The following is a 57671-nucleotide window of genomic DNA, read 5'->3' on the forward strand; positions in this document are numbered from 1 at the left end:
GCATAGCCTCAAACGAGATCACCGAGTGGCCGTCGATACACCACTCCAGCGGACGTGACCCCTCCGGCTCGGCCTCTGCCCCCAGTGGCCATTCAGGTGAAAAATGTGACGTTGCCCGCTCCTGGTGCCGAGGGCCAGTGGAGTGAACTTCGGCCCCACACGGCGACGCCGGAGGTCGGCAAGCAGTGGACCGATACGGGGGTCGAGGGAGTGCCCGGGGCTTCGTCGTGTGCGATGAAACCCGGCCTGACCAGCGAAAAGCCCTCCCCAGAGGGAGGGCGGAGACTGGCGCCCCCGGCAGGACTCGAACCTGCGGCCAAGCGCTTAGAAGGCGCCTGCTCTATCCACTGAGCTACGGGGGCCAGGTGTGGTGGCCTCTGTCGCGGTGCCCTGGTGGGGGCTGATCCGTGACATCGCCGGGGACAAGGATAGGGCTCCCGGATCCATGTCCCGGTTGCTTCGCCTCCGTGGCTCAATGTGGAGGTTCAGTGAAGCGGTCCTGATAATCGCAGGCGGGTACGAATCGTGCATCGCTTTTGACGTCCGGCGCACCTGGTGTTGTGCACTCGTTATGCCTCGACTGCGCCCGCGTCCCAGTCATCCCATCCGTCCGTTGTGTCCAATCGGCGCGCAGACATGCTCATATGCTTCAGAATTCCCCTAAAATTGGGCATTCTTCACATGTGGTGACCTTGGACGTAAGGCCTCAGCTGCTCGACGCACTATCCGCCCTGCGCGACCGTGTCGCCGCCGCACGCTTCCCGCTGCCCCTGGCGGGGGCTCCACGCGCGCGTGCCAACCGCGACGAACTGCTCGCTCAGCTAGACGACTACTTGGTGCCGCGGTTGCGAAGGCCCCAAGCACCGTTGCTGGCGGTCGTCGGCGGGTCGACAGGCGCCGGGAAGTCCACTCTCGTCAACTCGCTCGTCGGACGGCGGGTCAGCGAGGCGGGCGTGCTGCGGCCGACCACCAGGACACCGGTGCTGGTCTGCCATCCGGAGGACCACCACTGGTTCAGTGGCATGCGCGTACTGCCGGACCTCACACGCGTGTGGGTGCCCAGGGGGGATCCCGGAGCCGGCGACGACCTGCTGATGCAGGAGAGCACCCCCACCCGGGTGCTGCGCGTGGAGACCGTCGACACCCTGCCCCCCGGACTCGCTCTCCTCGACGCGCCCGACATCGACTCCCTGATCTCCGACAACCGTGTCCTGGCCGCCGAGCTGATCTGCGCCGCCGACATCTGGGTCATGGTCACCACGGCCGCCCGCTACGCCGACGCGATCCCGTGGCACCTGCTCCGCACGGCCAAGGAGTACGACGCCACGCTGGTGACCGTCCTGGACCGGGTGCCGCACCAGGTCGCCGCGGAGGTCTCCCGCCAGTACGGGGCGCTGCTCACCAAGGCAGGACTCGGCGAGGTACCGCGGTTCACCGTGCCGGAGCTGCCCGAGTCGGCCTGGGGCGGGGGCCTGCTGCCCGCCTCCGCCGTCGCACAGCTGCGCACCTGGCTGGTGCACCAGACCCAGGAACCCGGGGCCCGGGAGTACGCCATGGCCCGCACGGCCCAGGGCCTCCTCGACTCGCTGAAATCCCGGATGCCCGAGCTGGCCAGCGCCACCGCCTCCCAGTACGCCGCCGCGCTGCGGCTCACCTCGGCCGTCGAGACCGCCTACGACAGTGAGCACACGCGCGTACGAGGACGGCTCCAGGCGGGGGCGGTGCTCGCCGGGGACGCCCTGAAGAGGTGGCGCGCCTTCCCCCTGGACTGCACCGCAGGGGAACTGCTCGACGCGCTCGTGGAGAGCCTGGCCGCCCTGCTGCTGTGTGCCGTCACCGCCGCCGACGAGCGCGTGGACGACGCCTGGCGGCACGAGCAGGCCGCCACGGCACCGGAGCTCGCCGACCGCGACCGCGTGTCGGAGAGCGCCGAGCACCGCATCGGCCTTGCCGTACGGCGCTGGCGGCGGGAGCTGGAGGAGTACGCCGACGACGAGGTGCGCAGGCTGGACCGGAGCCTCGCGCCGGACGCCGAGGCCGTCGCCGCCCTGGCCGCGACCGGACTGCTGGGAGGACGCCGGGCGCGGTCCGCGGGAGAGAGGCTCGCCGAGCGGATCGGCGCGCACGGAGCGCTGCGGCTGCGCGACCGCGCCGGGCGGCTGCTGACCGAACACCTGGACCGGGTGATCCACGTCGAACGAGAGCGCCGTCTGGCCCCGCTCGACGCCCTCGACGTGCACGCCGAGCCCCAGGCCGAACTCATCGCCGCGCTGTCCGTACTGCTGAAGGAGAGGTGACCGGTGACCGCCGTCACTGACCAGGACCGAACGGAACACACCGATCAGAAGCAGGGCACCGTCCTCACGGACCAGGAGACGGACGGAAGGGCGGACGGAAGGGCCGGCGGGGAGCACGCGCGCGGAGACAACTGGATCCGGGACAGGGCGCCGGACGCCAGGTCCGAGGACGGCCACGGCGCCGAAGGCGTCCCGGAGGCCGAGGACGCCGAGACGCCCGGGGACGCCGGGGGACGCCGGGTCCCCGGGGCGGCGGCCCGCGACCACCAGGTGACGGGGCAGGTCAGCATGGTCAAGGAGGCCGACGTCGCCCACGCGCGCGTGGAGCACGACGACAACGACGCGCTCGGGGCGGACGACGACGCACAGAGCCGTACGGAGGCCGAGGACGCCTGGGACGACGGGCTGATCGCGCGCCGCGTCAGCGAGACGGCCGCCGCCGAACTCGTACCCGTGGAGCCCCGGCCCTCCCGGCACTCGGCCGTGCCCCCGCTGGCGTACGACGGACCGCTGCGCTCCCGGCTCGACGCGCTGCGCGAACTGGTCGGCCTGTCCCGCACCCGGCTCGACAGCGCCACCCTCGCGGAGGCGGGCCGGGTCCTCGACGAGGCCGCGGCGCGGCGCCGGCTCTCCGGGCAGCACACCGTCGTCGCCATCGCGGGCGCCACCGGCAGCGGCAAGTCCCAGCTGTTCAACGCTCTCGCCGGCGTCGCCATCTCGGAGACCGGCGTACGGCGGCCGACCACCGCGGCTCCCATCGCGTGCAGTTGGAGCGACGGCGCGGCCGGTCTCATCGACCGGCTCGGCATCCCGGGACGGCTGCGCAGGCGCCCGGTACAGGCCCAGGACGCCGACCCGCAGCTGCGCGGCCTGGTCCTGGTGGACCTGCCCGACCACGACTCGGCGGCCGTGCAGCACCGCGAGCACGTGGACCGGATCCTGCGGCTCGTCGACGCCGTCATCTGGGTCGTCGATCCGGAGAAGTACGGGGACGCCGTCCTCCACGAGCGCTACCTGCGGCCCATGTCCGGCCACGCGGAGGTCATGTTCGTCGTCCTCAACCAGGTCGACCGGCTGCCCGGCGAGGCCGCCGACCAGGTCCTCGACGATCTGCGACGGCTGCTCGACGAGGACGGGATCGCCCTCGGCGAGTACGGCGAGCCGGGCGCGACCGTGCTCGCGCTGTCCGCGCTCACCGGGCACGGCGTCGGTGAGCTGCGCGAGGCGCTGGGTCAGTTCGTGGCCGAGCGCGGAGCCGCGGTGCGGCGGATCTCGGCCGACGTGGACGCCGCGGCCCAGCGCCTGCGGCCCGTCTACGCCACCCGGTCGAGCACCGGGCTCAGCGAGGAGGCGCGCGAGGAGTTCTCGGCCCGGCTCGCCGACGCGGTGGGCGCCACCGCCGCGGGCGACGCGGCCGAGCGGGCCTGGCTGCGCAACGCCAACAAGGCCTGCGGCACGCCCTGGCTGCGGCTGTGGCGGTGGTGCCGGAGCCGGCGCGAGGCACCCACCGGACGCCTCATGCTGAGTACACAGCAGGACGAGGAGGCCACCGCGCGTCAGCGTGTCGAACACGCGGTGCGCACGGTGGCCGACCAGGCCTCGGCCGGTATGCCGGGGCCGTGGGCGCAGGCCGTGCGCGAGGCCGCCGTACGCGGTGCGCAGGGGCTGCCCGAGGCGCTGGACCAGTTGGCGGCGCGGGCCGGGCTGCCCCCGGGGCGGCCCCCGCGCCCGGGCTGGTGGCCCGTCGCGGTCCTCGCGCAGGCGGCGATGACGATCCTTCAGGTGGCCGGCGGTCTGTGGCTGGTCGGGCAGATCGCGGGGGTGATGGCGCCGAACCTGGGGGTTCCGGTGCTGCTCATGCTGGCCGGCATCGTGGGCGGGCCGCTCGTGGAGTGGAGCTGCCGGATCGCGGCGCGCGGGCCCGCACGGCGGTACGGCCAGGAGGCCGAGCGCCGACTACGGGAGGCGGCGTCGGGGTGCGGCCGGGCCCGGGTGCTGGATTCGGTGGCGGCGGAACTCCTGCGATATCGGGAGGTGCGGGAGCAGTACGCGCTGGTGAAGGGAGCTGGGGTCGGATGAGGGGCGGTCTTCGCCGGTAGGTGGGGCGAGGGGCGGGCTTCACCCGTGAGGCGGCTTCACCCGTGAGGCGGGCGAGGGGCGGGCTTCACCCGCAAGGGTGGGGGAGTTTTCCACAGGCAGGCGGCGGTCCACAGCGCTCGGCGGGCTCGGCCCGTACGGAGGCAGTCTGGTCCCGCGGCGATCGCGACGAACGCGGTCGTCACGACAGACGCAGCCGTACGGGACGAGCCCGTACGCATGTCCGCCCGGGCCGGGCGTCCGGGCGAGGGAGGGGTTTCGACGATGAACGAGACGATCGTCTGCACCGTGGGCAACGTGGCGACGCAGCCGGTGCACCGGGAGCTGCCCTCGGGCGCCTCGGCGCGGTTCCGGCTGGCGGTGACCTCGCGCTACTGGGACCGGGAGAAAGCTGCCTGGACGGACGGCCACACCAACTTCTTCACGGTGTGGGCCAACCGCCAGCTCGCCGCCAACGCGGTGGCGTCACTGACCGTGGGCGACCCGGTCATCGTGCAGGGCCGGCTGAAGGTGCGCACCGAGACCCGCGACGGCACCAGCCGGACCTCGGCGGACATCGACGCCCTGGCGATCGGCCACGACCTGACGCGGGGCACGTCGGCCTTCCGTCGCACCGTCAGGGCGGAGCCGCAGACGGCGAGTCCGCCTCCACAACCGGAGCCCACGTGGGAGACGGCTCCCTCGGACACCGGGTCTTCGCAGGAGCCGGAACCTGCCGTTGCTGCCTGCTGAGGTGATCTTGGTGATAACGATTGCGATTCGGATCAGTGATCTGACGATACGACAGCGAAGTCCTGGTGTGCGGGCTCCATAGGATGCCGGACACAGCTCTCTGGGCTTGTCACTGGGCTTGAAGATTCTGCCGGTGGGACCGCACCCCCACGTCAACGGGTCCTGCTCGAAGGGGATTTCTGTGTTTGCTTACTCTGCGCCGTCCGCGCGCAGGCGGGGGGCGGCTCGGCTCGCCGCCGCCACCCTGGTCTCCGGTTTCGTCGCCGCCGGTCTGATGACCGCCGCCGGCCCGGCCGCCGCCGACGGCATGCCGCAGAGTCCGGGCGGCGCGACCGCCACCATCGGCAGTCTGAAGACCTACGGCACCGCCGTCATCCATGACGGCGGCGATGACCACCAGGTCTCCGCGGGCCTGTTCGAGATGTCCGTCGACGGCGGCGGGACCCTGCAGACGTACTGCATAGACGTGCACAACCCCACGCAGCGGGACGCCAAGTACCGCGAGACGCCGTGGAGCGGCACCTCGCTGGCCACTAACAAGAACGCCGGGAAGATCCGCTGGATCCTGCAGAACTCCTACCCGCAGGTCAACGATCTCGCGGCGCTCGCCGAGAAGGCCGGCGTCAGGAACCTCACCGAGCAGGACGCGGCGGCCGGCACCCAGGTGGCCATCTGGCGCTACTCCGACGGCGCGGACGTCGACGCCGTCGACCCGCGGGCCGAGAAGCTCGCGGACTACCTGGAGAAGAGCGCCGGTGACCTGCCCGAGCCTCGCGCCTCGCTCACCATCGACCCGCCCGCGGTCTCCGGTCACCCGGGCGAGCGGCTCGGCCCGGTGACGGTGCACACCAACGCGAGCAGCGTGACCCTGACACCTCCGGCGGGCGCCGCCACCAGCGGTGTGCGGATCGTCGGCAAGAAGGGCGAGGAGATCACGTCCGCCCAGGACGGCAGCCAGGTGTTCTTCGACGTGCCCGAGGACGCCGGGGACGGCTCGGCGACGCTGACCGCGCAGGCCTCCACCACGGTGCCGGTCGGCCGCGCCTTCACCTCCGACAGCCGCAGCCAGACCCAGATCCTGGCCGGCTCCAGCGAGTCCACGGTCTCCGCCACCAGCGGCGCGACCTGGGCCGCCGGGGGCGCGATACCCGCCCTGTCCGCGGTGAAGAACTGCGCCGAGGGCGCTCTGGAGATCAGCGCGGCCAACAAGGGCGACGAGCCGTTCACCTTCGAGCTGATGGACACCCGGTACACCATCGCCGCGGGCGGGTCCGAGACGATCATGATCCCGCTCCAGGAGGACCAGGCGTACGACTTCACGATCAGGGACCCCGGCGGCAACGCGCAGCGCTTCGCCGGCGTCCTCGACTGCCGCACCCACGGCAGCCCGAGCGGCACCGTGACCCAGACCGTCGGCGAACCCACCCCCGTCATGGCGGGAGGCGACATCTCGCCCAACCCCAACCTCGCCGAGACCGGCGGTACCAGCACCACTCCGCTGATCGCCGCCATCGGCCTCAGCCTGCTGGTTCTGGGCGCCACGGCCCTGAGCATCGTCCACAAGAGGAAGAGCGCCGGGAACTGACCTAGCGTGGTGGTGGGACATCGAGCGGATGCCCGGCACCGGCCGTTGAACGGGATGTGACATGACCGTGCGCGCGAGCAGGACAGACTCCGACACAGCGCCTGCCGGCGCGCCGGTTCCGATCACCAAGCCCCACGGCGCCCGCGCCGCGGCCGAACAGGTCGTCGAGGGTGACACGGTGACCGTCTCCCTGGGCGGTCTCCGCTTCGAACTGCCGCCGCGTGACCAGCTCGCCTACCTCGCGGGCCTCGGTCTCCTCACGGCGTTCGACCTCATCGAATGGCCGGTCGCGCTCGCCATCGCCGTCGGACACGAACTGGCCCGCACCCACCGCGGCAAAACCCTCCGCGAGTTCGGCGACGCCCTGGAACAGGCATGAGCCACTCGTCCCCACCGGGCCCGCGGGCTCTTCGCGTGCCCGGCAGGGACGCCCGGAGCTGCGGGCGGACGCTGCCCGTGTAACGGTGCCGCACCGCGCACAGCCGGGCCAGGTCCTTCTCGAAGCCCCGGGTGTCGGCGGCGCCGACAGGCTCGGCGGTCGGCAGCTATTCGTGGGCCCCCAAGCAGCGTGTGAGACGTCTGTCAGACCTGAGGCACGGACCTCGACGGCAACCCGCGGTGACGGACGGGCCTCAGTCGCCGGCAGCGAAGCCGCAGGTCAGAGCCCCCCGGCCGCACGCGTTTCCTCCCAGGGGTGGCGGTACGGCAAGATGGGGTGTATCTGCCCACTGCCTGATTTCAAGCTGCCGGACGGTTTCTCTTGGCTGAGTTCATTTACACCATGCGCAAGGCGCGCAAGGCGCACGGCGACAAGGTGATTCTCGACGACGTCACCCTGAACTTCCTTCCGGGTGCCAAGATCGGCGTCGTCGGTCCGAACGGTGCCGGCAAGTCGACCGTGCTGAAGATCATGGCGGGGCTGGAGCAGCCGTCCAACGGTGACGCGTACCTGTCGCCCGGCTACAGCGTCGGCATCCTGCTGCAGGAGCCCCCGCTGACCGAGGACAAGACGGTCCTGGAGAACGTCCAGGAGGGCGTCGCCGAGATCAAGGGCAAGCTCGACCGGTTCAACGAGATCGCCGAGCTCATGGCCACTGACTACTCCGACGCGCTGCTCGACGAGATGGGCAAGCTCCAGGAGGAGCTCGACCACGCCAACGCCTGGGACCTCGACGCCCAGCTGGAGCAGGCCATGGACGCCCTGGGCTGCCCGCCCGGCGACTGGGCCGTCACCAAGCTCTCCGGTGGTGAGCGCCGCCGCGTCGCGCTGTGCAAGCTGCTCCTCGAGCAGCCCGATCTGCTGCTGCTCGACGAGCCCACCAACCACCTCGACGCAGAGTCGGTGAACTGGCTCGAGCAGCACCTGGCCAAGTACGAGGGCACCGTCGTGGCCGTCACCCACGACCGGTACTTCCTGGACAACGTCGCCGGCTGGATCTGCGAAGTGGACCGCGGCCGCCTCCACGGCTACGAGGGCAACTACTCCAAGTACCTGGAGACCAAGGCCACCCGCCTCAAGGTCGAGGGCCAGAAGGACGCCAAGCGGCAGAAGCGGCTCAAGGACGAGCTGGAGTGGGTGCGGTCCAACGCCAAGGGGCGGCAGGCCAAGTCCAAGGCGCGTCTGGCCCGCTACGAGGAGATGGCCGCCGAGGCCGAGAAGATGCGGAAGCTGGACTTCGAGGAGATCCAGATCCCGCCGGGCCCGCGCCTGGGCAGCATCGTCGTCGAGGTCAACAACCTCAACAAGGCCTTCGGCGAGAAGGTCCTCATCGACGACCTCTCCTTCACGCTGCCCCGCAACGGCATCGTCGGCGTCATCGGTCCGAACGGCGCGGGCAAGACCACGCTGTTCAAGATGATCCAGGGCTTCGAGGAGCCGGACTCCGGCAGCATCAAGGTCGGCGAGACCGTCAAGATCTCGTACGTCGACCAGAGCCGGGCGAACATCGACCCGAAGAAGACGCTGTGGGCCGTCGTCTCCGACGAGCTGGACTACATCAACGTCGGCCAGGTCGAGATGCCGTCCCGGGCGTACGTGTCCGCGTTCGGCTTCAAGGGCCCGGACCAGCAGAAGCCCGCCGGTGTGCTCTCCGGCGGTGAGCGCAACCGCCTCAACCTGGCGCTCACCCTGAAGCAGGGCGGCAACCTGCTGCTCCTCGACGAGCCGACCAACGACCTCGACGTCGAGACCCTGTCCAGCCTGGAGAACGCGCTCCTCGAGTTCCCCGGCTGCGCCGTCGTCGTCTCCCACGACCGGTGGTTCCTGGACCGCGTGGCGACGCACATCCTCGCCTACGAGGGCGAGTCCAAGTGGTTCTGGTTCGAGGGCAACTTCGAGTCGTACGAGAAGAACAAGATCGAGCGGCTCGGTCCGGACGCCGCACGGCCGCACCGCGCCACCTACAAGAAGCTGACCCGGGGCTGATCGAAGCAGATGCGCCACATCTACCGCTGCCCGCTGCGCTGGGCGGACATGGACGCGTACGGCCACGTCAACAACGTGGTGTTCCTCCGCTACCTGGAGGAGGCACGCATCGATTTCCTGTTCCGCCCGGACAAGGAGTTCAAGCAGGGGTCCGTGGTGGCGCGTCACGAGATCGACTACAAGCGCCAGCTCGTCCACCGGCACGCGCCGGTGGACATCGAGCTGTGGGTCACCGAGATCAAGGCGGCGTCCTTCACCCTCACCTACGAGGTCAAGGACGGCGAGCAGATCTATGTCCGCGCCTCGACGGTGATCGTGCCGTTCGACTTCGAGGCGCAGCGTCCGCGCCGGATCACCGCGGAGGAGCGCGAGTTCCTCGAGGAGTACACCGACGCGGGCGACAAGGAGGAGGCCGTCGCCGCATGACGGCCCTCCACCTCGCCGACGGGACGGAGGCGGCGGACCTCGCCGCCTTCCTCTCCCGGCTGCTGCACTACGACCGTTCCGCCGCGGTGCGGCTTCAGGCGGCGGGAACCGCGCTCGCCGTCTTCGGACGGCCGGCGTCCTTCGAGGTGCTGGCGGTGCGCGCGGTGCGGCTCGCCGAGCCGTACCGGAACGACCCCGACACCACCCTCGACGTGACCGTCTCCGCGGGTGAACTGCTTGAGTCCGTCGACGAGTCGGCGGCCACGGCCGCCGTCCCGGCGGCGGTGACCGGGCCGCCGTGGGCGGGCGTCCTGCCCCCGCGCGGCGGCTGGCGGACCGAGCCGGGTCTGCCCCCGGTCGGCGCCCTGGGTGCGACGGTGGCCGCCGCGGTCACCGAATTCCGCACCCGTACGGGGGAGCTGGCGCAGGAGCGCCGCACGCGCGCCGAACTCGACCGGATCGGGCGGGAGATCTGGTCCCGGCTGGTCGGCGGGACCCAACTGCCCGTGCGAGCCGTGCACGCGGCGCAGTCGCTGCGGTTCCTCAGGCCCCCCACCGCTGCCGGTGAGGGGGAGACCGCGAAGCCCCCGGCGGCCTCCGGCGAGGAGGACCTCGCGCTGCTGTCGTCGGGGACGTGGCTGCGGCTGCGGACCCCTTATGGGTCGATCGCGGTACGGCGCGCGGAGGCCGGACTCGGCAGCCTGGGTGTCAGCGTCCGCTGACCGCGAGCGGCACTCAGTTTCCCTCGCTGTCGTCCGGCCGCACCGCGATGTGGTCGGGTTCCAGCTCCAGCGCCACCCGGTCACGCATCCCCAGGGCCCGCGTGTACTCGGCGGGCAGCTGCAGACGGCCGGCCCGGTCGAGCATGGCGTACTCGCGGCTCACCAGCGTCTCGTCGCCGGTCGCCGCGTCCACCTCGCTGCGGCGCAGCACCTCGGTGGAGGTGCGGCCGTCGCGGATGGCGACCGTGCGACGGACCTCGCCGGCGACCGTCTGGTCGTGGGTGACGATGACGACGGTCGTGCCCAGACGCTCGTTGGCGGTGCGGAAGGCGGCGAAGATCTGCTCGCCGGTGTGGGAGTCCAGTTCGCCGGTGGGCTCGTCGGCGAGCAGCACCGCCGGGTTGTTGGCGAGGGCCACCGCGATCGCCACCCGCTGCTGCTGCCCGCCCGACATCTGGTGCGGGCGGCGGTCCCGGCAGTCGCCCACCCCCAGCAACTCCAGTAGTTCCACGGCGCGTTCGGCCTTGGCGCGGCGGCTTCGCCCGCGGTCGCCGGACAACTGCATGGGTAGTTCGACGTTCTGTGTCGCCGTCAGGTACGGCAGCAGGTTGCGGGCGGTCTGCTGCCAGACGAAGCCGACGACCTCGCGGCGGTAGCGCAGACGGTCCTTCGCGGTCATGGCGAGCAGGTCGTGGTCCCCGACCCGGGCCGCGCCCGCTGTGGGCGTGTCCAGCCCGGCGAGGATGTTCATCAGGGTGGACTTGCCGCTGCCGGAGGCGCCGACGAGGGCCATCAGCTCGCCCTCGCGGACCAGCAGGTCCAGGCCTTGGAGGGCCTGGACCTCCACGCCGTCGGCGGTGAAGATGCGGACCAGGCGGTCGCAGCTGATCACCGCGTCGTGGCCGTAGGCCGGGCGTGTGCGGCTCGCGGTGGCGCGCTCGGCCAGGTCGGCCAGCGTGGGGTTCGTCGTCATCGGGGCTCTCCTGCGCGGCGGCTACTGCGGCTGTGGCGGTCGTCCGGTCGGTTCATCTCGCGTCTCCCGCTCTCAGCTCCCGCACCGATCCCCTGCGTCCCGTCCACCACGCCTGGCCCACGGCGATGCCCACCGTCAGCAGCAGCACGGCCACGGCCGGCAGGGCCAGCGAGAGCGGGTCGGTCCGCAGCTCGTTCCCGTCGGCGGACAGCGCCGACGACGGCAGCGCGACGGCCGTCAGGTCGATGCCGGGGGAGAGCAGCAGGACGGTCGCCCAGCCCGTCAGCGCTCCGCCCGCCGCGGCGAGCAGCGCCTGGGGCAGCGACTCCAGGACGAGCAGGCGGCGGCCCTGCGCGCGGGTGAGGCCCATGGTGCGCAGGCGGGCGAGGAGCGCGGCCCGCTCGGGGGCGGCCCGCAGCAGTGCGAGGAGCAGCGCCAGGACGGCGTAGCCGGCACCGGCGGCCACTGCCACCGTGTAGATGCGCTCGGCGCCGGACTGGAGGGGCGAGTCGACGTACTCACCGCGTTCCCCGGCCCGCGTCGTCACGGACGTCTTCGTGCCTGCCGCCCGGCGCAGGGCGCCCGCCTCGAGGTGGTCGCCGGTCAGCAGCAGCGCGCTCGTACGGGCCTTCTCGCGGCTCAGCCCGGCCCGGTCCACGACCAGGAAGTCGGTGCCGATGACGGCCGGAGTCCGGTCCCGGACGACGGCGATCCGGATGCTCACCTCGGTCCCGTCGCCGAGCTGCAGCGACAACGGCTGGGTGCCGTACTTCTCGGCGACCGATGGGGAGGACAGTGCCGGCAGCGGAGCCCCGGAGTCGGCGGGCCGCCGCAACTGCTCCTCGGGGAAGGCGCCGAGCCCGGTGCGTTCGGCCAGGGACGCGTAGGCCGCCGGGTCGACGCCCGCCACGGATGTCCGCGCGTTCGTCCCGGTCTTGGCCTGGTAGTCCATGCTCACTTCGGTGAGTGTCCGCACGCCCGGTGTCCGGCGGATCCGGTCGGACAGCCCGTCCGGCAGCGGTTCGGTGCCCTCGACGCGGGCGTCGGCGCCGACGGCGAGCAGCGCCGCCTGGTCGCGGGCCCCGGCCACCCCGGCCAGTACGGAGCCGCCGAAGGCGGCGGTGGTGAGCGCGGTCAGCAGTGCCAGCAGGGGCAGCACCGACGGGACGGACGTGCGGCCCGCGCGGGCCAGGGACAGATGGCCCACCACCCCGCGCAGCCGGCCGGCCGGACGCATCAGCCAGCGCAGCGGCCACGGGTACAGGCGGACCAGCACCAGGGCCGCGATCACAGCCACCAGCACCGGTGCCAGGGACACCAGTTGGCCTCCCGAACCGTCCGAGGCGCCGGCGTCCTCGGCGGAACCCGCGACCCCGTACCGCCGCAGTGCCTCCACCGCTGCCGCCGCGATCACCAGCAGCGTCAGCTCGGCGACCGTACGGCGCTGGGAGGGACGTACGGACACCGTGTCCTCGCGCGGTCCGTGGACGCGGACCGCGCGGTGCGCGATCACGGCGCGTACGGGCAGCGCGGCACAGGCGACGACGGTGACCACGGCGGCCGCGAGTACGGCGTAACCCGGACGGCCCCCGGGGACGGCGAGCAGGGCCGCACCCAGTCCGAGCGCCCCGGCGGGCACGGCGACCACCGCCGTCTCGGCGAGCAGCCGGCCCGCCAGACCGGGCAGGGAGGCGCCGCGGGCGCGCAGCAGGGTGAGTTCGAGGCGGCGGCGGTCGGCGGCCAGGCCGCCGGCCATCAGCAGGACCACGGCGGCGACCGTCGCGCTGCCGAACGCGGCGACCGCGACCAGCGGCGTGATGCCGGAGCTCAGCCGGCTGTAGGACAGGAGGACGTCGTCGAGGCCGGTGTCCACCTGTGCGGCGGGATCGGTGGCCGCACGCATGCGCACCAGGCCCGGCCCGGACTTCAGGCTCGCGACCGCGGACTTCAGGCCCTCCAGGTCGTGGGCGTGCAGGGAGCGGGGGTCGGGGGCCACCTGCCAGTAGCGCAGGGGGTTCCCCGCGGTGCCCGTCAGGGCGGGGGCGGCCTCGGACGGCAGGAGCAGGGCGCCGAGCCAGTACTTCGGTGGTTCCGGACTGTCCGAGAGCACCTCCATCAGGGCCGGCGTGCGCAGCAGCGGCACGGTCGACCAGTAGGCGCCGTCGGGCTCGCGCGGGGTGAGGATGCCGGTGACGCGGACCACGAGCGGCGGGCCGGACATGGCGGGTACGTGGATGACCGAACCCACCTTGATGTGCAGGCTCCTGGCCGTCGCGGCGCTCACGGCGGCCTCCACGTCCAGGGTCGAGGCCGTCACCCGCCCGGTCGCCCGCGGCAGCCGGCCCTCGCGCACCGAGGAGTGCTCGGCCAGCCCGCCGGGCGCGACCAGGCGCACCTTCGCGGGCAGCCCGCTGGGCTGGGGGATCCAGGGGTCGTGGACGGCGAGGGCGGTGACGTTCGTGACCCCGTACGACGACTGGCCGGGGTCGGCGACCAGCGGGCGCGGGACGGTGTCGAGGACCTTGGCCTGCTGCCGGCCCAGGGTGGGCGGCAGCAGTGCCTGCTCACGCTGCCGGTCCGAGGCCTCGGCGTCGGGCAACGGGGCGTACATCGTGAAGCTGGTGCGCGGCGGGGTCGCCCGGTCGACGGCCTGCGCCAGACCGGCGTTCTCGTACCGGTCGAGCGCGCGGGGGAACGCGGCCGCCAGGCACGCGGTCAGTGCGACCAGCAGGGCGAGGGCGGCCGCGGCACCCGGCGAGGTGCGCAGGCGTACCCGGACCCAGGCGGGAGTGACGGCGTTCAGCTCACTCACCTCCGCGGTCTCGAAGGGACAGCGCCGGGTCGGGCCGGCGCAGGATCAGCACCGCCGTGACGACGAGCGGCGCGGCGGCGACGGCCGCGAGCAGCAGGGCCACCCGGGCGGCCGGCAGTTCGACCAGGACGGCCGGCAGCGGTTTCGTGGCCTGCCCGGTCAGCACGATCAGCGGGATCACGGCGCGGGCCAGCACGGCCCCCAGGGCCGCGCCGACCGCCACCGCCAGGGCCACCAGCACGCCCTGCTCGGCGGCGAGCGTCCGGGCCAGTTGGCGGCGCGGGGTGCCGAGCGCGCGCAGGACGGCGAACTCGGCGTCGCGCTCCCTCCTGGTCCCGACCGCGCCGACCACGAAGCCGACGGCGGCCAGTGCCGCCGCGACCACGGCGGCCGCGGTGAAGGCGGCCGCCGGCCCGGCACCGAACGGGTCGTCGCGCAACTGGTCGGCGATCTCGTCCCGCACGATCACCTGCTCCGGGTCGACGTCGGGCAGGGCCCGCAGGACCGCGGCCACGTCCGCCGACCGGTGGGGGTCGGTGCGCAGCCACCATTCGGTGGGCGCGGCCCGGCCGCCGGAGCCCGACTGGAGCAGCCGGTTGTACGAACGCAGGTCCAACAGCAGACCTCCGCCGTCGTGCACGGCGTCCGGGGAACCGCCTTGTTCGCCGGCGCCCGTGGTCGGCAGCGCCCGTACCGCACGCACGATCCGGACCGGAACGCTCTGGCCGGCGACGGTCACGTCCACCCGCTGCCCCTCGTGGGCGCTCGTGGACTCCAGGAAGCGGTCGGTCGCCACGGCCGCGATCTCCGGCTGCGCGGGCTGCGCCACCTGGAGCTGCACCGTCACCGTGCCCGAGGCCCGGACCTGGTCGTGCGGCACGTATCCGGTGCCGTAGGTGACGGTCAGCGGGCGGGCGGACGTCACGGCTGCCTTGGCCGGGGCGGCGTCGGCGGGAGGCGAGGCGTTGGTGCTGACGGCCGAGGTCGCCATCCAGGCCGTCGGCGCGCTCAGGCGCCGTACCGTCCCGTCGGTGCCGGTGGCGGTCGCCCCGGAGACGGTGAGGTGGTGCCGCTCGGCGACGTCGAAGGGCTGGCTCAGGGACAGGTCGAGGCCGACGAGGGTGAGAGGCCCGATGCCCGCGGGGAGGTCCAGGTCCAGGGGGTGGGAGCGGCCGTCGGCGGGCAGGGTGCCCATCGGCACGCGGTACAGCGCCCCGCGGTCGTCCTCGACGGTGACCGCCAGGTCCACCGTCATCCTCGTAGCGGAGCCGCGGATGCCGGCCGTCAGCCGCAGGCGGGCCGTCCCGGCGGGCACCTTCAGGCCTGCCGTCGGGTTCTTCGGGGCGAGCCCCGACGGCAGCGACCGCACCGGCTGCGACGCCAGGTCGGAGCGCATCAGCAGCGTGTCCGACGCGTTCGCGGTGTCCAGCGCGATCAGGGTCGCGGTGCGGTCGCCGGCCAGCGGCAGCGGGGCGCGGACGGCGGGGGCGGCGGAGCGCACGTGCGGGACGGCCGCGTACTGCTCGGTGCGGCCGAGTTCCCCCTCGCCGGCGGCCAGCACGCGCACCGGCGCACCCGCACGGAAGTCGGCCTGGTCGTCCTGCGAACGGTTCCAGGAGGCGTCCTGACCGATCGCCAGCATGCCCAGCGCGACGGCGAGCACGAGCAGCAGCACCGGCCCGGCGCCGCGCATCGGGCGGCGGCTGAACTGCCAGCCCGCCAGTGCGGCCGGCAGCCCGCGGCCCCCGGTCGCACGGCGCTCGGCCAGCCGGGCCACCGGCGGCAGCAGTCGCAGCGTCAGTACCGTTCCGGCCAGCAGGGCCAGCGCGGGCGCGACGACCAGCAGCGGGTCGATGCCGAGCGTGCCCGTGAGGTCGCCGCCGACCGCGCCGGAGGAGTGCCGGCTCAACTGCCAGTACGCCACACCGGCCACCGCCAGCAGACCCAGGTCCGCGCCGGCGCGCAGCGGCGCGGGCAGCGGACGGGACCGCGGTCCTGCCGCGAACGACGAGGTCAGCGCGGGCAGCGTCACCGCCATCGCACAGCCGAGGGCCACGGCAGCCGCCACCAGCCAGACCGCGGGACGCCCGGTCGTGGAGATGTCCGGGTGCAGTCCGATCCGGGCCAGGGCGCCCTGCCCGGCCAGCAGCCCGGTCAGCGGCCCCGCCAGCAGCGGCGCGCAGGCCACGGCGGGCACGGCGAGCAGCAGCGCCTCCGTCGCGGCCAGGCCCGCGAGCCGGGCACGGGAGCCGCCGCGGGCCCGCAGCAGGCGTGTCTCCGCGCCGCGCTCGGTGCTCAGCAGCCGGGCCACCAGCAGCAGCGCGTAGCCGGCCAGCAGCGCCAGTTGGACCGCGGCGATCAGGAGGGTCGAGCGGGCCACGAGCAGCGAGCGGTCGATCCGGTCGAGGACGTCGGGCAGCGAGCTCGTGACCTCCGGTGTGCCGCTCACCACGGTGGACTCCCGCAGTGACGCCGCGCTCTCGCGCACCGCGTCGCGCAGCGCCCCGATCCGTCCGGTCGTCAGCGTGGAGAAGTCCGCCGACGCCTGCCACGCGCTCTGCCCCGCGCTCAGCCTGTCGCCGTCGACGACGCCGGGATCGGTCAGCAGCGGCCCGTACATCGTGAAGCCGATCTTGCGGACGCCCCGGCCGTCCATCTCGTCCAGCCGCCAGTACGGCGCGTCGGCGTGAGTGGGGCGGTAGATCCCGGTGATCCGTGCGTGGACCTTCCCGCCGCCGAGGCGGTCGGTGAGGGCGAACCGGGCACCGGCCTTCAGACCGAGGCGCTGCGCGGCGGTCTGCGGCAGCGCGACCTCGACGTCACCCGTCGCCGTCGCGCTGGGCAGGCGTCCGGAGACGAGCCGCACCTGCGTGGGGTCCAGGGCCGCGAAGTAGGTCAGGTCCGGCTCGTCGGCGGAGGCGTCCCTCGCTTCGGCGGAGTCGGGAGCCTGCGGGAGAGTTGCCGGGGGCCGCAGGGACAGCGGCAGACCGTAGGGGCCGGAGCGCACCAGGGGGCGCACGGTGACCGGCAGTCCGTCGAAGGCCTCACGGGCCTGCTCGCGTACTTCGGCGTCGGCGGCCGTGCGCCCCTCGGACTGCGTTTCGCCGCGGACCACCAGGGTGGTGTCGGCGGCGTTGCGCGGGTCCCGCAGGGAGTGGCGCAGCGCCGCGTCGCCGATCGCGCCCGAGTAGGCGGTGAGCGTCGCCAGCACCGCCGTGGTCAGCAGGACCGTGAGCAGAGCGGCGGCCAGCGGCAGCCGGTGCGCCCGTGCCCGCAGCAGGACGAATCCCGTGAACCCCGCCACCCGGCTCCCCCTGCCGTTGTCCAGATCTTTGCGCTGATGTTGTCAGAGGGGACACGGCGCGGGTAAGCGGTGGTCGGCCGAGTTTGACCGGATCGTGATCGGATTCCGGCGCCGAACGACCGGAATCCGGTACTCAGGTTCCTGTGCGGTGGCTCAGTCGGGCGTGTTCACCATCGACGCCGCCGCGTACGTGAGGTAGTTCCACAGCGTCTGCTCGTGCTCCTGCGACAGGCCGAGCTCGTCGACGGCCACTCGCATGTGCCGCAGCCAGGCGTCGTGCGCCGCCCGGTCGACCCGGAAGGGCGCGTGCCGCATCCGCAGCCGCGGGTGGCCGCGCCGCTCCCCGTACGTCGTCGGACCGCCCCAGTACTGGATCAGGAACAGCCGCAGCCGCTCCTCGGCCGGTTCCAGGTCCTCCTCGGGATACATCGCCCGCAGCTCGGGGTCCTGGGCCACCCCCTCGTAGAAACGGTGGACCAGCCGGCGGAAGGTCTCCTCGCCGCCGACCTGCTCGTAGAAGGTCTGCTCCTGAAGCGTGCCACGCCGAATCTCATTCACCCGTCCATGCTCTCAGACGGCCGGACGAGGACCGGAGGCCCAGGTCCCTGCCCTGAGGCAGCACCTGGGACCGCCGGTCACGGCGTGATCGGCCCGAGGCAGGCGCGGCTAGCCGCGCCTGATCGTGATCGTCGTCCACGCGCCCACGTGGACGCGGTCGCCGTCCTGGAGGGGGACCGGCACGAAGGGCTGGATCGGGTCCTCCGAGCCGTTGACCGTGGTGCCGTTGGTCGAGTTCTGGTCGACCACCGCCCAGCTGCCGTCGGGCTGCTGGACCAGGACCGCGTGCTGGTGGGAGACGCCCGGGTCCTCCGGCGGGACCGCCAGGTCGATGTCGGGGGTGTCACCGGTGGAGTGCCGGCGGCGGCCGATGGTGACCTGGTTGCCGGAGAGCGTGCGCTGCTGCTCGGGCGAGTACGCGGGCAGGTTCAGGCCCGCGGCCTCGGGACCCGAGCGGTGCATCATCGCCATGAAGTAGTCGCGGTCCGGACCGATCGTCGCCGTCCAGGTCGCGGGCTGCTGCGGGTGCTGCGGGAAGGCCGGTCCCGGCGGGGCCTGGGTGGCACCCGGCTGCGGGTAGCCGTAGCCGCCCGTCTGGCCGGGACGGCCCGGGACGCCCGGACCGGACGGGCCGCCGGACGGCGGGGAGATCACCCAGTCGTCGTCGGCGCCGCGCTGCGGCCGGCCCGTCTCCTGCGGGAACACGGGCGGAGCCGGCGGGCCGGACTGCTGGTACATCTGCGGGCCACCACCGGGCGCTCCGGGGGCACCGGGCGGCGGCGGAACCGGCCGTGACGGGTCCGTGCCGAAGTTGGGCGGGCCGGGGCGGCCGGGGGGTTCGGTGCCGAAGTTGGGCGGGCCGGGGCGGCCGGGAGGCTCGGTGCCGAAGTTCGGCGGGCCCGGACGGCCCGGCGGCTCGGTGCCGTAGGGCGGGGCGTGCGGGATCGGCTCGGCGGGCCGGTTCATCTGGGACGGCCGGGAGCCCTGGTACTCGAAGGTGTCGCCGCCGAAGCCCGGGCCGGGCGGCTGCGGGAAACGAGGGGCGGCACCGGGCGGCGCGGCCGGCGTGTACGAGGTCGCCGTGTTCGTCAGGAAGTTCCACCGGCACTCCTCGCAGAACGGCGCCCCGCCCTCGCGGGGCGTACGGCACTGCGGGCAGAGCTGCGGCTCGGAGTCCGGTACGCCGGACAGGTGCGAGTGCCCACCGGGCGCACCCGGGTGGCCGTGGCCGCCGGGCCCCGGCGCGGGCGGGAAGCCGTAGCCCCCGGCCGGGGGCGGCGGGGGAGGCGGAGGCACGGCACCGGCCATGCGGTGACCGCACACCTCGCACCAGTCGTCGGAACCCGACTGGTGTCCGTTCGGGCAGGTCGGCATGTCGGCGCTTCCCCTTCTCCTTCTCCGGCCGCTGCGGCCGGATTCCTCCCACCCCGAGGGGCCGGGCTCGCTGTCCTGTGCGGTGTTCCCGCGTCACTTCTTCACACGAACGGTCTTGGTGGACCGGGTTTCGAGTGTCATCTCGTCGGCCTCTTCGACCTTCGCTTTCAGTCGCACAGTACCCGTCGCGACGTCGACCACGTCCACCACCTTCGCAAGGAGTTTCGCAGTATCCGCGTTCCCCGAAACACCGGCGAGCTGAACGGCCCGGCCCAGTTTGGCCGTTGCTCCATCGAAATCGCCCGCCTTGCGAAGGTCCAGTCCCTGCTGGATGACCTGGGCCAGTTCGGCCTGCCCGGTGTAGTGGGCCACCTGCGGGTTGATCGAGGTGGAGGCGGTCATGTCGTCGGTCCACACGGCCCGTACCAGGCCCTGGGCCCCGAGGTTGTGCGCCGTCCCGTCCGGCGCGGGCACCACCAGGGAGACACGGGCGGCGAGCATCTCCCGGCCGATGCCGGCCGCGGGCACCTCCACACAGAGGTGGTAGTCGCGGGACTCGTCGCCCCAGGAGCCGGTGGGATAGTCCCCGGCGCGTGGGCCCGCCTCGGCCCGGCGGTCGGTCAACTCCTCCACGGCCGGAGCGACTTGTTTGACGAACTTGATGGTCGTGCCCACCGGCGTCCACACCCGCAGCCGGACGTCCGCGACCTCCTTGCCCATCGCCGTCTCCATCATCCGCGTGAAGTCGGCGGCGAGGCCCGCCGGGTCGGCGACGATGTCGGCGGTGCCGAGCAGCGCGGAGGCGATCTGTGTGACTTCTTTCACTTCCCAGTCGGTGCCCACGCCTCGCGCGTCGCACGTGAAGCGTCCCGCGCACTCGTCGAGCGTCCGCTTCAGGTCCTCCGGGGACTCGTGCTCGTTTCGGCCGTCGGTGAGCAGGATGCCGTGCCGGATGGCGACGTCGGCCGAGGACAGCAGCCGGTCGGCCAGCCGCAGCCAGGTGCCGATGGCCGTGCCGCCGCCCGCGCTGAGCCTGCGCAGCGCCTGCTTGGCCTGGTCGCGGGTGGTCGCGTCGGCGACCGCGAGCCGGCCGCCGCCCGGATACACCTCCTTGGCCACGTGCGTGCCGCCGACCACCGCGAAGTGCACACCGTCGCGCAGGGTGTCGATCGCCGCCGCCGTGGCGTCCCGGGCGTTGCGCATCTTGGTCGGCGGGTAGTCCATCGAACCCGAGCAGTCGACCATGATCGCCACCGCGGCGGACGGCCCCTGCCCGGGCGTGTACAGATGCGGTGCCGCGACCGCGCCGCCGATCGTGCCGCCGCCGGTCGCGGTGACCGTGACGATCGCGTTGACCTCCCGGCCGCCCTCCGGCAGGTACTCGTTCTGGTACACGTCCACCGAGAACTGCGGCACGCTGGACTTCGAGAAATTCGCCATGCTGTCCCAGATCCCCCTCTGGACCCCGTGAACGGGGACGACGACTGTGAACGGACCGGCCCCCGCCGGCCCTCGGAGTTTCGCCGCGCTGAGGGGCCGGCCGGGGGTTTCCGTCACGCGTCCCGGCGTACGTCCCTCAGGCCGATCCTGCCCCCTGCGGCGCGGCCGGGAACGGCAGGACGGCCACTGTTACGTTGTCGTGGCCCCCGCCGTCGAGGGCGTGGCCGACCAGGACCCGGGCGCTGTGCAGCGGGCGCACGGCGGCGTCGAGGGGGACGGCGTCGGCCATCTCCCGTGCCGTTTCCGCGTAGTTCCACAGTCCGTCCGTGCACACCACGACGACTCCCGGCCGGTCCGGCTTGAACGACGCCGTGTGCGGCTCCAGTTCGTAGGCGTCCGCGCCGAGCCAGCCGGTGATCGCGTGGGCGCGCTCGTCGGCGTACGCCTCCGCCTCGGACATCAGGCCCGCCGAGACCATCTGCGCGGCCCACGAGTCGTCCTCGGTGAGCCGGGCCGCGGGCGCGCCGCGGTCCACCGGCACCCAGTAGGCGCGGCTGTCGCCGACCCAGCCGACGACCAGCAGTCCGGGGGTGACCACCGCGCCGACGAACGTGCAGGCCGGCGCGTTCTGATGGACGGAGTGCCGGCCTTCCGGCGCGGGCTCCCCGGCGATCGCGTCGACCGCCTGCGCGGCGGCGACGATCGCGTCGTGCATGGCCTGCTGCGGGTGCGTGCCCCGGGGCAGCGCGGCCAGCAGCGACTCGCTCGCCGCTCGTGAGGCGGCCAGGGACGCTTCGTCGGGGCGGGTCGCGGAGGAAACGCCGTCGCAGACGACCGCCGCGAGGGCGGGTGAGCCGTCGGGCAGCGCGGTGCGGCCGAGGGCGAAGGCGTCCTCGTTGCGGTGGTGGCGCAGACCGCGGTCGCTGACGGCGGCGATCGGGCCCGACTCCTGTTCCATGTGGTCGCGTTCGCGCGGCTGGGCGTGCCCGCAGTTCTCGCAGTAGCCGTCGCTGTCGACCCGGCCGGCCCGGCAGGCCACGCACACGGCGGTGCCCTCGCCCGCGGCGGCGTCGTCGGCGTCGGCGGGCACGCGCGGGTCCGGCGCCTGCAAGGGGTACTCGTCGGGCTCCGCGGGCCGGTCCAGCCGCACACCGGAGGCGGGCTGCGGCTGCGCGTGTCCTTGCGGCTGCTGCGGCTGTCCCTGAACTGCGGCCTGTGCTGGGGCCGGTGGCTGCGGCTGTCGCGGAGGCTGGGCTGCCGGTTGCGGCTGCGGTCCGCCCGCCGCCTGCGCCTGGGCCGTGGGCTGTGTCCGAGGCTCGGGGTGGGGCTGCGGCTGCGGCTGAACCGCCGCCCGGGCCTGGGCATGAGCCTGCGGCTGCGCCTGTCCCTGGGGCTGCGGTTGCCCCTGAGCTGCGGCCTGTGCTTGAGGCTGCCCCTGGGCTGAAGCCTGTGCTGGAGCCTGCGGTTGGGGCAGGGCGGCCGGTTGCGGCTGTGCCTGTTGTGCCGGTGCCGGCAGCGGGGAGCCGTTGGAGTCAGTGCCCGGCAGGTCCGTCGGCAGATGCAGCCGCGGTGGGGCCTCGGAGGCGTCCGGGTGCGGGGCGCGCGGCCATACGGCGTCGTCGGCACGCTCGCCGGGTCCGGCCGGGCGCGGCACACCGCCGCGGTCCATGGTGAGCGTCGGCGTGTCGTCCGGTCCCGCGGCGGCCGCGGACAGGGCGTACCCGCACGCACCGCAGAAGCGGTCACCCGATTCGAGCGGCTCCGCACAGCTCGGGCACTTCGGCAGCGCGGCCTGCTGGTGCATCTGCGACATCAACTACACCCACGTCCGGGGGCGGTAACGGTTGGCACGTTCCACCAGGTCGATCCTCTCCTCGCCACCGGGGGCCAGCCGGGCCAGCGTGCGGTACGAACGCTCCAGGCCGAACCGGAGTCCCCGCTCGTCCAGGTCGCTGCCGAGCAGCACCCGCCGGGCGGCCGGGTCGGTGGCCCGGCCCCCGGAGAGTACCCAGTCCAGGGCGCAGCCGAGGACTTCCGCCGACAACAGCTCGCGCCGCGCCGGGTCGAGACCGTAGGTCTGAAGTGCCTCGACCTGCCCGGAGGCGGCCGTCAGATCGTCCAGGAACGGCGTGTCGGAGGCCGCCGCCGTACGGTGCCGCAGCCGTGCCCGCACGGCCGCCACACGCGCCGCCGTGTAGTGGATGGAGGACCCCGGCACGGACTCCAGCGTCCGCACCGCGCCGTTCCGGTCGCCGCCGGCGAGCTGCACGCGGGCCAGCCCGAATGCGGCGCTGACCTGGCTCGGGTCGGTCGACCACACCAGGCGGTAGTACTCGGCGGCGTTGTCGAGCTGGCCGAGCACCTCGGCGCACAGGCCGAGCGCGAGCTTCGGCGCGACCTCGCCCGGGAAGGCGTCGTAGACCGCGTCGAAGGCGAGGGCCGCCTCCTCGTGGTCACCGGTGACCAGGGAGGCCATGCCCCGGTACCAGACGACCCGCCAGTCGTCCGGGTGGCTCTGCTCCAGTCGGCGCAGGACCTCCAGCGCCGTGGCCGCCTCGCCGGTCTCCAGCCGGGCGCGGACCTGGCGCAGCCGGGTTTCGGCCGACTGGGTGGGCACCGCGGCGAGGGCGTGTGCCAGTTCGCCGGGCGCGGACGTCAACAGGCCAGCGAGAAAACCCGCGTTCGGGTCACCCGGATCGACGTGGGGGACCGGCAGGGCGAGCGCGGCGGCGGGCGCGTCCGCGGGCTTGACGAGGGCCGGATGGGCCGGCGCGTTCGGCGCGCCCGGGGCACCATGGCCGTTCCCGGCACCGGCCGTGAGGGCCGGGGCGTACCCGCGCGGGCGCGTCACCCGCGCCCCCAGCCGGGACACGTCCCCGTCCAGCTTCGGGAACAACTCCGTGTCCGTCACGCGCAGTTCCGGGCCGAACAGCGTCGAAAGGGCCGGCCGCGCCCGGCCGGTCTGCAAGGACACGACCTCCCGCAGCACGCCCGTGAGCTGCTCGGCCATCTCCTGCGCCGAGGCGAACCGGCGGGCCGGGTCGGGATCGGTCGCGCGGACCAGGAGCCGGTAGAAGGACTCGTACTGGCGGAAGACCTCGATGTTGTCCGGATCGGGCAGGGAGTCCGCGAAGACGTTCGTGTAGCCCTGGAAGTCGAAGGTGAGGACGGCGAGCGTACGGCCCACCGTGTACAGGTCGCTGGCCACCGACGGGCCGACCTCGGCGACCTCGGGCGCCTGGTAGCCGACCGTGCCGTAGATGGCCGACTCGTCGTCGTCCATCCGGCGCACCGCGCCCATGTCGATCAGCTTGAGCTGGTCCTCGGTCTGGATCGCGTTGTCGACCTTGAAGTCGCAGTACAGCAGGTTGCGGCTGTGCAGATGGCCGAGCGCCTCCAGGGCCTCGATGCCGTACGCGCAGGCCTGCTCCACCGGCAACGGGTCGCGTCTGCCCTGCGAGGTGCGGCGGGAGTTGGCGATCTCCTTCAGCGACTTGCCGCCGACGTACTCCATCACGATGTAGCCGTCGAGGGAGCCGGTGCGCTGGTCGAGGTGCTCGACGAAGTTGTAGATCCGCACGATGTTGGCGTGCTCGATCTCCGCCAGGAACCGCCGCTCCGAGATCGCCGCCGCCATGGCGTCCTGGTCGCCGGTGTCCAGCAGGCCCTTGAGCACCACCCAGCGGTCGGAGACGGCCCGGTCCACGGCGAGGTAGATCCAGCCCAGGCCGCCGTGCGCCAGACAGCCCACGACTTCGTACTGGCCGTGGACGATGTCCCCGGCCCTCAGTTTGGGCACGAAGGAGTACGGGTGCCCGCACTTGGTGCAGAAGCCCTCCGTACGGCCCGGCCGGTCACCTCGCGCGCGACCGACCGGCGCCCCGCAGTCCGAGCGCGAGCAGAACCGCTTGCGCTCCGGCACCTCGGGGTTCTCCAGCACCATCGAACGCGGGTCGGGCCGCGGCACCTGCGGCACCTGCACCAGTCCCGCGCCCAGCCGGCCGCGGCCCGAGGAGCCCGTCGTGGAGCCGGAGCTGCGCACCGAAACCGAGCGGCCGGTCGCCCTGCCCGACAGCGACCGCGACAGCCGCCCCGACACCGAGCGGCGGGACCGTGAGGAACCCGTCGACTGCGACGACGTACGGGAACTGCCCGCCGAACCCCGGCTGCCCGCCGAACCCCGCGAGTCCCCGCCGCCGGTGACCCCGGTGGGCGGCGAACCCACCATGCCGGTCGGCGAAACCACCGGCGCGAGACCGCACGTGTCGCAGTACAGCTCACCGCCGCCGACGTCCTCGTACGTGCCGCCGCAGTCCGGCCGCTGACAGGTCTGCCCCGCCTGACTCATGACTCCCCCTACCGTCCCTCGCGCCCGCCCGGCTCCGGCACCCGGGAGCCGCCGAGCAGCTCGGCCGCCGCCTGCTGATAGCGCAGCACGGCCTGTTCGGCCACCCGCAGGTCGCAGGGCGCGCTCCACAGCATGCGCCGCGCCGCGTCGTACCGCTCGACCAGCAGCGGGTCCTCCGCCAGACCGTGCCGGGCCACCTTCGCCTTGTACGCGTCCAGCCGCCCGCGCAGCTCGGCACGGACCGCCAGCGGCGCGGTGACCGCCGTCAACGACTCGCGGGCGCGCAGGAGTTCGTCCTCGGCCTTCTCCTCCAGAGACTCCAGGAGCGGCGACAGCCGGTGCCAGCGGGCCTGCCTGCGGTACTCGGCGGCCGTCGCCAGCTGCTCCTGGAGGGCGGTCGGCGGACCGCTGACCACCGGCACCTCCGTGGCGGCGATCTTCGCCAGCACCTCGCCGCGCGCGGTGCGCGCCTCGGCGAGGGTGCGGTCCGCGCGCGAGAGCACGTCCCGCAGCCTGATCAGCCGCTGCTCGGCGTCCTGCCGCACGCCGAGCACGGCCTCGATCTCCCGGCGCACCTCGTCGAGGGCCCGCGCCTGACGGTCGTACACCGTGGTGTCCGGCCGTCCGCCGCCCGGCGCCGAACTGCCCTGCGCGGGCACCCAGAAGGCGAGCGGATCGGAGATCACCTCCGCGCGCAGCCCGGTCAGCGTGCGCGTGACGCGGTCCAGGTCGTCGCCCGCCGGGTGCTCGCCGGGGCGGACGCCGACCGAGTGCGCGAGCCGGCGGGTGCGCTGGAGCTCCGCGGCCAGCAGATCGATCCGCGCGGGCAGCGCCGACCACACCGCGTCGGCGGCGACCACCATGTCAAGACCGGCCGCGTACAGCTCGTTCATCCGGTCCACCAGCGTGACCAGGGAGAAGCTCTGGCTGAGTCGGCCGGGACCGGGCGCGCCCGCGACGGCCGCGCCGGGGACGGTGACGGACTCGCCGCGCAGCAGCTCGGTCAGCTCCACCAGGTCGTCGCGGCTGGACCAGCGGCGGCGGGCGCGGATCTCACGGGCGGTGCGCAGGGCGCCGCTGTAGGCGTCGAAGTACGCCCACAGCAGCGTGATCGACGCCTCTGTGGCCGCCCAGCGCTCCTTGGTGACGCCGGTCAGCTCGGCGCCCTCCAGGAGTCTGCGGCCCGCGTGGTCCTGGAGGGCGAGCAGCGAGGTCTCGATGGCCTCGTGCTCCGCGCCGAGCCGCGCCAGCGCACGGTCCACCTCGTCCCGGTCCATCACCGGCCCGGCGGGGTCCGTGACGCCCATCGATCACCTCTCGCTGCCGTGTGTCGCCTGTGTGCTGTCGGGTTGTGCCGGTCCGTCGGTGCCGCACCGGCCGGTGACAGGTCACCGGTAGGCCGGCGTCGGCGCGGTGGCCGACGGTGAGTCCTTACCCAGCGTGGCGGACAGCCACCTCCCGTACGACGTCTTCCAGCCCCCGTCCTTGCGGTAGTTCTCCAGTGTCCGGTTGACCTGGCGGACCAGGTCCTCGGCGCCGAGGTTCATGGCCACACCGTAGAACTCCTTGGTGAAGGAGGCCCCCTTCAAGGCCACGGTGGGGTCCTGCGCGGCCTGGCTGGCGGCGAGTGCGCCGTCCGTCACCACCGCGTCCACCTCGCCGAGCTGGAGCCGCACCAGGCAGTCCAGCTGGTTGGGGACGGTGGTGGTGATGTCGGTGGTCGCGGGAAGCGTGCCGTCCTTGGTGTCGGCGGCCAGGTGGTCGTAGGCCGTGGAGCCGGTGGCCGAGCAGACCTTCTTCCCGGCGAGTGAGCCGTCGTAGCCGGTGATGTCCGAGGTCTTGGGGGCCAGGACCTGCTGGCCGGTCAGGAAGTAGGGGGCGGAGAACGCCACCTGCTTCAGCCGGTCGCAGGTGATGGTCATGGTGCGCACCACCATGTCCACCCGGCCGCTGCGGATCGCGGGTATCCGCTCGTTGGTGGGGATGGCCTTGAACTGGACCTTGTCCGGGTCGCCGAGGATGTCCTCGGCGATGCGGTGCACGAGGTCGATGTCGAAACCCTCCAGCGCGCCGGAGCCGTTGTTCGGGTTGCGGTAGCCCCAGCGGTAGCTGTTCTGGTCGACGCCGACCGTCAGGTGGCCGCGCGAGCGGATGGCGCTCACCGTGCGGCCGCCCGCGCGGGACGGGGACGGGCTCAGGTCGTGGGCCTGGCTGTCCTGGCAGTTGTCCGCCTTGGACTGCGTGCCCCGCACGGCGTGTTGGCCGCCCAGGACGGGACCGCCGGCGCCGTGCGGCTGGGTGCGGGGCAGCAGGAGGACGAACGTCAGCGCCAGGACGCAGACGGCAGCCATCGCGCCGACACCGCCCCAGCCCTTCAGGCCGGCCCGCAGTCGTCGTGCTCGCATCGCCACGCCCCCTTTCACCGGTACTCCGAAAGCCTGCGTCCGATGCCCAGGACCGCGCCGGCCGCGCCGAGCACCGCGAGCACGGCGGAGCCGGCGGGCAGGCCCGTCATGGCGGCCCGGCCGTCCTGCGCAGCCTGCCGGAACCTGCCCGTCTCATGGGTGAGCGCCGACGCGAGGGAGGCGTCGACGTTGTCGAAGCAGTCACCCGTGGACTGCGCCCGGTCCTCGGCGGTGTTGCCGATGACCCGGTCGCGTGCCTTCTGGTAGTCGCCCGAGTCGTTGGCCTGGCGGGCCAGTTCGTGCCGTTGCTTCCACACCTTCATCGACTCGTTCGCCGTGTCCACCGGCTTCCTGCCGCCGGGGTCCTCCGCGAGGGTGCCGGCCCGGTTCAGCGTCCTGGCGAGGGTGCCGAGCTCCTGGTCGTACGCCCAGTCGTAGGCGTCCATGACCGTGCCGTCCTTCAGCGTTCTGGTCTCCGCGCCGCGGCTGACCAGGGTGAGGTTCTCGTCGCTGCGGGCCTTGAGGGAGGCGATACGGGCGTCGTGCAGCACGTTCAGCGAGCGCACGCCGTGCGTGTAGGAGCCGTTGAGTCCCACGCGCGCGACGCTGTGGCCTATCACCAGCCACAGCAGGACGACGGCGGTGGCGGCGCTCGCGGCGACCAGGCCGTGGTTCAGCACCCGGTTCGTCCGCCGGTAGTTGCGCCGCTGGGCCCAGGCGAGGGCGGCCAGGGCGACGACGCCGAGGGCGATCGCGGCCCACGGGTACGGTGTCGCGTCCCCGTAGTCGGAGCGCAGCCGCTGGTTCTCCTTCTGGTACAGGTCCTCGGCCGCCGGGAGCATCTCGTTCTGCATGGTGTCGTTGGCGGCGCGCAGGTACGCGCCGCCGACCGGGAAGCCCTGGCGGTTGTTGGCACGGGCGGACTCGACCAGGCCCTTGTAGCGCGGCAGGAGCTGGTTGAGCTTGGTGATGGTGGCCGCGGAGGGGCTGCCGGGAGCGGAGTTGGCGGCGGCGGTGACCAGCTTGGCGGCGGCCGTGCGGATGTCGGACTCGTAGCGCTCGCGGGTGGCCGCCGTCTCCTGGAGACCGGCCAGATAGCCGCTGGTGGCCATGGTGTTGGCGTCGGCGAGCGAGCGGTAGATGTCGGCCGCGTCGGAGCTGAGCGGCTGGCTGCGATGGAGGACGTCGTCGGCTGCCGTGGCACGGTCGCTGGTCTGGAGGGCGGTGACGGCGCCGAAGGCCACGACGAGGAGGGCGAGGACGGCGCCGATGACGCGGAGCCGGCCGGGCTCGGTGGTGGCGGCGGTGCGCAGGCGCTCGGCGCCCTCGGCGAAGGCGGTGCGGCGCGGGGGCGACGGGGGCTGGGCGGCGACGACGGGGGCAGCGCGCTGCGGCGGGACCGCCGGGAGCGTGGGCAGGCCCGGGCCCGGCGGTGCCGGTCTGCTCGTCGGCGGTTGTGTCACTGCTGACCTCCCCCATGGTCATCCGTCGCCGCAAGTATCGCTGCCGTGACCGGCATTCGCACCGGTCTTCACCCGATCTCGGCCGAACCGTGTGCGCTCGCCCCGTACCACCCCTTGCCCATGTATACGCCGGGAGAATCAGTTCGGTTCCCCGCGCCTCCCGCGCCTCCTACGCCTCCCGGGTCTTCGCGGGGAACCACCGGCACCTCACTGTTCGAAGTGGGCCCGCACCTTTTCCAGGGCCGCCGCCGGTGCTCCCACGTGGTCCAGGCCCAGCAGGGCCGCGCCCAGGACCGGACGGGCCGTGACGACCCGCGGGACCGCCTTGGGGGCGCGGTCGGCGAGCAGGCCGCGGACGGCGTCGTCGAGCCGGGGGTGGCGGGCGGCGAGGACACTGCCGCCGAGGACGACGGGCGTCTCCTCGTCGAGCAGGCCGAGGCGGGTCAGCGCGACCGTGGCCATGGCCACCACCTCCTCGGCCTGGCGGTCGACGATGGTGCGGGCGACCGGATCGCCCTGGTCGGCCGTGGCGAACAGGACCGGGGCCAGCTCGTGGCGGCGGAGGTGGTCGACGTGCCCCAGGTGCAGCGCCTCGATGAGGGCGTACATGGAGTCGAGGCCGAAGTGGGCGGGGAGGGTGCGGGACAGGGCGGTGGGCGCGCCGCGGCCGTCCTCCGCGCGGGCCGCGTACCACAGGGCCTCCTCCGCCAGGCCCCAGCCGCCGCCCCAGTCGCCGGAGACCCGGCCGAGCGCGGGGAAGCGGGCGGTGCGGCCGTCCGGGAGCATGCCGACGCAGTTGATGCCGGCGCCGCAGACCACCGCGACCCCGCGCGGTTCGGCCACGCCCGCGCGCAGGATCGCGAACGTGTCGTTGCGGACCTCCACCGTCGTGCCCCACGCGCGCGCGTGCAGCGCCGACGCCAACTGTTCCTCCTCCACGGGCAGGTCGGCGTTGGCCAGGCAGGCCGAGACATGGCCGGCGCCGGTGACGCCGGCCTGCGCGTACGCCCGTCGGACCGCTTCCTCCAGGGCGTCCACCGCGGTTCGGACGCCCACGGCGGGCGGCCGGAACCCGCCGCCGCGGGCCGTGGCGAGGACGTGCCCGTCGGCCGCCACCACCGCGACGTCGGTCTTGCTGTTGCCCGCGTCGATCGCGAGGACGCTTGCGGTCAGGCCCACGCGAGGTACTCCCGGTTGTGCGCGACGAGTTGGTCGGTGAGGGTCTCGGCGTAGGCGTACTGGCCGATCAGGGGGTGTGCGAGGAGGGCGCGGAAGACGCGGTCCCGGCCGCCGCGCAGGGCCGCCTCCAGGGCCAGGTGCTCGTACGCCGTCACATCGGCCATCAGGCCCGCGTACAGCGGGTCCACGGCGGGGACGGGCAGGGGGGCCGCGCCCTTGGAGTCCACGGCCGCCTGCACCTCGATCACCGCGTCGTCCGGGAGGAAGGGCAGGGTGCCCTTGTTGTACGTGTTCACCACCTGGTACGGGTTGCCCCCTCCGCCGAGCAGGGCCGCCGCCAGGTCCACGGCCGCCTCCGAGTAGTAGGCGCCGCCGCGCCGGGCGAGCAGGGCGGGCTTCTCCACCAGGGTCGGATCGCCGTACATCGTCAGCAGCTCCCGCTCCATCGCGGCCACTTCGGCCGCGCGGGACGGCTTGGTGCGCAGTTCGTCCACGACCTCGTCGTGCGCGTAGTAGTAGCGCAGGTAGTAGGAGGGGACCACGCCCAGACGGTCCAGGAGCGGGCGGGGCAGGCGCAGGTCGCCGGCGATCGTCCCGCCGTGCTCGGCCAGGAGCCGGGGCAGTACGTCCTCGCCCTCCGGGCCGCCCAGGCGCACCGCCGTCTCCCAGGTGAGGTGGTTCAGGCCCACGTGGTCCAGGTGGATGTCGGCGGGCGCGAGGCCGAGCATTCCCGCGAACTTGCGCTGGAGGCCGATCGCCACGTTGCACAGGCCGACCGCCCGGTGTCCTGCCTGCAGCAGGGCGCGAGTGACGATGCCGACCGGGTTGGTGAAGTCGATGATCCAGGCGTCCGGGTTCGCGCGGCGGACCCGGTCGGCGATGTCCAGGACCACCGGGACCGTGCGCAGCGCCTTGGCCAGCCCGCCCGCGCCGGTGGTCTCCTGGCCGACGCAGCCGCACTCCAGGGGCCATGTCTCGTCCTGCTGCCGGGCCGCCTGGCCGCCGACGCGCAACTGGAGCAGTACCGCGTCGGCGCCGTCGACGGCCGCGTCCAGGTCGGAGGTGGTGACGACGCGGCCCGGGTGGCCCTGGTGGGCGAAGATGCGGCGGGCCAGCCCGCCCACCAGCTCCAGGCGGTCCGCCGCCGGGTCCACCAGCACGAGTTCCTCGACGGGCAGGGTGTCCCGCAGACGCGCGAAACCGTCCACGAGTTCGGGGGTGTAGGTCGAGCCGCCGCCGACCACGGTGAGTTTCATGCTGTTCAGCCCTTCACTCCGGTGAGTGTGACGCCCTCGACGAACGCCTTCTGCGCGAAGAAGAACACGAGGATCACGGGGGCCATGACCAGAACGGTCGCGGCCATGGTGAGGTTCCAGTCGGTGTGGTGGGCCCCCTTGAAGGACTCAAGGCCGTAGGACAGGGTCCACGCGCCCGGGTTCTCCGAGGCGTAGATCTGCGGGCCGAAGTAGTCGTTCCAGGCGTAGAAGAACTGGAAGAGGGCGACGGCCGCGAGACCGGGTCTGGCCATGGGGACGACGACCTTCAGCAGCGTGCGCAGCTCGCCGCAGCCGTCGACCCTCGCCGCGTCCAGGTACTCGTTCGGAATGGTCGTCAGGAACTGCCGCAGCAGGAAGACGGAGAACGCGTCGCCGAACGCCATCGGGATGATCAGCGGCCACAACGTGCCGGACAGGTCCAGCTGCTTGGCCCAGAACAGGTACATCGGGATGATGACCACCTGCGGGGGCAGCATCATCATCGAGATCACCAGCATGAGCGACAGGTTGCGGCCCCGGAAGCGGAACTTCGCCAGCGCGTACGCCACGGGCAGCGAGGACGCCACAGTGAGGACCGTGCCGAGACCGGCGTAGACCAGCGTGTTCCGCCACCAGGTGAGGAAGCCCGGGGTGTCGAGGACCTTCTTGTAGTTGCCCCACTCCCAGGTGTGCGGGACCAGATCGCGGCTGAGGGCCTGGCTGTCGCTCATCAGCGAGGTCAGCAGGACGAACACGAAGGGCAGGACGAAGAACAGGGCGGCCGCCACGCCGAGCGAGTGGACCGCGATCCACTCCAGCGCCGCCCTGCGGCGGGCCGTGCGCTCGGCGGGGGAGGGCCGGGTCTTCAACCCCGCCGGTCTGTCCAGTAGTTGGGTCATCGTCAGTCACCTGCCTGGATGAGACCGCCCCGGCGCCGCATCAGGAACGCGGTGAACACCATCGACAGGGCGAACAGCACCAGCGCCACCACGCAGGCCGGGCCGTACTCGAAGCGCTGGAAGCCGAGGTTGTAGACGAGCTGGGGGAGGGTGAGCGTGGACCTGTCCGGATAGCCGGGCTCGAACTGGGTGCCCGCGCCCTGGATCACGCCCGAGGCGACCTTTCCGGCGATCAGCGGCTGGGTGTAGTACTGCATCGTCTGGATCACACCCGTGACCACCGCGAACATCACGATCGGCGAGATGTTCGGCAGCGTGACGTACCGGAAGCGCTGCCAGGGCGAAGCGCCGTCCAGCTCCGCGGCCTCGTACTGCTCCGTGGGCACGTCGAGCAGCGCGGCCATGAAGATGACCATCAGGTCGCCCACTCCCCACAGGGCGAGCATCGTCAGCGCCGGTTTGGACCAGGTGGGGTCGCCGAACCAGCCGGGCGCGGGGATCCCGACCCGCTCCAGGAGGGAGTTGACCGGGCCCGTGCCGGGGTTGAGGAGGAAGGCGAAGGCCATGGTCGCCGCCACGGGCGGGGCCAGGTAGGGCAGATAGAACAGGGTGCGGAAGACACCCGTGCCCGTTCTGATCCTGGTGATCAGCAGACCCACGCCGAGCCCGAAGACCACCCGCAGGGTCACCATCACCAGGACCAGCCAGAGCGTGTTGCGCAGGGCCGGCCAGAACAGCGGGTAGTTCTGGAAGACGTACGTCCAGTTCCTGGTGCCGCGCCACGTCGGCGGCCCGAAGCCGTCGTAGTGCATGAACGAGAAGTAGACGGTGGAGATCAGCGGATAGGCGAAGAAGACCGCGAAGCCGATCAGCCACGGAGACATGAAGGCGAGGGTCTTCAGCGCCGAGCGGCGGCGCTTGGACGCCAGGGTGATGGTGGTCATGCGCGCCTACTTCGCCTGCGCGATGTCCGTGTCGATCTGCTGGGCCGTCCTGAGCAGGCCGGCCTTGAGGTCCTTGGCCCTGCCGCTCTCGTAGTCGTAGCCGAACTGCTGGATCGTCACCAGATACTGGCCGCCGTTGATGGAGGCGGGCGTCGTGGTCGAGTCCGGGTTGGCGGCGATGTCCAGGAACGTCTTGAAGCGCGGGTCGTACTTCAGCTTCGGGGACTTCAGCGCCGCCAGCGTGGAGGGCACGTTGTGGATGTCGTTGGCGAAGCCGACCACCGCGTCGGTGTCCGTGGTCATGTACTTCACCAGCTCCCAGGCGGCGTTCTGCTTCTTGCTGGTGGCGGCGATGCCGGCGATGGTGCCGGTGATGTAGCCCTTGCCGTACTGGCCGGCCTGGTCGTCGGGGACGGGCAGCGGGGCGACGCCGATCTCGAACTTCGGCTTGGCCTCCTCGGCCATGCCAAGCCGCCACTCGCCGTCGAGCTGCATGGCCACCTGGCCGGTGTGGAAGGGGTGCTTGGGGCCCCACTCGTCGCCGAGGCCGGCGCGGTACTTCTCGAGCTTCCGGTAGCCGCCGAGTTCGTCCACGAGCCGCTTCTGAAGGGTGAAGCCCTTCTCGAACGCGGGGTCCGTGGCCAGGCTCGACTTGCCACTGGAGTCGAAGTACGCCGGGGAGAACTGCGCGAAGTAGTGCTCGGTCGTCGACTCCCAGCCGTGGTAGTCCGGCATGAAACCGAGCTGCCGGTAGCCGTCGCCCTGGGGGATCGTCAGCTTCTTGGCGTCGGCTTCGAACTCGGACCAGGTCCTCGGGGGGTTCTTGATGCCGGCCGCGGCGAAGGCGTCCTTGTTGTAGTAGAGGCCGTAGGCGTCGCCCAGCAGCGGCACCGTGCAGCGCTTGCCGTCGAACTGGGTGTACTCGTTCATCGCCTTCGGGAAGGTCTTCTCCGGGTCCGTGCCCGTCTTCTCGAAGAACGGGTTGAGATCGACCAGCGCGCCCGAGGAGCAGAACTTGCCGACGTTGTTGGTGGTGAAGGAGGAGATCACGTCGGGCGCCTTGGCGCCGCCGGTGCGCAGCGCCTGGTTGATCTTGTCGTCGGTCATGTTGCCGACGACGTTGACGCGGATGTTCGGGTGCGCCTTCCGGAAGCCGTCGATCAGCGACGTGACGGCCTTCACCTCGCTCGGATCGCTCCAGGCGTGCCAGAAGTTGATGGTCGTGTCCTTCGACGCGTCGTCGTTCGCGCCGGCGTCGGGCTGACCGGTACAGGCGGTGGCGAGCAGTGCCATGGCGGCGGAGGCAGCGAGGGCGAGGGCCGCTTTCCGGGACACTTCGGGCATGGCTGGATCTCCCTGGGACGGGGGGCGGTGAGGGAAGGGGCGGAGCGGGTACGGCGGTTCAGCGCGAGGTGTCGAAGACCTCGTCGCGGGTGGACGCGAGCGCGCTCTCCAACGCGCCCCGCAGTACGGGGTGTTCATGCACGTCGCCGACCACCAGGCGCGGCCGGGAGGCGGCCAGTTCCTCCAGCTCGGCCTGGACCAGGGCGCGCAGCACCTCGCCGCCGGCGGTGAGCGAGGTGCCGCTGAGGACGACGAGTTCGGGGTCGAGGACGGAGACGAGGGCGGCGAGACCGGTCGCGAGCCGGGTCGCGTACGCCGCCAGGAACGTGCGGTGGGGACCGGTGGCGTGGTCGGCGGCGCGGGCGACGAGCTCGGCGGCGGCCGCGGCGGGGGGTCCCGCGGGCGGGTCCTCGATGCCCAGCTCCCTGGCCAGTGCCGGCAGCGCCTGCGAGCCGGCCAGCTCCTGGTAGCCGCCACTGTTGGCCCGGGTCACCTGGCGGACCAGCGGGGTGCCGGGGACCGGCAGGAAGCCGACCTCGCCGGCACCGCCGGTCCAGCCGCGGTGCAGGCGGCCGCCGAGCACCAGGGCGGCGCCGAGGCCCTCCTGGTTCCACAGCAACACGAAGTCCCGGTGGCCGCGGGCCGCGCCGAGCCGCTGCTCGGCCAGGGCCACGAGGTTGACGTCGTTCTCGTACTCCACCGGCATCGGCAGGGCGGCGGCGAGTTCGTCGAGCAGGGTGGGGGAGTGCCAGCCGGGCAGGTGGGAGGCGTAGCGCAGACGGCCGGTGCCGGGGTCGAAGGCGCCGGGGGTGCCGATGACCAGCCGGTGCACGTCGCCGCGGGCCAGCCCCGCCGCCTTCACCGCGCCGTCGAGGGCGTCGGTGACCTGCTTCACGACGGGCCCGGACGGGCGCCGGCCGGGGGTCGGCAGCTCGTACTCGCCGACGGTGCGGCCGGTGATGTCGGCGACGGCGGCGCGGATGCGGAGGGGATTGACGTCCAGCCCGGCGGCGTGGGCGGCGGCCGGATTCACGGCGTAGAGCTGGGCGCTGGGGCCCGGTCGTCCCTCGCTGGTCCCCGTGGCGCGGACCAGCCCGGCGGCCTCCAGGCGGGCCAGGAGCTGGGAGGCGGTCGGCTTGGACAGGCCGGTCAGCTTCCCGATCCGGGTACGCGACAGCGGCCCGTGCTCCAGGAGGAGGTCCAGGGCGGCGCGGTCGTTCATGGCGCGCAGGACCCGTGGAGTGCCGGGCGTGCCGGTGGTACCTGCCATACGTCGGCCCTCCCCTGCGGTCACTGTTAGGAAAGTTTCCTGTTCGAGTGGCAGGAAGGTATGCCCGTGGTGAAGTGGTCGTCAAGAGTACGTCCCCGCGGCAACGGAGTCGTTACCCAGGGAGACGGCGAGCAGAGCGTGCGGTCGGGAGCCCCGGTCCGGTCAGTCCTTGAGGAACGGTGCCGTGTCCAGCGTGGGGTACGGCGCGGGAAGGGGGAGCGGATCGCCGAGGTCGACCTTGGTCTCGTCGTCGTAGTACGCCTTGGTGGGGTCCTCGCCGTGGAGGACAGGGGTGGTGTAGCAGTGGGCTGTGCCGGTGTTTCGGTTGATCAGGACATAGACGGAGACGCCCGCGGCGGCGTAGGTGCGGAGCTTGGGGCCGGTGTCCGTTTCGTGATTGGTCGAGGTGACCTCGCCGATCAGGGCGATCATGTCGCTGGGGTACCAGCCCTTGTGGACCTTGCGGTACGACTCGTCGAGCTCCGAGGCCTTGCGGCGCCGAACGTAGAAGTCCGGAATGAACAGGGCCATGGTGCTGCCGTCCTTGTGAGCGGCGCGATAGCCGTTGCCCATGCCCACAAGACGGAAGCCGGCCGTACGGAACTGATAGCTCAGCTCGAAGGCGCCGTCATTGTGGTTGTCGTTCGGCTGCGGCGGCACGATGACCGTCCCCTCGATGTACTCCGGCCGAATCGGCATCGGCGACGCCTTTTCGATCGCGTTCAACAGGTCGATGGGGTCCACCTGCGTCATCACCGGCTCCATGATCGGTTCGGCGCTCATCGCTGATCTCCTTGTCGCGCTGGTGTCAGGCTACGCCCGCGCCGGGTGCCCCGGCAGAACGATGGGGCGTGCGGGGCGCGTCGCACGGTGGAATCCGCGCCCCTTCACTCGAACGAGTGTGCTGAACCGTTCCGCTCGTCTCCTCGTCGGCTTCCGGGCCCTACTTCGACAGCGACTGCGGGGGGATCGGGGAGGCTGCCAGGGACTGGGGTGAGGTGGCGTTGGCGAACGCCGAGGGGGCCGACATGGTCGCCGTCGGGTCGACTGCCGAGGTGTCGGCCGGGGCCGTCGCGTCGCCCACGATGCGGATGTGGGCCGCGTCGAAGGCGCGCTTGACGCGCCAGCGCAGTTCCCGCTCGACGGTCACCGACTTGCCCGGCATGGTCTTGGCCGTGACACGGACGACCATGGAGTCGATCAGCACGCTGTCCAGGCCGAGCACCTCGATCGGGCTCCACAGGAGCTCGTTCCAGGGCTCCTCCTTGCTCATCCGCTCGGCGACCTCGTCGAGGGTGGCCTTCACCTTGTCGAGGTCCTCGTCCGCCTTGACGGTGACGTCGACACCGGCCGTCGCCCAGCCCTGGGAGAGGTTGCCGATCCGCTTGATCTCTCCGTTGCGGACGTACCAGATCTCGCCGTTCGCCCCGCGCAGCTTGGTCACCCGCAGCCCGACCTCGATCACCTCGCCCGCGGCGACGCCCGCGTCGATCGAGTCGCCGACGCCGTACTGGTCCTCCATGATCATGAACACGCCGGAGAGGAAGTCGGTGACCAGGTTGCGGGCGCCGAAACCGATCGCCACACCGGCCACACCGGCCGAGGCCAGCAGGGGCGCCAGGTTGATCTCGAAGGCGGACAGCACCATCAGCGCCGCCGTGCCCAGGATCAGGAAGCTCGTCACCGAGCGCAGCACCGAACCGATCGCCTGCGAGCGCTGCCGGCGGCGCTCGGCGTTGACCAGCAGTCCGCCCAGCGCCGTGCCGTCCACCGCCTGCGCGGTACGGGCCATACGGTCGATGATCTTGGTGATCGTCCGCCGGACCACCCCGCGCAGTACCGCCGCGATCACCAGGATCAGCAGGATCTTCAAGCCGATGGCCAGCCATGTGGACCAGTTCTGCTCGACCCAGCCGGCCGCGTTCGTCGCGGTCTCGTGGGCGTCCTGGAACGTGGGGACCGTCAGGGCCGGCGACTCGGAGGGCGACGGCGACGGGCCGGCGGCCGGCAGGACGACGGGCAAGGACACGGCAGGTACCTCCAGGTGCATCCGCCCTCCGGCACGGGGTCAATATCGACTGGGTCACGAACAGATCACCGGACGGGCAGAACCACCACACTAACGGGGCAGGGTGTGTGGGTTCCCGGGAAGTTCCAGGAAGGGCGCGTGGGGGGACGGTGACCACCGGCCTCTGAACAGGCTGTGTGAAGGGGCCGTGGTCCGGGGGATGAATGAGGTGTGGTCGAAAACACTCCCAGCCCGTTACCGGGACATGGTGGCGCGTTCACCAGGCATGAGGGGAAACTGACTGCAGACAGCCCCGGCGCGAGCCACGCGCCGCCGGCGTACAAGGAGGCATCCGTGCCGCATGTCCTGGTCCTCAACGCGTCGTACGAGCCGCTCGGCGTCGTACCGCTCCGCCGCGCGCTCATCCTCGTCCTGGAGAACAAGGCAGTCTGCCTCGAGGAGTCCGGCGCCTATCTGCACAGCGCAACCGTCACCGTCCCCGCACCCAGCGTGGTCCGGCTCAAGCGTTTCGTGCGGGTTCCCTACCGGGGGCCCGTTCCTCTCACCCGAAGGGCGCTGTTCGCGCGCGACGGGGGCCGGTGCATGTACTGCGGTGGCATCGCAACCAGCGTCGACCACGTCATCCCGCGTTCACGCGGGGGCAAGCACGTCTGGGACAACGTGGTGGCCTCCTGCCGCCGCTGCAACCACGTCAAGGCCGACCGACACCTGGTCGAGCTCGGCTGGCGCCTGCGCCATAAGCCGGCCCCGCCCACGGGTCTGGCCTGGCGCATCATCGGCACCGGGCATAGAGACCCGCGCTGGCTGCCCTACCTGCAGCCGTACGGCGCGGACGACGCCCTGGCCCGGATCGACGGCATCTCCGCCTGACGATTCCGGGCCTTCGCATTGCCGAGGGGCGGGTGCCCTGGGCCCGGGTCCCGCCCACGGGCCCGGGGCACCCGCCCGGCCCGCCGGAACCGGCGCGCGGGAGGTGCCGGCGCGGGAGGCCGCCCGGCGGCCCTTCGGCATGGGGCAGCGCGGCCCCGTGCCCACGGGACCGCACGATCACGCGTACCGCAGCTCCGCCGGGCGGGCCGAGCGGTGGAGCAGTGGCAGGGACGCGGCCGTGGCCAGCAGGCAGGTGGCGTACACGCCGGCCGGGACCAGGAGCGCCGTGTACGGCACGGTCCCGGAGATGAGGAGCCCGTACCAGACGCCGATGGCCAGGCCGCCGATGCCTGCCACGAGCACGGCAGGGGCCAGGGGCAGCGCGGTTTCCAGCAGGAGGGCCCGGGCGAGCACCCGTCGGGGTACTCCGGCGGCCACCTGCGCGGCCAGGGCCCGGCGCCGGGTGGCGACGGACTCGGCGGTACCGACGGCGAGCGCCGTGAGGACGATCGCGAGGGCGACGGCGATGGCCGTGGCCGTGAGGTTCAGCCCGGTCGTGTAGAAGGACATGTTCATCCCGAGCGTCTGCCGCCGGCGCATGTCCTCCAGTTCGGTGAGCATGCCCTGCCGCACCCCCATGTACCCGGTCCCGACCACCGTCACCAGCAGCACCGCCGCATGGGTGCGGGCCGCCGCCCACGGGTCGTCCCGCAGCCGTTCCGCCGCGATCAGCACCGCAGGGGAGCCCGTCCGGGCCGCGAGCAGCCGGCCGGTCAGCCGGGACAGGGCGCCCGTGAGCCACACCGCGCCCGCGCCGACGGCGAGAACCGCCGCCAGGACGATGACCGGACCCCGTGCCAGGCCCGAATTCCGGGAGTCGGCGGACGTACCGGCCACCGCCCCCAGCGCCACCACGCCCACGACCAGCAGGCCGCCCACGAATATCAGCGCCGGACCACGACTCTCCCGCCGCTCATGGCTCCGCCGCACCCACCCCAGCGGTGAGGCCACCACGCGGCGCAGCGCCAGCACCCCGGCCGCCGTGCCCAGCACCGGCACCACGACCGCGACCAGCGCCATCCCGGCCCAGGCCGACGCGGTGGGCCGCTCCCACACGGCCACCAGCGCCGCCCCGGCTCCGGCCGTGGCGAGCGCGGAGCCCAGCAGACAGGCGGGCCCGGTCTCCAGCGCCGCGATCCGCCGCACCCGCCCCGGCTCCGCGCCCGCCAGCCGCAGCACGGCCGTCCGCCGGTCGCGGTGCACCGCGCCGATCCGGGCGCACTGCCCGAGGAACCCGAGCACGGGCACCAGCAGGAGCAGCAGCGTGACGATCACCCCGGAGCGCTCGCCGGGCTGGTCGAGCAGGCCGTTTCCGACGGAGAAGCTGTACTGCCCGCGCACCGTGGCCAGGACGGCGGCCGCCAGGCCCAGCCCCGTCGCGCACATCGCCCCCACCGCCGTCAGCGCGATCCGCCACCACTCCCGCCGGTCCGAACCCCGCACGAGCAGCCAGGCCAGCCGCAGATCGGTCCTCACGCGAGCACCTCCGACGCGACCGTCATGCCGTCCTGCAGCCGCACCTCGCGGTCGGCGTACGCCGCCGTCTGGGCGTCGTGCGTGATCAGCAGGACCGCCGTGCCCGCCTCCCGGGCGGCTCCCACCAGGGCCGTCATCACCTGTTCGCTCGCCAGCGAGTCCAGTGCGCCCGTCGGCTCGTCCGCGAACACCACCCTCGGACCGGTCACCAACGCCCTTGCCAGCGCCACGCGTTGCGCCTGGCCTCCGCTCAACTCCCCGGGCCGTGCTGCCTTCTGCTCCCGCACCCCGAACCGTTCGAGCCACGCCCCCGCCTGCTCCTGGGCCGTCCCCCGCGCGGTCCCGGCCAGCATCAGCGGCAGCGCGACGTTGTCCACGGCGGTCAGCTCGGGTATCAGCTGCCCGAACTGGAACACCACCCCGAAGTCGGTGCGGCGCAGTTCGCTCAGGCGCTGCTCCGGCAGCCTGTCGACGCGTTCCTCGCGGTACGTCACCGAGCCCTCGTCCGGCCGGACGATGCCCGCCAGGCAGTGCAGCAGCGTGGACTTCCCGCTGCCGCTGGCGCCGGTCACGGCGACGATCTCGCCCTCGCGCAGCTCCAGGCTCGCCCCGCGCAGCGCCGGGGTCCTGCCATGGGACTTGACGAGGTCTCGGGCCTCCAGAAGGGGCACCGGAGGGTTGCTCATGCTCGGTCGACCTCCACGGTCAGAGCGGTCAGAGTGGTGAGCCGGGCCTGGGTGGTGGTCATCCAGCGCAGGTCGGCGTCGAGGTGGTTGAGGGCGTAGTCCGCCGAGAGCACGGTCGCCAGATCGGCACCCGGGGCGGTCTTGACCGCCGTCAGCTCCCGCATCCGCTCCATGTGCGCGGCGCGTTGCGCGAGCAGGTGGGCGGCGGGGTCGCCGCCGGTGAGGATCGCCGTGACGACCTTCGCGAAGATCTCGTTCGCCACGAAGGGTGCGGGAGGCGTGACCTGCCCGGCCCAGTCTGCGACTTCGCGGGAGCCCTCGGCCGTGAGGCGGTACAGCGTGCGCTCCGGTCCTCCGTCGGAGTCGGTGCCCTCCACCAGGGCCAGTCCGTCGCGGACCAGCCGTTGCAGGGTCGTGTAGACCTGCCCGTAGGCCAGCGGGCGGGCCTGTGGGAAGTGTTCGTCGTGGCGTCGCTTCAGGTCGTAGCCATGGCTCGGCCCTCCGGCGAGCAGGCCCAGCAGGATGTGGCGGGTGCTCATGTACTCAGTATGCACTGAGTACATGTACTGAGTGAATAGTGAAGCGCCGAGAAGGCCGGGAAAACCGAGGATCGCAGTCCGGAAGAAACCGAGGATCGCGGTACGGGGGAACGGAGGGTCCCGTTCCCCCGGCGGGCTCAGTCAGCGACCGCGTACGCCTCCACCGACCACAGCGAATAGCCGTACTGGGTGGCCCGCTTGTCGCCCTGCACGCGGATGTAGCGGACGTCCCGTGCGTCCATGCGCAGGGTCTCGCGGCCGCCGTCGCTGCCGCGGACGGTCGTGGCGGTGCGCCAGCGCCGGCCGTCGGCGGAGACCTGGATGCGGTAGGCGGAGGGGTGGGCGTCCTGCCAGTGGAGGGCGACCTTGCCCAGGCGCACCTGCTGCGGGAGTTCCACCTGCCACCAGGCGCCGTCGTCGACGGGGGAGGACCAGCGGGTGTCCGGGTTGCCGTCGATCGCGGCGGAGGCCGGGAAGTCGGCGGTCTCGTCGGCGGAGGAGCTCGCCGTGCCGGTGCGCGCCAGGTCGGGGCCCGCGGTGCGCGGGAAGGTGCGGACCGTGACGGTGCGGGTCACTCCGGCGAAGGTGACGCGGATGTCGTACGAGCGGGAGGGCGAGGCCGGCGGCACGATCACCTCGACGGGGACGTTCACCGTGGTGCCGCGGGGCACGGTGACCGGCTTGGTGGGGACGCGGACCTCGATGCCCTCGGGGGCCTCGACGGTGACCTTTCCCCGCACGTCGGTGGGACGGCCGGAGGACAGCCGGGCGCTCAGCCGCTCCGTGCCGCCGATCTCCGCGTCGGCCTCGGCCCGCGGCAGCTCCAGGTCCGCCACCGGGGTGTCGGCGAACCAGGGGACCAGGTGGCGCACCCGCAAGGGGTAGGCGTCGGTCACGCGGACGGCGTCGACACGGGTGCCGGCCGGCGGGGGAGTGGGCTGCACGAGGGCCGGCGGGCGCGTCCAGAGGTCGGGAGCCGGGGAGACCGGCGGCCAGAGGGCCGGCGGGTGCGTCACCGCGCTGTCCGCGGACGGGGACTGCGCGGTGACGATCTCCGTGGCCCCCTGCTCCGTCAGCGTCCCCACCCGGCGCCAGCCCTGTCCGGGGATGTGGACCTCGACGGCACCGGTCGTTCCGGGGTCGCTGAGGACCGTCACGGCGGTGAGGGCGCGGGCGCTCGGGAAACGGACCGTGCGGCCGTCCGGCGCCCCACCCGGGTCCACGGCCGGCTCGTGGGTCAGGCCGGCCCAGGTCTCGTACTCCTGCCGCGCCCGGTCCAGGAAGGGGTCCAGAACCCCCTTGCCGACCGTCACGTCGGCGCTCCTGACGCCGGCCCGCAGCCGGTCCAGCGTCCGGTACGCGGTCCAGGCGCCCGCCGCGTCGCCCGCGCGCTGGGCGCCGAGCATGTCGAGCGCCGCCTCGCCCGCCTTGCCGTAGCGCGCCAACTGCGCGGACCACGGCGCGACTTCGGCTGCAAGGGTGCCGTCGCCCGACAGGTTCTGCGGCAGCTCGCGCAGCACCTTGAAGGCGGCACGCAGCCGCTGCTCGGCCTGCTCGTTCGCGGCCCGGTCCGTCGTCGTACGGGCCTGCCAGACGGCCGCGATCAGCGGGCGCAGATACGCCGACTCGGTGCCGCCGAGCACCGAGGACGCGTCGTTGCCGGCCAGCGCCGACAGCGCCTCGTGGCGCTGTTCGTCGCCTCCCGCGAGGTCGGCGACCGCCGCCTTCCAGGACTCCTCGGGGCGGTAGTCGCGGGGATTCCAGGCATAGTCGGCCGCCGTGAACAGCGGGATGCGGGAGGCTTCCGCCTGCTCCATCGCGTTGGCCAGCAGGGCGGACGAGCCGCTGGCGACGGCCGGGTCGCGCCCGGTGTACGGGCCGAGGAAGATGCGGTCCTCGGCGTAGTCGTTGACCGGGTAGTTGTCCATGGTGACCAGCGGATGCGCGAACGCCGCCCGGGCGTCGGCCAGTTCGTCGCCCGTGATGGTCCGCGGCACCACACCCACCCCGGTCCAGGCGACCTGGACCGAGGCGTCCAGGGCGGACGCCAGCGCCTGCCGGTAGGGCGTCGAGCCGTCCTCGTAGAACTCCGTCGGCATCAACGACAGCGGCGCCGCGTCCGGGTGCCGCTCCGCGAGATAGCGGGCGACCTCGTTCGCCACCCGGGCCTGCGCCCGTGCCGCCGCGTCCGGACCGGAGCCGAAACGGGCCGGGTCCGCGCCGCAGTGCCACTCGCTGTAGCTGACGTTCTGGAACTGGAGCTGGAACGCCTGGAAGCCGAGCGCCCACATCGCCTCCAGCTTGCGGTTCAGCGCCCGTACGTCGTCGTCCGAGGCGAAGCACAGCGACTGGCCCGGGGCCACCGCCCAGCCGAGCGTGACGTGGTTGGCGCGCGCCCGGTCGGCCAGCTCACGGAAGGCGGACCGCTGCGGGGCCGGGTACGCCTCGCGCCAGCGCTCCTGGCGGTAGAGGTCGTCGCCCGGGGCGTACAGGTACCGGTTCTGCTTGGTACGGCCCATGAAGTCCAGTTGGCCGAGCCGCTGCTGCTGTGTCCACGCGGTGCCGTAGAAGCCCTCCGTGGTGCCGCGCACGGCGGTGCCCGGCCAGTCCCGGACGTTCACACCGGGAACGGTCCCGTCGGGGCGCAGAAGCTGCCGCAGCGTCTGCACGGCGTGGAAGAGGCCGTCTTCGCCGGCGCCGGTGAGCGTCACGGCGTCCTTGCCCGTGGTGAGGAGGTAGCCGCCGGAGGGCAGCGCGTGCCGCGGGTCGCTGTGCGCCCGATCGGTGTACGCGCGCACCGCCAGGGTGCCCACCGGAACCGCGTCCGTTCCCCGGAGGTCCGTGACGGCCCGGGCCCCGGCCTCGTACAGCAGCGAGCGCAGCGCGCTCAGGGCGTACGGGTCCGCGTCCGCGTCGGCGACCAGGGAGACGACCCGGTCGGCGACCTTCACCGCGCCGCCGGTCTCCTGCAGGGACTGCGGACGTGGCCACACCGCGAGGTCGGAGGAGGCCGTGGCGGGGTGCTCCGGGTTCGCGGCCGGGAGGCCGGTGCCGGGATCGGGGGCGGACGGCGCCGCGACGGCCGCGGGTGCGGCTCCCAGTGTTCCGGCCAGGACGGCGAGCGCGAGTACGGCCGCGCTCTTTCCCTGCCCCATACCGCGCCGAAGCCGCACGGCCCCTCCTCGTCGATCGGCCTTCGCCGGGCGGAGCCGAAGGCGGTGTCGAAGAGTCCTGACCACACCATCCCCAGGGGTAGGTGTCAACGAGAGTGGCCGTTGTGCCGCGATTGCCCCAACCTGGTGGAAGGGAATGTGACCAGCGGCACGTAGGCCGTTCTCCTACGTCTGCCCCGGCGCGCACTGGGTAGGGCTGCGGTAATCCCCTTGACGCCGTACTCGACAAGGAGGCCCCCGTGGCCGCACCGGCACACCTTCTGCTCTCGGCCCTGTCCAAACATGTGGCGGAGCCGCCCGCCGACCACCTGCTGCCCGACGACGGACTGCCGACCCCGGCCGGCCGGATGCCCGAGCCCCGGCTGCCCGCCGAATCCGGCCCGAGCGTGTTCAGCGCGGAGGGCGCCTACGCCGACGTCCCGCTCACCAGCGAGCCGCCGCTGCCCGACGCCGAGCCGCTCACCAGTGAGCCGCCGCTCGCCGAGGCCGCCCCCCTGACCAGCGAGTCGGTCGCCGAGTCGGCCGAACAAGACCCCTGCCGCGCGGAGTTGTAGATGACACAACCGCGGCCGGCCGAACCTCCCGGATCCACCGGGTCTCCCGAACCCGCCGGGCCTGCCGGGCCTGCCGGGTCCTCCGAGCCTCCCGGGCCTCTCGGTGACGAGTTGGCCCGGCTCGCCGCGCTGCACGGCGTCGCCACCTCCTACAGCCCCTCCCCGGGCCGTACGGTCACCGCCTCCGCCACCGCGGTCGTCGCGGCCCTGGCCGCCCTGGACATCGACGCGAGCACCCCGGCGGCCGCCCGTGCCGCGCTCACCGCCCGCGAACGAGGAAGGGACGAACGGCTGCTGCCACCGACGGTGGTGCACTGGCTGGGCCCCGCGGCGGACGCCCCCACGGGCGGAGGCCCCGCGGCGGACGCGGACGCCGGGCTGCCGCCGGCCGCCCTCGCCGGACTGCCCCCCGGCACCCGGCTGGACGTCGAGACCGAGCAGGGCGAGACCCGCACATGGGTGCACGGTGTGGACCGGACCGGCGACCGCGTGGACCCGACGGCCCCCGTGGCCCCCCTGCCACCCGGCGTCCACCGGCTGACCGCCACCGCCCCCGACGGCCGCACCGGGCAGGCGCACCTGATCGCCGCCCCGCCCCGGCTGCCCACCCCGGCGGCACGCTCGTACGGCCTGCTCGTCCAGCTCTACTCCCTCCTCTCCCACCGCTCCTGGGGCATGGGCGACCTCGGTGACCTGGCCGAGCTGAGCGGCTGGGCCGGACGGACGCTGGGAGCAGGGTTCGTGCAGGTCAACCCGCTGCACGCGGCCGTGCCCGGACCGCCCGCCGACCCGTCCCCCTACCGCCCCTCCTCGCGCCGCTTCCCCGACCCGGTGCACCTGCGCGTCGAGGACGTCCCGGAGTTCGCGTACGCCGAGGACCGCGAGCGGCTGCGGCCCCTGCTGGAGCGGGCCGGCCGGCTGCGCGCCGCCGTACTGGACGAGGGCGCGCTGATCGACCGGGACGCGGTGTGGGAGCTCAAGCGCGAGGCGCTGGAGCTGGTGCGGCGGGTGCCGCTCGGACCCGGCCGCCGCGCCGCCCACGCCGACTTCCTCGCCGAACAGGGGCAGGCCCTGGAGGACCACGCCACCTGGTACGCGCTCGCCGAGGTGCACGGCTCGGACTGGAGCCGGTGGCCCGAGGGGCTGCGCGACCCGCGCTCGACGGAGACCGCCCGCGCCCGCGCCGCGCTGCGGGACCGCGTCGACTTCCACTCCTGGCTCACCTGGCTCACCGACGCCCAGCTCACCGACGCCCAGCGCACCGCCCGGGAGGCGGGCATGGGGATCGGGATCGTGCACGACCTCGCCGTGGGCGTGCACCCCGGCGGGGCCGACGCCTGGGCGCAGCGGGACCACTTCGCGGCCGGCATGTCCGTCGGCGCACCGCCGGACGCCTTCAACGCGCGCGGCCAGGACTGGGGCCTGCCGCCCTGGCGCCCCGACCGGCTCGCCGCCTCCGGCTACGCGCCCTTCCGCCGGCTGCTGCGCGCCCTGTTCCGCTACGCCGGTGCCCTGCGCATCGACCACGTCATGGGCCTGTTCCGGCTGTGGTGGATCCCGCAGGGCCTGCCGCCCACCGAGGGTACGTACGTCCGCTACGACGCCGAGGCCATGCTCGCCGTGCTGGTGCTGGAGGCCTCGCGGGCCGGGGCCGTGGTGATCGGCGAGGACCTCGGGACGGTGGAGCCCGGGGTGCGCGAGACCCTGGACCGGCGCGGGGTGCTCGGCACCTCGGTGCTGTGGTTCGAACGGGACTGGGAGGGGTCGGGCCGCCCGCTGCCCCCGGAACGCTGGCGCGCGGACTGCCTGGCCACCGCCACCACCCACGACCTGCCGTCCACGGCGGCCCGCCTCACCGGCGAACACGTCGCCCTGCGCCACCGCCTCGGCCTGCTCACCCGCCCCCTGGAGGAGGAGCGCGCGGAGGCCGCCGCGGACACGGACGAGTGGCTGGCGCTGCTGACGGAGCTGGGCCTGCTGCGACGCACGGACGGCGCCGGCGGCGCGGCGGCGGAGGAGGCCGGGATCCAGGCGGTCCACCGCTTCCTGCTGCGCACCCCGGCCCGCATGATCGGCCTGTGGCTGCCGGACACGGTCGGCGACCGTCGTCCGCAGAACCTGCCCGGCACCTGGAACCAGTATCCGAACTGGCGCCTGCCCGTCGCCGACGCCGAGGGCCGCCCGGTCACCCTGGAGGAACTCGCCGCGTCGCCCCGGCTGCGCGCCCTGACGGACGTGCTGCGGACGGACGCACGGACCGCGCCGGACGACACGGGCTGACCGCCGGGAAGCGCCGGGGCCCGCGAGGGTGCGACCCGTGCGGTTTTTTCCGCGGCTGTCCGGTGCGAATACGGCACCCCGGGCGCGCGACCCGTTCCGGGGTTCGCTACGTTTGCACCGTGGACAAGAAGAACGCCCTGCGCGCCGGCGCTCTGGCCGCCGGTACGACGCTGATGATGCTGCTCATGTCGTCTCCCGCGCTCGCGCTGACGCGCGACGACGGCGACGACCCCGGCAAGGGCCTGAGCGTCATCCAGACGCTGGGTCTGTTCGTCGGTCTCCCGCTCCTGCTGTTCCTGGTCATCACCGGCCTGGTCATGGTCCTGGACAAGTCCAAGGACCGGCAGCCGCGCGTGAGCCGGGACGTGGACGTCAAGGCCAAGGCCTGACGGGGTCCTCTCCCGCCGCGGTCCGTCCGCAGCACGATCCCTCCGAGGGCGCCGACCTCGCCGTACGTACGCGCACAGCCGCCGTACGTGGGCGAGGTGGGCGCCCTGGGTGCGTTGCGGGACCGGAGTTCCGGGCGGCCGCGAGGGCCCTACGCCGGTGCCCCCGGTGACTCCGACGCCCCGGCCAGCAGCTCCCTGAGCAGGCCGGCCAGCTCGCCCGCTCGTTCGGCGTCCAGGCCGGACAGCGCCTGCGTCTGCGCGGCCAGTCCCGCTCCCACCGCCTCGTCGATGAGCCGCAGCCCCTTGCCGGTCAGCGTGACCCTGAGGCCCCGCCGGTCGTGCGGATCCGGCGAGCGGCGCAGCAGCCCCGCGGCCTCCAGCTTGTCCAGCCGCCCGGTCATCCCGCCCGTGGTGAGCATGAGGGTCGCCGAGAGCTGCCGGGGCGAGAGCGTGTAGGGCTCGCCGGCCCGGCGCAGCGTGGCCAGCACGTCGAACTCGCCCCGCGAGATCCCGAACGGCGCGTACGCCTTCTCCATCCGGTCTCCCATCGTCCGCGAGAGCCGGAAGATCCGCCCGAAGACCTCCATCCCCGCGGTGTCGAGATCGGGCCGCACGGCCGCCCACTGGTCGATGATCGCGTCGACGGCGTCCGCGCGCGGTCGGGGGCGTTCAGTCATGGACCGAGTATCCGCCGCCCTACGGTCGACCGCAAGAAAGTAGCTTGACGGTAAGTAACTTGCAGCTAAGCTAATTGCATGGCTGACTCCCGGCGTCCCGCCGCCACCTGGTCCCTGGCCGCCCTCACCGCCCTCGCCCCGGTGTCCTGGGGCACCACCTACGCCGTCACCACCGAGTTCCTGCCGCCCGGGCGGCCCCTCTTCACGGCGCTGGCCCGGGCGCTGCCCGCCGGGCTCCTGCTGCTGGCGATGGCCCGGGTGCTGCCGAAGGGCGCCTGGTGGTGGAAGGCGGCGGTCCTCGGCGCGCTGAACATCGGCGCCTTCTTCCCGCTGCTGTTCCTGTCCGCGTACCGGCTGCCGGGCGGGATGGCGGCGGTCGTCGGCTCGGTCGGGCCGCTGTTCGTCGTGGGACTCTCCGCGCCGCTGCTGGGGCAGCGGCCGACGGGGCGGGCGCTGCTCACCGGGATCGTGGCCGCGTTCGGGGTCAGCCTCGTCGTGCTGAGGGCGGCCGGCGCGCTGGACGGCGCAGGGGTCGCCGCCGCCCTCGCCTCCACCGCCTCGATGTCCACCGGCACCGTGCTGGCCAAGAGATGGGGCCGCCCGGCCGGTGTCGGTCCGCTCGCGCTGACCGGCTGGCAGCTCACCGCGGGCGGCCTGCTGATCGCACCCCTCGCCCTGCTGGCCGAGAGGCCTCCGCCCGCGCTGGACGCCCGCGCCCTCGGCGGCTACGCCTACCTCGCCCTGGCCAACACGGCGCTCGCCTACTGGCTCTGGTTCCGCGGCATCGGCCGGCTCTCCGCCACCCGGGTCACCTTCCTCGGCCCGCTGTCGCCGCTCACCGCCGCCGTGGTCGGCTGGGCCGCCCTCGGACAGGCGCTCACCCCGGTCCAACTGGCCGGCATGGCACTGGCGTTCGGCGCGACGGTGGCGGGACAGCTCGGTCCCGGACGCGGCGGCGGCGCGCGCGGTGGTGCGGCTTCCGGTGTGCGGGCGCGGTGCGGCGGTCCGGGGGCGGACGTCGGCCACGCGGGTTCCCTCGCGGGGCAGCGAGCGGGGGCCGCTCCACCGTCGCCGCGCAGGACCCGTCGGGTACGGCTCGCCGGTCCGGTGCGGGAGGCATGCGTCCGCCAGGAGTGACGGGACGGAGGGCGCAGAGGGAAAGAGGAAGGGGCGCCCGGTCGAGCACCGGGCGCCCCTAGGGCCTCTCGTTTGGATCATGCCGGGCTCGCGGGCCCTGGCACCGTGCCTCGCGGTGTTGTCGTCGGTTGGCAGGGCTCCGCCCTGCCGCCCTCCTCCGCCTTGCGAGGCACGGCACCAGACCCCGCTCCCTGATCCGGCCTGATCCAAACGAAGGACCTTAGTCGTCGTCGGGCCGTGTTACGGCTGGGCCGCCGTGTCCGCCGCCTGGGCCTTCAGGGCGCGCTCGACGCCCGCCCGCGACTCCGAGACCAGCCGGCGCAGCGCCGCGTTCGGCTCGGCCGAGGCCAGCCACTCGTCGGTCTTGCGCAGGGTGTCCTCGGACACCTGGATCGACGGGTAGAGGCCGACCGCGATCTGCTGGGCCATCTCGTGGGAACGGGCGTCCCAGACGTCCTTGACCATCTCGAAGTACCGGTCGGTGTACGGCGCGAGCAGCTCGCGCTGGTCGGTCTGCACGAAGCCCCCGATGACCGCCTCCTGGACGGCGTTCGGGAGCTTGTCGGACTCGACGACCGACGCCCAGGCCTCGGCCTTGGCCTCCTCGGTCGGGCGGGCGGCGCGGGCGGTGGCCGCGTGCCGCTCACCGGCCGCCGTCCTGTCGCGCTCGTACTCGCCCGCGATCTCCGCCTCCTCGAACCGGCCGACGGCCGCCAGCCGCTCCACGAACGCCCAGCGCAGCTCCGTGTCCACGACCAGGCCCTCGATGGTCTGCGAGCCGTCCAGCAGCGACTCGAGCAGGTCGAGCTGCTCCGGCGTACGCGCGGTCGCTGCGAAGGCGCGCGCCCACGCGAGCTGGTGGTCGCTGCCCGCGTCCGCCGCCCGCAGGTGCGCCAGCGTGGCGTCCGTCCAGCGGGTGAGCAGGGCCTCGCGGGTGGCCGGGTCGGCGTACAGGTCGACGGCCAGCTTCACCTGGCGGTGCAGCGACTGCACCACACCGATGTCGGACTCCTTGCCGATCCCGGACAGCACCAGGGACAGGTAGTCGCGGGTCGGCAGCTCCCCGTCCCGGGTCATGTCCCAGGCCGACGCCCAGCACAGGGCCCGCGGCAGCGAGGACTCGAAGTCGCCCAGGTGCTCGGTGACGACGGCCAGCGATCCCTCGTCCAGGCGGACCTTGGCGTACGACAGGTCGTCGTCGTTGAGCAGGATCACCGCGGGGCGGCGCCGGCCGGCCAGCTGCGGCACGGCGGTCAGCTCGCCGTCCACGTCCAGCTCGATCCGGCCGTCCGCGGCGCGCACCAGCTTGCCGCTCGCCTCGTCGAGGTCGTACAGGCCGATCGCGATCCGGTGCGGGCGCAGGGTGGGCTCGCCCTTGGCGCCGGCCGGCAGGGCGGGGGCCTCCTGGCGGACGGCGAAGGAGGTGATGACCCCCGCCTCGTCCGTCTCGATCTCCGGGCGCAGGATGTTGATGCCGGCCGTCTCCAGCCACTTCTTCGACCAGGTCTTCAGATCGCGCCCGGAGGTCTCCTCCAGCGCGCCGAGCAGGTCGGACAGGCGCGTGTTGCCGTAGGCGTGCCGCTTGAAGTACGCCTGCACGCCCCGGAAGAACTCGTCCATGCCGACGTAGGCGACGAGCTGCTTGAGGACGCTCGCGCCCTTGGCGTAGGTGATGCCGTCGAAGTTGACGAGGACGTCGTCCAGGTCACGGATGTCCGCCATGATCGGGTGGGTGGACGGCAGCTGGTCCTGCCGGTACGCCCAGGTCTTCATGGAGTTGGCGAACGTGGTCCACGAGTGCGGCCAGCGCGAGCCGGGGGCGTACGCCTGGCAGGCGATGGAGGTGTACGTGGCGAACGACTCGTTCAGCCACAGGTCGTTCCACCACTCCATGGTGACCAGGTCGCCGAACCACATGTGGGCCAGCTCGTGCAGGATGGTCTCGGCGCGCATCTCGTACGCCGCGTCGGTCACCTTGGACCGGAAGACGTACTGGTCGCGAATGGTGACCGCGCCCGCGTTCTCCATCGCGCCCGCGTTGAACTCCGGCACGAAGAGCTGGTCGTACTTCTCGAACGGGTAGGCGTAGTCGAACTTCTCCTGGAACCAGTCGAAGCCCTGCCGGGTGACCTCGAAGATCGCGTCCGCGTCGAGGAACTCGGCGAGGGAGGGCCGGCAGTAGATGCCGAGCGGGACCGACTGGCCGTCCTTCTCGTACACGCTGTGGACGCTGTGGTACGGGCCGGCGATCAGCGCGGTGATGTACGTCGAGATGCGCGGCGTCGGCTCGAACACCCAGACGTCTTCCTGCGGCTCGGGCGTCGGCGAGTTGGACACCACCGTCCAGCCCTCGGGCGCCTTCACGGTGAACTGGAAGGTGGCCTTCAGGTCCGGCTGCTCGAAGGAGGCGAAGACCCGTCGGGCGTCCGGTACCTCGAACTGGGTGTAGAGGTAGGCCTGGTCGTCGACCGGGTCGACGAAACGGTGCAGACCCTCACCGGTGTTGGTGTACGCGCAGTCCGCGACGACCCGCAGGATGTTGCGGCCCGCGAGCAGGCCCGGCAGGGCGATCCGGGAGTCCGCGAAGACCTCGGCGGGGTCCAGGGAGTCGCCGTTGAGGGTCACCTCGTGGACGGCCGGGGCCACCAGGTCGATGAAGGATGCGGCGCCTTCCTCGGCGACGTCGAAGCGCACCGTGGTCACGGACCTGTAGGTGCCTCCCCCACTCTCAGCTCCGTTCGAGCGGGTGGGACCCCCACCCTGCGCGCCGGAGAGGTCGAGATCGATCTCGTACGAGTCAACGGTGAGCAGCTTCGCCCGCTGCTGCGCCTCTTCGCGAGTCAGGTTTGTGCCAGGCACGCGGTCATCTCCTCGTGATGTGTGGATTGCGCCATCTTTCCACGTGACCCGGGCGGAAGGCGACGACCGGAACCCGCCGGTGACCGGGGCGGTGGAGCGCGAGTCTGGGGGCATGACGACAGTGAGCGGAACGACGGGATACAGCGCACGTGCCATCGCCCCGGCGGTGCTGGCGCGGCTGCGGGAGCGGGACGACGCCGGACGCCCGGCGGCCCCGTACACCGACGAGGAGGGCGGCGCGCCTCTGCGCTGCTGCCTGCGCAGGAGCGAGCCGGGGGAGCGGATCGCGCTGGTCTCCTACGCCCCGCTGCGGCGCTGGGCGGCGGAGACGGGCGCCGCCCCGGGCGCGTACGACGAGCAGGGGCCGGTCTTCATCCACGCGCGGGAGTGCGCGGGGCCGGCCGGCGAGAGCCGTCCGTTCAGCAACGCCCACCGTGTGGTCCGGCGCTACGGCGCCGACGGGCGCATCCTGGGCGGGCGGCTGGTCGGTGAGGGCGCCGCCCGGTTCGACGCGGCCTTCGCGGAAGCGTTCGACGACCCGGCCGTGGCGCTCGTCCACGTCCGGGCCGTCGAGTACGGCTGCTTCCTCTACGAGGTGCGCAGGGGCCAGTGACTAGCCCTTCAGCTCCGCCGCCACCAGCTCCGCGATCTGCACCGCGTTCAGGGCCGCGCCCTTGCGGAGGTTGTCGTTGGAGATGAACAGGGCCAGGCCGTTGTCCACCGTTTCGTCGCGGCGGATCCGGCCGACGTAGGACGGGTCCTGTCCGGCCGCCTGGAGCGGCGTCGGGATGTCGGAGAGGGCGACGCCGGGGGCACCGCCCAGCAGCTCGGTCGCGCGCTCCACGCCGAGCGGGCGGGCGAAGCGGGCGTTGACCTGGAGGGAGTGGCCGGTGAAGACGGGCACGCGCACGCAGGTGCCGGACACCTTCAGCTCCGGGATCTCCAGGATCTTGCGGGACTCGTTGCGGAGCTTCTGCTCCTCGTCGGTCTCGTTCAGGCCGTCGTCGACGAGGTTGCCCGCGAGGGGGAGCACGTTGAAGGCGATCGGGCGCTTGTAGACGGACGGCTCGGGGAAGTCCACGGCCGCGCCGTCGTGGGTCAGCCGGTCGGCCTCCGCGACGACCTTCATGGTCTGGCCGTGCAGCTCGGCGACGCCCGTGAGGCCCGATCCGGACACCGCCTGGTAGGTGGCGACGACCAGCGCCGTGAGGCCCGCCTCCGCGTGCAGCGGCTTGAGAACCGGCATCGCGGCCATCGTCGTGCAGTTCGGGTTGGCGATGATGCCCTTGGGGCGGTCGGTGATCGCGTGCGGATTCACCTCGGACACCACCAGCGGTACATCCGGGTCCTTGCGCCACGCCGAGGAGTTGTCGATCACCACGGCGCCCTGCGCGGCGACCTTCTCCGCCAGCGCCCTGGAAGTCGCGCCGCCCGCCGAGAACAGCACGATGTCCAGGCCGGTGTAGTCCGCGGTGGCGGCGTCCTCCACCGTGACCCCGTCGAGGACCGAACCCGCCGATCGGGCCGAGGCGAACAGGCGCAGCTCGGTGACCGGGAAGTCGCGCTCCGTGAGGATCCCGCGCATGACCGTGCCGACCTGACCGGTGGCTCCGACGATTCCGATCCTCACGGTGACTCCTTCTGCTCATTCACTCTGCGTACGCGGTACGCGCAGGACGGTTCCATCATGCGTCTGTCCTGGGTCCGTCTGTCCAATCATTGCCCACGGAGTGGGACGGCCCGGTGGACGGGCCGCACCGGAAACGCAAGGGGGCGGGCTCCGTATGGAGCCCGCCCCGCCGTCACGTTCCGGAGGTGGAGACCGCCGTTACTGGACGACCTTGCCGATCTTCACGCTGCCGAGGCCCGCGGCGGTGCCACGGGTGTTCAGCACCTGCACCTCGCCGAAGAACTCGCGGCCCGCGGGGGCCGGCTGGTTCGCGACGACGTCGGCGGAGATCTGCGCAGTGCCGTTCGGGGCGAGGGTGTACACCTTCGACTCGTCGACCTTGACCGAGCCGAGCGCCGCCGAGTAGTACACGTCCCGGTAGTCGTAGGCCGTGGTGCCGGCCGGCACCGAGTAGGCGTCGATCAGGACGGTGTACGTGCCCGCGGCGGGCTTGGCGATGGAGACGGACTCCTCCGAGCCGCCCGCGGCCGAGTAGGCGACGCGCGTGCCGGCGGCGTTGTACACGTACAGGTCCAGGTCGGCACCGGCGTCCGAGACGTTGCCGATGGCGACGTCCAGGCGCTCCGCACCGGCCGGCACGACGATGGTCATCGTCTGCTCCTCGCCGTCACGGATGCCGGGACGGTCCGACTTCGACGAGCCCAGCGAGCCGCCCTTGAGCTGGGCGTCAAGACCGGCGAGCTTGTTCGTCAGCGTCCAGGACACGGGGGTCGGCGTACCGGCCTTCGCCTCGTCGACCGTCTGCACCGCGGGGCTGAAGTCCAGGCCGTACACGGCCGCGTTCAGCTTGTACGGGTTGTCAAGGAGCGGCGAGGTACGACGCGCCTCGACCTCGATCTCCCAGACGCCCGGCATCGGCTTGGCGTACGAACGAACGTCCGGACGGCAGGTGTTGGCCGGGTTGTTGTAGTTCGGGTAGCAGTACGGGGTCGAGGTGTTGTCCACCGGGGTGCCGTACGGGTGGATCGCGATGAAGCGGGTCTGGCTGCCGTCCTTGAGGCCGCTCATCGAGACCTCGAGGGTCTTCGCGCCCTCGGGGACCGTCACGAAGTACGACTCGGTGCTGTTGCGCTGCGCCACACCCGACACCGAGTAGGTGTAGGACGGCTTGGCGATGTCCGTGGCGACGACCACGGTCAGCATGATCTGCTTGTCCACACCCTCGGTGCGGTTGTCGTCGACCTCGAGGATCGCGCTGTGCACGCCGGCCGAACCGGGACGCGCCTCGATCTTGACCGTCACCGGCTTGTTCAGCGGCAGCGAGACCTCGTGCGAGCCGACGATCTTGAAGGTGCCGTCGTCGTTCTTCAGGCTCAGGTGGTGCTTGACCGAACCGGCCGCGCCCGTCGTCCGGGTGACCTGGACGTCGTAGGTCTTCTTCTGGCCCTTCTTCAGACCGCCCTCGCGGTCGTACAGACCGGTGCCGAAGTCCGGCGTGGCAAGCGCCCAGGACAGCGAGGTGCTGACCGGGGCCTTGACCGTGTACTCGTGCGCCGAGGCGCCCTTCTCGATCGACTTCCAGGCCTTGACGATGTCCATCAGGCCGGCGCCCTCGCTGTGCGGCTGCTCGCCCTTGATGTGCTGGGCGGTCGAGGTCAGCGCGGTGCGGAGCTTCGCCGGGGGCAGGTCGATGTGCTTCTGCTTGGCCGCCGACAGCAGCAGCGCGGACGCGCCGGCCGCCTGCGGGGAGGCCATCGAGGTGCCCTGGAGCATCGAGTAGCCGGCCGGCAGCGAGTAGCCGGCCTCGGCGACCGGGCCGCCGGGCAGCCAGGTCTGGGTGGTGTTGATGGCCGCACCGGGCGCCGAGATGATCGGCGCGAAGCCGCCGTCCTCACGCGGACCGCGCGAGGAGAACGGCATCATCGAGTACGACTTGTTCACCACGGAGCCGTAGTTGGCGGCCCAGGTCTCCTTGGAGATGGTCGCGCCGACCGAGATGACCTTGTCGGCCAGGCCGGGGTCGCCGATGGTGTTCAGACCCGGACCGCTGTTGCCCGCCGAGATGACGAGCTGCACGCCGTAGGTGTCGATGAGCCGCGTGTAGAGCTGCGCGCGGGCGTTGTTGCCGTCGTTGAGCGCCGGCAGGCCGCCGATCGACATGTTGACGATGTCCACGCCGCGGTTGACGACGAGGTCGATCATGCCCTCGGTGAGCGCGACGTTGGTGCAGCCGCCGTTCCAGTTGCAGGCCCGGGAGGAGACGATCTTCGCGCCCGGGGCGGCGCCGTTCATCTTGCCGCCGAACAGGCTGTTGGCGGCGGTGATGCCGGCGACGTGCGTGCCGTGCTCGGACTCGATCACGCCGATGTTGACGAAGTCGGCCTTCTTGCCGACCCAGGACCCGCCGTAGGGGTCCATCGCCACGTCCTTGCGGATCTCCACGACGAACGGGATGCGCATGTCCGCGCCGGTCGCGGGGTCCTTCTTGTCCTGGCCGAAGTAGCCGACCTGGTAGCCGTCCTTGTACGGCTTCATCGGAACGTCGTCCGTGAAGTCGTTGTTGTTGTTCAGGTCGACGCGGACGGTGCCGTTCGCCGGGTCGTACAGGACGCCCCAGACGCTGGTGGTCCTGCCGTCGCGGTCCAGGTCGCCGTCGGCGTCGCCGCCCTTGGTGGCGGACTCGCTGAAGGTGTTGAACAGGAAGTTGCCCGCAGGCGCCTTCCAGGTCTTGCCGCCCGCGGTGAACTGGGGGCCCGTGACGCCGGTGGTCATCGGGCGCCAGGTGCCGTCGCTGTCGACGATCGGGTCGGTGGCGGTGACCCAGTCGACGATCTTGCGCTCGCCGGTGGTGGTCTTCTGGAGGGCGGGGTGGCCCAGGTCGACACCCGAGTCGAGGACGCCGATGGTCACGCCGCGGCCGTCCGCCTTCGGGTTCTTCTTCACGAAGTCGACGGCGCCCGTCTCGAAGGACGGGTTGTACGGGTTCTCGGCAGGGGTGTTCTTGTCCGGCGCCGGGTAAGTTCCCTTGTCCTTGCCCTTGCCCTTGTCCTTGCCCTCGGGGGAGTCCGCCTCGGGCCGCGGGTCGTCGAGCGGGATGTCCTGCTTGAGGTCGATGGCCTGCACTGAGGACAGCTTCGCGGCGGCGGCGATCGCCGAGTCCGCCTTGCCCGTCGGCACGGTGGCGCGGACGTAGCCGAGCTTGTCGTAAGTGCGGCCCACGGCGCCGCCGTCGACCGCGTTCAGCTGCTTGGCGACCTGCGCGGTCTGGCCGGGCTCGGTCGCGATCATCATGGTGACGTTCTTGGCGCCCTCGGCCTTGGCCTCGGCGAGCAGTTCGGCACCGGCCGAACCGAGTTTGTCGCCCGCCGGCTTGACGGCCGGGTCGGTGGACGCGGGGCCGTCCTGGGCGACGGCCAGAGGTATCGGGCCGGCCACGGAGAGCGCGGCCACCACGCCGGC

42 protein-coding genes and 1 tRNA gene (1 of these 43 running past the window's edge) are annotated in these 57671 nt (G+C 72.7%); 15 read left to right on the forward strand and 28 right to left on the reverse strand.

The window, feature by feature from the left end; genetic code table 11:
* Nucleotides 1–286: 286 nt before the first annotated feature.
* Nucleotides 287–362 (reverse strand) — tRNA-Arg (locus CG719_RS02330).
* A gap of 321 nt (nt 363–683) precedes the next feature.
* Here CG719_RS02330 and CG719_RS02335 point away from each other — a divergent pair.
* The 8 genes from CG719_RS02335 to CG719_RS02370 all read left to right on the forward strand — a co-directional run bounded on the left by CG719_RS02335 (nt 684) and on the right by CG719_RS02370 (nt 10284).
* Nucleotides 684–2297: a dynamin family protein gene (locus CG719_RS02335; protein ID WP_100566781.1), complete on the forward strand. Its 1614-nt coding sequence runs from the start codon at nt 684–686 to the stop codon at nt 2295–2297.
* A 3-nt stretch (nt 2298–2300) separates the two neighbouring features.
* Complete coding sequence (locus CG719_RS02340) at nt 2301–4376, forward strand: GTPase (protein ID WP_442802695.1); 2076 nt, start codon at nt 2301–2303, stop codon at nt 4374–4376.
* 282 nt (nt 4377–4658) lie between these two features.
* The gene (locus tag CG719_RS02345) at nt 4659–5126 is read left to right on the forward strand and encodes a single-stranded DNA-binding protein (RefSeq protein WP_100566782.1); all 468 of its coding nucleotides are present in this window, start codon (nt 4659–4661) and stop codon (nt 5124–5126) included.
* 181 nt (nt 5127–5307) lie between these two features.
* Complete coding sequence (locus tag CG719_RS02350) at nt 5308–6711, forward strand: Cys-Gln thioester bond-forming surface protein (RefSeq protein ID WP_442802696.1); 1404 nt, start codon at nt 5308–5310, stop codon at nt 6709–6711.
* Between the two features lie 61 nt (nt 6712–6772).
* The gene (locus CG719_RS02355; protein ID WP_234375382.1) at nt 6773–7090 is read left to right on the forward strand and encodes a hypothetical protein; all 318 of its coding nucleotides are present in this window, start codon (nt 6773–6775) and stop codon (nt 7088–7090) included.
* A gap of 381 nt (nt 7091–7471) precedes the next feature.
* Nucleotides 7472–9136 carry an energy-dependent translational throttle protein EttA gene (gene ettA / locus CG719_RS02360; RefSeq protein WP_100566784.1) on the forward strand — a complete coding sequence of 555 codons (1665 nt, stop codon included), beginning with the start codon at nt 7472–7474 and terminating at the stop codon, nt 9134–9136.
* Between the two features lie 9 nt (nt 9137–9145).
* Entirely contained in the window at nt 9146–9562 is a 417-nt protein-coding gene (locus CG719_RS02365) for an acyl-CoA thioesterase (protein ID WP_100566785.1), read from the forward strand.
* Nucleotides 9559–10284 (forward strand): hypothetical protein, encoded by a 726-nt coding sequence (locus tag CG719_RS02370; RefSeq protein ID WP_100566786.1) that lies wholly within the window; start codon nt 9559–9561, stop codon nt 10282–10284. Before CG719_RS02365 ends, CG719_RS02370 begins: the two co-directional genes overlap by 4 nt.
* Nucleotides 10285–10297: 13 nt before the next feature.
* Here CG719_RS02370 and CG719_RS02375 read toward each other — a convergent pair whose 3' ends face one another.
* The 8 genes from CG719_RS02375 to CG719_RS02410 all read right to left on the reverse strand — a co-directional run bounded on the left by CG719_RS02375 (nt 10298) and on the right by CG719_RS02410 (nt 24787).
* The gene (locus tag CG719_RS02375) at nt 10298–11257 is read right to left on the reverse strand and encodes an ABC transporter ATP-binding protein (RefSeq protein WP_100566787.1); all 960 of its coding nucleotides are present in this window, start codon (nt 11255–11257) and stop codon (nt 10298–10300) included.
* A gap of 52 nt (nt 11258–11309) precedes the next feature.
* Complete coding sequence (locus CG719_RS02380; protein ID WP_100567161.1) at nt 11310–14060, reverse strand: FtsX-like permease family protein; 2751 nt, start codon at nt 14058–14060, stop codon at nt 11310–11312.
* Nucleotide 14061: 1 nt separating this feature from the next.
* Nucleotides 14062–17373, reverse strand: a complete 3312-nt coding sequence (locus CG719_RS02385) for an FtsX-like permease family protein (protein ID WP_100566788.1) — start codon at nt 17371–17373, stop codon at nt 14062–14064.
* 153 nt (nt 17374–17526) lie between these two features.
* Nucleotides 17527–17931, reverse strand: coding sequence for a globin (locus CG719_RS02390; RefSeq protein WP_100566789.1), 405 nt, complete (start codon nt 17929–17931; stop codon nt 17527–17529).
* 108 nt (nt 17932–18039) lie between these two features.
* Nucleotides 18040–19305 (reverse strand): FHA domain-containing protein, encoded by a 1266-nt coding sequence (locus tag CG719_RS02395; protein WP_100566790.1) that lies wholly within the window; start codon nt 19303–19305, stop codon nt 18040–18042.
* Between the two features lie 93 nt (nt 19306–19398).
* Nucleotides 19399–20745: a VWA domain-containing protein gene (locus CG719_RS02400; protein WP_100566791.1), complete on the reverse strand. Its 1347-nt coding sequence runs from the start codon at nt 20743–20745 to the stop codon at nt 19399–19401.
* A gap of 136 nt (nt 20746–20881) precedes the next feature.
* Nucleotides 20882–22414, reverse strand: a complete 1533-nt coding sequence (locus tag CG719_RS02405; RefSeq protein ID WP_324838185.1) for a PP2C family protein-serine/threonine phosphatase — start codon at nt 22412–22414, stop codon at nt 20882–20884.
* Between the two features lie 147 nt (nt 22415–22561).
* A complete protein-coding gene (locus tag CG719_RS02410; RefSeq protein WP_442802697.1) occupies nt 22562–24787 on the reverse strand; it encodes a tetratricopeptide repeat protein in 2226 nt (741 codons plus the stop codon).
* On the opposite strand from CG719_RS02410, the gene CG719_RS37500 reads away from it, so the two are divergent.
* A complete protein-coding gene (locus CG719_RS37500; RefSeq protein WP_442802698.1) occupies nt 24768–25070 on the forward strand; it encodes a hypothetical protein in 303 nt (100 codons plus the stop codon). The genes CG719_RS02410 and CG719_RS37500 overlap by 20 nt on opposite strands.
* Nucleotides 25071–25101: 31 nt before the next feature.
* On the opposite strand, the gene CG719_RS02415 is transcribed toward CG719_RS37500, so the two are convergent.
* The 11 genes from CG719_RS02415 to CG719_RS02465 form a co-directional block, all read right to left on the reverse strand.
* A complete protein-coding gene (locus tag CG719_RS02415) occupies nt 25102–26400 on the reverse strand; it encodes a hypothetical protein (protein WP_100566793.1) in 1299 nt (432 codons plus the stop codon).
* A gap of 81 nt (nt 26401–26481) precedes the next feature.
* Entirely contained in the window at nt 26482–27498 is a 1017-nt protein-coding gene (locus tag CG719_RS02420) for a glutamate ABC transporter substrate-binding protein (protein ID WP_100567163.1), read from the reverse strand.
* 14 nt (nt 27499–27512) lie between these two features.
* Complete coding sequence (locus CG719_RS02425; RefSeq protein ID WP_100566794.1) at nt 27513–28961, reverse strand: hypothetical protein; 1449 nt, start codon at nt 28959–28961, stop codon at nt 27513–27515.
* 207 nt (nt 28962–29168) lie between these two features.
* Entirely contained in the window at nt 29169–30140 is a 972-nt protein-coding gene (locus CG719_RS02430; protein WP_100566795.1) for an N-acetylglucosamine kinase, read from the reverse strand.
* Nucleotides 30131–31396: a 6-phospho-beta-glucosidase gene (locus tag CG719_RS02435; protein ID WP_100566796.1), complete on the reverse strand. Its 1266-nt coding sequence runs from the start codon at nt 31394–31396 to the stop codon at nt 30131–30133. Before CG719_RS02435 ends, CG719_RS02430 begins: the two co-directional genes overlap by 10 nt.
* 5 nt (nt 31397–31401) lie before the next feature.
* Complete coding sequence (locus tag CG719_RS02440; RefSeq protein WP_100566797.1) at nt 31402–32295, reverse strand: carbohydrate ABC transporter permease; 894 nt, start codon at nt 32293–32295, stop codon at nt 31402–31404.
* A gap of 2 nt (nt 32296–32297) precedes the next feature.
* On the reverse strand, nt 32298–33239 hold the full coding sequence (locus CG719_RS02445) for a carbohydrate ABC transporter permease (protein WP_100566798.1): 942 nt from the start codon (nt 33237–33239) through the stop codon (nt 32298–32300).
* 6 nt (nt 33240–33245) lie between these two features.
* Nucleotides 33246–34583 carry an ABC transporter substrate-binding protein gene (locus CG719_RS02450; protein ID WP_100566799.1) on the reverse strand — a complete coding sequence of 446 codons (1338 nt, stop codon included), beginning with the start codon at nt 34581–34583 and terminating at the stop codon, nt 33246–33248.
* 58 nt (nt 34584–34641) lie between these two features.
* Nucleotides 34642–35853: an ROK family transcriptional regulator gene (locus CG719_RS02455; RefSeq protein WP_100566800.1), complete on the reverse strand. Its 1212-nt coding sequence runs from the start codon at nt 35851–35853 to the stop codon at nt 34642–34644.
* Between the two features lie 162 nt (nt 35854–36015).
* Complete coding sequence (locus CG719_RS02460) at nt 36016–36636, reverse strand: Uma2 family endonuclease (RefSeq protein ID WP_100566801.1); 621 nt, start codon at nt 36634–36636, stop codon at nt 36016–36018.
* A 160-nt stretch (nt 36637–36796) separates the two neighbouring features.
* Entirely contained in the window at nt 36797–37903 is a 1107-nt protein-coding gene (locus tag CG719_RS02465; protein ID WP_100566802.1) for a mechanosensitive ion channel family protein, read from the reverse strand.
* 312 nt (nt 37904–38215) lie between these two features.
* Here CG719_RS02465 and CG719_RS02470 point away from each other — a divergent pair, with 312 nt between their 5' ends.
* Nucleotides 38216–38752: an HNH endonuclease gene (locus CG719_RS02470; protein WP_100566803.1), complete on the forward strand. Its 537-nt coding sequence runs from the start codon at nt 38216–38218 to the stop codon at nt 38750–38752.
* 177 nt (nt 38753–38929) lie between these two features.
* On the opposite strand, the gene CG719_RS02475 is transcribed toward CG719_RS02470, so the two are convergent.
* The 4 genes from CG719_RS02475 to CG719_RS02490 form a co-directional block, all read right to left on the reverse strand.
* Nucleotides 38930–40288: a hypothetical protein gene (locus CG719_RS02475; protein ID WP_100566804.1), complete on the reverse strand. Its 1359-nt coding sequence runs from the start codon at nt 40286–40288 to the stop codon at nt 38930–38932.
* Nucleotides 40285–40974 (reverse strand): ABC transporter ATP-binding protein, encoded by a 690-nt coding sequence (locus tag CG719_RS02480; protein WP_100566805.1) that lies wholly within the window; start codon nt 40972–40974, stop codon nt 40285–40287. The genes CG719_RS02475 and CG719_RS02480 overlap by 4 nt, the downstream gene beginning before the upstream one ends.
* Nucleotides 40971–41513, reverse strand: coding sequence for a PadR family transcriptional regulator (locus tag CG719_RS02485; protein ID WP_100566806.1), 543 nt, complete (start codon nt 41511–41513; stop codon nt 40971–40973). The genes CG719_RS02480 and CG719_RS02485 overlap by 4 nt, the downstream gene beginning before the upstream one ends.
* Before the next feature lie 137 nt (nt 41514–41650).
* The gene (locus tag CG719_RS02490) at nt 41651–44686 is read right to left on the reverse strand and encodes a beta-N-acetylglucosaminidase domain-containing protein (protein ID WP_442802699.1); all 3036 of its coding nucleotides are present in this window, start codon (nt 44684–44686) and stop codon (nt 41651–41653) included.
* 239 nt (nt 44687–44925) lie between these two features.
* Between CG719_RS02490 and CG719_RS02495 the strand changes: the two genes are divergently transcribed.
* The 3 genes from CG719_RS02495 to CG719_RS02505 all read left to right on the forward strand — a co-directional run bounded on the left by CG719_RS02495 (nt 44926) and on the right by CG719_RS02505 (nt 47909).
* Complete coding sequence (locus CG719_RS02495) at nt 44926–45240, forward strand: hypothetical protein (protein WP_100566808.1); 315 nt, start codon at nt 44926–44928, stop codon at nt 45238–45240.
* Entirely contained in the window at nt 45241–47520 is a 2280-nt protein-coding gene (malQ, locus tag CG719_RS02500) for a 4-alpha-glucanotransferase (RefSeq protein WP_100566809.1), read from the forward strand. It abuts the gene before it with no gap.
* A gap of 119 nt (nt 47521–47639) precedes the next feature.
* A complete protein-coding gene (locus tag CG719_RS02505; RefSeq protein ID WP_100566810.1) occupies nt 47640–47909 on the forward strand; it encodes a hypothetical protein in 270 nt (89 codons plus the stop codon).
* 149 nt (nt 47910–48058) lie between these two features.
* On the opposite strand, the gene CG719_RS02510 is transcribed toward CG719_RS02505, so the two are convergent.
* Entirely contained in the window at nt 48059–48586 is a 528-nt protein-coding gene (locus CG719_RS02510; RefSeq protein ID WP_100566811.1) for a MarR family winged helix-turn-helix transcriptional regulator, read from the reverse strand.
* A gap of 78 nt (nt 48587–48664) precedes the next feature.
* On the opposite strand from CG719_RS02510, the gene CG719_RS02515 reads away from it, so the two are divergent.
* Nucleotides 48665–49723, forward strand: a complete 1059-nt coding sequence (locus CG719_RS02515; RefSeq protein ID WP_100566812.1) for an EamA family transporter — start codon at nt 48665–48667, stop codon at nt 49721–49723.
* Between the two features lie 240 nt (nt 49724–49963).
* Here CG719_RS02515 and pepN read toward each other — a convergent pair whose 3' ends face one another.
* Nucleotides 49964–52582, reverse strand: coding sequence for an aminopeptidase N (gene pepN / locus CG719_RS02520; protein WP_100566813.1), 2619 nt, complete (start codon nt 52580–52582; stop codon nt 49964–49966).
* A gap of 112 nt (nt 52583–52694) precedes the next feature.
* Between pepN and CG719_RS02525 the strand changes: the two genes are divergently transcribed.
* A complete protein-coding gene (locus tag CG719_RS02525) occupies nt 52695–53195 on the forward strand; it encodes a DUF1203 domain-containing protein (RefSeq protein ID WP_100567164.1) in 501 nt (166 codons plus the stop codon).
* Here CG719_RS02525 and CG719_RS02530 read toward each other — a convergent pair whose 3' ends face one another.
* Together CG719_RS02530 and CG719_RS02535 are read right to left on the reverse strand one after the other, a co-directional pair.
* On the reverse strand, nt 53196–54212 hold the full coding sequence (locus CG719_RS02530; RefSeq protein ID WP_100566814.1) for an aspartate-semialdehyde dehydrogenase: 1017 nt from the start codon (nt 54210–54212) through the stop codon (nt 53196–53198).
* A gap of 198 nt (nt 54213–54410) precedes the next feature.
* A protein-coding gene (locus CG719_RS02535; protein WP_100566815.1) for a S8 family serine peptidase crosses the window boundary here: on the reverse strand, nt 54411–57671 show its 3' portion. Its footprint extends 66 nt past the window's final position; 3261 of the gene's 3327 nt are visible here — the last part of the coding sequence; its start codon lies beyond the right edge, outside the window — the gene reads right to left on this strand; its stop codon occupies nt 54411–54413.

The sequence above is a fragment of the Streptomyces sp. CB01373 genome, from assembly GCF_002803075.1.
GTDB lineage: Bacteria > Actinomycetota > Actinomycetes > Streptomycetales > Streptomycetaceae > Streptomyces.

What these genes read in the sequence shown, in the direction of transcription:
- CG719_RS02460 (WP_100566801.1), bottom strand. Translation starts at nt 36,636, where the DNA reads ATGAGCGCCGAACCGATCATGGAGCCGGTGATGACGCAGGTGGACCCC.
- CG719_RS02480 (WP_100566805.1), bottom strand. Translation starts at nt 40,974, where the DNA reads ATGAGCAACCCTCCGGTGCCCCTTCTGGAGGCCCGAGACCTCGTCAAG.
- CG719_RS02455 (WP_100566800.1), bottom strand. Translation starts at nt 35,853, where the DNA reads ATGGCAGGTACCACCGGCACGCCCGGCACTCCACGGGTCCTGCGCGCC.
- CG719_RS02420 (WP_100567163.1), bottom strand. Translation starts at nt 27,498, where the DNA reads ATGCGAGCACGACGACTGCGGGCCGGCCTGAAGGGCTGGGGCGGTGTC.
- CG719_RS02450 (WP_100566799.1), bottom strand. Translation starts at nt 34,583, where the DNA reads ATGCCCGAAGTGTCCCGGAAAGCGGCCCTCGCCCTCGCTGCCTCCGCC.
- CG719_RS02375 (WP_100566787.1), bottom strand. Translation starts at nt 11,257, where the DNA reads ATGACGACGAACCCCACGCTGGCCGACCTGGCCGAGCGCGCCACCGCG.
- CG719_RS02485 (WP_100566806.1), bottom strand. Translation starts at nt 41,513, where the DNA reads ATGAGCACCCGCCACATCCTGCTGGGCCTGCTCGCCGGAGGGCCGAGC.
- CG719_RS02345 (WP_100566782.1), top strand. Translation starts at nt 4,659, where the DNA reads ATGAACGAGACGATCGTCTGCACCGTGGGCAACGTGGCGACGCAGCCG.
- CG719_RS02365 (WP_100566785.1), top strand. Translation starts at nt 9,146, where the DNA reads ATGCGCCACATCTACCGCTGCCCGCTGCGCTGGGCGGACATGGACGCG.
- CG719_RS02515 (WP_100566812.1), top strand. Translation starts at nt 48,665, where the DNA reads ATGGCTGACTCCCGGCGTCCCGCCGCCACCTGGTCCCTGGCCGCCCTC.
- CG719_RS02510 (WP_100566811.1), bottom strand. Translation starts at nt 48,586, where the DNA reads ATGACTGAACGCCCCCGACCGCGCGCGGACGCCGTCGACGCGATCATC.
- malQ (WP_100566809.1), top strand. Translation starts at nt 45,241, where the DNA reads ATGACACAACCGCGGCCGGCCGAACCTCCCGGATCCACCGGGTCTCCC.
- CG719_RS02415 (WP_100566793.1), bottom strand. Translation starts at nt 26,400, where the DNA reads ATGGGCGTCACGGACCCCGCCGGGCCGGTGATGGACCGGGACGAGGTG.
- CG719_RS02395 (WP_100566790.1), bottom strand. Translation starts at nt 19,305, where the DNA reads ATGCCGACCTGCCCGAACGGACACCAGTCGGGTTCCGACGACTGGTGC.
- CG719_RS02525 (WP_100567164.1), top strand. Translation starts at nt 52,695, where the DNA reads ATGACGACAGTGAGCGGAACGACGGGATACAGCGCACGTGCCATCGCC.
- CG719_RS02465 (WP_100566802.1), bottom strand. Translation starts at nt 37,903, where the DNA reads ATGCACCTGGAGGTACCTGCCGTGTCCTTGCCCGTCGTCCTGCCGGCC.
- CG719_RS02435 (WP_100566796.1), bottom strand. Translation starts at nt 31,396, where the DNA reads ATGAAACTCACCGTGGTCGGCGGCGGCTCGACCTACACCCCCGAACTC.
- CG719_RS02370 (WP_100566786.1), top strand. Translation starts at nt 9,559, where the DNA reads ATGACGGCCCTCCACCTCGCCGACGGGACGGAGGCGGCGGACCTCGCC.
- CG719_RS02440 (WP_100566797.1), bottom strand. Translation starts at nt 32,295, where the DNA reads ATGACCCAACTACTGGACAGACCGGCGGGGTTGAAGACCCGGCCCTCC.
- CG719_RS02400 (WP_100566791.1), bottom strand. Translation starts at nt 20,745, where the DNA reads ATGGCGAATTTCTCGAAGTCCAGCGTGCCGCAGTTCTCGGTGGACGTG.
- CG719_RS02355 (WP_234375382.1), top strand. Translation starts at nt 6,773, where the DNA reads ATGACCGTGCGCGCGAGCAGGACAGACTCCGACACAGCGCCTGCCGGC.
- CG719_RS02445 (WP_100566798.1), bottom strand. Translation starts at nt 33,239, where the DNA reads ATGACCACCATCACCCTGGCGTCCAAGCGCCGCCGCTCGGCGCTGAAG.
- CG719_RS02405 (WP_324838185.1), bottom strand. Translation starts at nt 22,414, where the DNA reads ATGGACCGCGGCGGTGTGCCGCGCCCGGCCGGACCCGGCGAGCGTGCC.